At 39.7% G+C, this 57671-nt stretch carries 57 protein-coding genes, 1 other RNA gene and 1 other annotated feature (1 of these 59 running past the window's edge); of the genes, 48 read left to right on the plus strand and 10 right to left on the minus strand.

Annotation, left to right across the window (positions count from 1 at the left end):
* The first annotated feature begins 230 nt into the window (after positions 1–230).
* The 9 genes from nhaC (at position 231) to ACYSNO_RS10435 (ending at position 9148) form a co-directional block, all read left to right on the plus strand.
* Positions 231–1637 (plus strand): Na+/H+ antiporter NhaC, encoded by a 1407-nt coding sequence (gene nhaC / locus ACYSNO_RS10395; RefSeq protein ID WP_461731021.1) that lies wholly within the window; start codon positions 231–233, stop codon positions 1635–1637.
* A gap of 207 nt (positions 1638–1844) precedes the next feature.
* Positions 1845–2954, plus strand: a complete 1110-nt coding sequence (locus ACYSNO_RS10400; protein ID WP_461731022.1) for a helix-turn-helix domain-containing protein — start codon at positions 1845–1847, stop codon at positions 2952–2954.
* A complete protein-coding gene (locus tag ACYSNO_RS10405; RefSeq protein WP_461731023.1) occupies positions 2947–3159 on the plus strand; it encodes a PLDc N-terminal domain-containing protein in 213 nt (70 codons plus the stop codon). Before ACYSNO_RS10400 ends, ACYSNO_RS10405 begins: the two co-directional genes overlap by 8 nt.
* Positions 3156–4064, plus strand: coding sequence for an ABC transporter ATP-binding protein (locus tag ACYSNO_RS10410; RefSeq protein WP_461731024.1), 909 nt, complete (start codon positions 3156–3158; stop codon positions 4062–4064). Before ACYSNO_RS10405 ends, ACYSNO_RS10410 begins: the two co-directional genes overlap by 4 nt.
* Complete coding sequence (locus tag ACYSNO_RS10415; protein ID WP_461731025.1) at positions 4061–4819, plus strand: ABC transporter permease subunit; 759 nt, start codon at positions 4061–4063, stop codon at positions 4817–4819. Before ACYSNO_RS10410 ends, ACYSNO_RS10415 begins: the two co-directional genes overlap by 4 nt.
* Positions 4820–5103: 284 nt before the next feature.
* Positions 5104–5523: a MarR family winged helix-turn-helix transcriptional regulator gene (locus ACYSNO_RS10420; protein WP_461731026.1), complete on the plus strand. Its 420-nt coding sequence runs from the start codon at positions 5104–5106 to the stop codon at positions 5521–5523.
* A 15-nt stretch (positions 5524–5538) separates the two neighbouring features.
* On the plus strand, positions 5539–6498 hold the full coding sequence (locus ACYSNO_RS10425; RefSeq protein WP_461731027.1) for a ring-cleaving dioxygenase: 960 nt from the start codon (positions 5539–5541) through the stop codon (positions 6496–6498).
* A gap of 10 nt (positions 6499–6508) precedes the next feature.
* Entirely contained in the window at positions 6509–7117 is a 609-nt protein-coding gene (locus tag ACYSNO_RS10430; protein ID WP_461731028.1) for a flavin reductase family protein, read from the plus strand.
* Between the two features lie 165 nt (positions 7118–7282).
* On the plus strand, positions 7283–9148 hold the full coding sequence (locus tag ACYSNO_RS10435; protein ID WP_461731029.1) for a heavy metal translocating P-type ATPase: 1866 nt from the start codon (positions 7283–7285) through the stop codon (positions 9146–9148).
* A 105-nt stretch (positions 9149–9253) separates the two neighbouring features.
* Here ACYSNO_RS10435 and ACYSNO_RS10440 read toward each other — a convergent pair whose 3' ends face one another.
* A complete protein-coding gene (locus ACYSNO_RS10440) occupies positions 9254–10087 on the minus strand; it encodes a hypothetical protein (RefSeq protein WP_461731030.1) in 834 nt (277 codons plus the stop codon).
* Between the two features lie 95 nt (positions 10088–10182).
* Here ACYSNO_RS10440 and ACYSNO_RS10445 point away from each other — a divergent pair, with 95 nt between their 5' ends.
* Entirely contained in the window at positions 10183–11058 is an 876-nt protein-coding gene (locus ACYSNO_RS10445) for a YitT family protein (RefSeq protein ID WP_461731031.1), read from the plus strand.
* Between the two features lie 43 nt (positions 11059–11101).
* Here the strand turns inward: ACYSNO_RS10445 and ACYSNO_RS10450 are convergent, their stop codons facing one another.
* Together ACYSNO_RS10450 and ACYSNO_RS10455 are read right to left on the minus strand one after the other, a co-directional pair.
* Positions 11102–11569: a universal stress protein gene (locus ACYSNO_RS10450; protein ID WP_461731032.1), complete on the minus strand. Its 468-nt coding sequence runs from the start codon at positions 11567–11569 to the stop codon at positions 11102–11104.
* Positions 11570–11642: 73 nt separating this feature from the next.
* On the minus strand, positions 11643–11918 hold the full coding sequence (locus ACYSNO_RS10455; RefSeq protein ID WP_461731033.1) for a hypothetical protein: 276 nt from the start codon (positions 11916–11918) through the stop codon (positions 11643–11645).
* A 144-nt stretch (positions 11919–12062) separates the two neighbouring features.
* Here ACYSNO_RS10455 and ACYSNO_RS10460 point away from each other — a divergent pair, with 144 nt between their 5' ends.
* Positions 12063–12488, plus strand: coding sequence for a phosphate-starvation-inducible PsiE family protein (locus ACYSNO_RS10460; RefSeq protein ID WP_461731034.1), 426 nt, complete (start codon positions 12063–12065; stop codon positions 12486–12488).
* A gap of 83 nt (positions 12489–12571) precedes the next feature.
* On the opposite strand, the gene ssrS is transcribed toward ACYSNO_RS10460, so the two are convergent.
* Positions 12572–12766: non-coding RNA, 6S RNA (gene ssrS / locus ACYSNO_RS10465), on the minus strand.
* Between the two features lie 65 nt (positions 12767–12831).
* A complete protein-coding gene (locus tag ACYSNO_RS10470; RefSeq protein ID WP_461731035.1) occupies positions 12832–14115 on the minus strand; it encodes a replication-associated recombination protein A in 1284 nt (427 codons plus the stop codon).
* Positions 14116–14251: 136 nt separating this feature from the next.
* Between ACYSNO_RS10470 and ACYSNO_RS10475 the strand changes: the two genes are divergently transcribed.
* The 10 genes from ACYSNO_RS10475 (at position 14252) to ACYSNO_RS10520 (ending at position 24578) form a co-directional block, all read left to right on the plus strand.
* Positions 14252–14881, plus strand: coding sequence for a DNA-3-methyladenine glycosylase (locus tag ACYSNO_RS10475; protein WP_461731036.1), 630 nt, complete (start codon positions 14252–14254; stop codon positions 14879–14881).
* A 20-nt stretch (positions 14882–14901) separates the two neighbouring features.
* Positions 14902–15381: a DUF3013 family protein gene (locus tag ACYSNO_RS10480; RefSeq protein ID WP_461731037.1), complete on the plus strand. Its 480-nt coding sequence runs from the start codon at positions 14902–14904 to the stop codon at positions 15379–15381.
* Between the two features lie 15 nt (positions 15382–15396).
* Positions 15397–16344 (plus strand): 50S ribosomal protein L11 methyltransferase, encoded by a 948-nt coding sequence (gene prmA / locus ACYSNO_RS10485; RefSeq protein ID WP_461731038.1) that lies wholly within the window; start codon positions 15397–15399, stop codon positions 16342–16344.
* Between the two features lies 1 nt (position 16345).
* Positions 16346–17098 carry a 16S rRNA (uracil(1498)-N(3))-methyltransferase gene (locus ACYSNO_RS10490; protein ID WP_461731039.1) on the plus strand — a complete coding sequence of 251 codons (753 nt, stop codon included), beginning with the start codon at positions 16346–16348 and terminating at the stop codon, positions 17096–17098.
* Between the two features lie 141 nt (positions 17099–17239).
* Positions 17240–19453, plus strand: coding sequence for a RelA/SpoT family protein (locus tag ACYSNO_RS10495; protein ID WP_461731040.1), 2214 nt, complete (start codon positions 17240–17242; stop codon positions 19451–19453).
* 4 nt (positions 19454–19457) lie between these two features.
* Positions 19458–19904 (plus strand): D-aminoacyl-tRNA deacylase, encoded by a 447-nt coding sequence (dtd, locus tag ACYSNO_RS10500; protein ID WP_461731041.1) that lies wholly within the window; start codon positions 19458–19460, stop codon positions 19902–19904.
* Positions 19905–20122: 218 nt separating this feature from the next.
* Positions 20123–21628, plus strand: a complete 1506-nt coding sequence (locus ACYSNO_RS10505) for an ABC transporter permease (protein ID WP_461731042.1) — start codon at positions 20123–20125, stop codon at positions 21626–21628.
* 12 nt (positions 21629–21640) lie between these two features.
* The gene (locus ACYSNO_RS10510; RefSeq protein ID WP_461731043.1) at positions 21641–22315 is read left to right on the plus strand and encodes an ABC transporter ATP-binding protein; all 675 of its coding nucleotides are present in this window, start codon (positions 21641–21643) and stop codon (positions 22313–22315) included.
* Entirely contained in the window at positions 22308–23867 is a 1560-nt protein-coding gene (locus ACYSNO_RS10515; protein ID WP_461731044.1) for a PASTA domain-containing protein, read from the plus strand. The genes ACYSNO_RS10510 and ACYSNO_RS10515 overlap by 8 nt, the downstream gene beginning before the upstream one ends.
* A 105-nt stretch (positions 23868–23972) precedes the next feature.
* Entirely contained in the window at positions 23973–24578 is a 606-nt protein-coding gene (locus tag ACYSNO_RS10520; protein ID WP_461731045.1) for an NAD(P)H-binding protein, read from the plus strand.
* 113 nt (positions 24579–24691) lie between these two features.
* Here ACYSNO_RS10520 and ACYSNO_RS10525 read toward each other — a convergent pair whose 3' ends face one another.
* Positions 24692–25528 (minus strand): AraC family transcriptional regulator, encoded by an 837-nt coding sequence (locus ACYSNO_RS10525; protein ID WP_461731046.1) that lies wholly within the window; start codon positions 25526–25528, stop codon positions 24692–24694.
* Positions 25529–25716: 188 nt separating this feature from the next.
* On the opposite strand from ACYSNO_RS10525, the gene ACYSNO_RS10530 reads away from it, so the two are divergent.
* The 4 genes from ACYSNO_RS10530 to ACYSNO_RS10545 all read left to right on the plus strand — a co-directional run bounded on the left by ACYSNO_RS10530 (position 25717) and on the right by ACYSNO_RS10545 (position 32452).
* Entirely contained in the window at positions 25717–27459 is a 1743-nt protein-coding gene (locus ACYSNO_RS10530; RefSeq protein ID WP_461731047.1) for an ABC transporter ATP-binding protein, read from the plus strand.
* Complete coding sequence (locus tag ACYSNO_RS10535) at positions 27460–29241, plus strand: ABC transporter ATP-binding protein (protein WP_461731048.1); 1782 nt, start codon at positions 27460–27462, stop codon at positions 29239–29241. It abuts the gene before it with no gap.
* A gap of 152 nt (positions 29242–29393) precedes the next feature.
* Complete coding sequence (locus tag ACYSNO_RS10540; RefSeq protein WP_461731049.1) at positions 29394–30896, plus strand: phosphohexomutase domain-containing protein; 1503 nt, start codon at positions 29394–29396, stop codon at positions 30894–30896.
* Between the two features lie 170 nt (positions 30897–31066).
* Positions 31067–32452: an amino acid permease gene (locus ACYSNO_RS10545; RefSeq protein ID WP_461731050.1), complete on the plus strand. Its 1386-nt coding sequence runs from the start codon at positions 31067–31069 to the stop codon at positions 32450–32452.
* A 73-nt stretch (positions 32453–32525) separates the two neighbouring features.
* Here the strand turns inward: ACYSNO_RS10545 and ACYSNO_RS10550 are convergent, their stop codons facing one another.
* Entirely contained in the window at positions 32526–33710 is a 1185-nt protein-coding gene (locus ACYSNO_RS10550; RefSeq protein WP_461731051.1) for a toxic anion resistance protein, read from the minus strand.
* A gap of 74 nt (positions 33711–33784) precedes the next feature.
* A complete protein-coding gene (locus tag ACYSNO_RS10555) occupies positions 33785–34450 on the minus strand; it encodes a 5-bromo-4-chloroindolyl phosphate hydrolysis family protein (RefSeq protein ID WP_461731052.1) in 666 nt (221 codons plus the stop codon).
* A 197-nt stretch (positions 34451–34647) separates the two neighbouring features.
* On the opposite strand from ACYSNO_RS10555, the gene ACYSNO_RS10560 reads away from it, so the two are divergent.
* From ACYSNO_RS10560 to ACYSNO_RS10625, 14 genes are all read left to right on the plus strand, one after another.
* Entirely contained in the window at positions 34648–35217 is a 570-nt protein-coding gene (locus ACYSNO_RS10560; RefSeq protein ID WP_461731053.1) for an NUDIX hydrolase, read from the plus strand.
* Position 35218: 1 nt separating this feature from the next.
* Complete coding sequence (gene macP / locus ACYSNO_RS10565; protein WP_461731054.1) at positions 35219–35503, plus strand: cell wall synthase accessory phosphoprotein MacP; 285 nt, start codon at positions 35219–35221, stop codon at positions 35501–35503.
* A 30-nt stretch (positions 35504–35533) separates the two neighbouring features.
* Positions 35534–36229 carry a 5'-methylthioadenosine/adenosylhomocysteine nucleosidase gene (locus ACYSNO_RS10570; protein WP_461731055.1) on the plus strand — a complete coding sequence of 232 codons (696 nt, stop codon included), beginning with the start codon at positions 35534–35536 and terminating at the stop codon, positions 36227–36229.
* Between the two features lie 11 nt (positions 36230–36240).
* Positions 36241–36786, plus strand: coding sequence for a cysteine hydrolase family protein (locus ACYSNO_RS10575; protein ID WP_461731056.1), 546 nt, complete (start codon positions 36241–36243; stop codon positions 36784–36786).
* A gap of 89 nt (positions 36787–36875) precedes the next feature.
* Positions 36876–37415 carry a hypothetical protein gene (locus ACYSNO_RS10580; RefSeq protein ID WP_461731057.1) on the plus strand — a complete coding sequence of 180 codons (540 nt, stop codon included), beginning with the start codon at positions 36876–36878 and terminating at the stop codon, positions 37413–37415.
* A 69-nt stretch (positions 37416–37484) separates the two neighbouring features.
* Positions 37485–38453, plus strand: a complete 969-nt coding sequence (locus tag ACYSNO_RS10585) for a ribose-phosphate diphosphokinase (protein WP_461731058.1) — start codon at positions 37485–37487, stop codon at positions 38451–38453.
* Positions 38454–38580: 127 nt separating this feature from the next.
* Entirely contained in the window at positions 38581–39723 is a 1143-nt protein-coding gene (locus ACYSNO_RS10590; protein ID WP_461731059.1) for a cysteine desulfurase family protein, read from the plus strand.
* 9 nt (positions 39724–39732) lie between these two features.
* A complete protein-coding gene (locus ACYSNO_RS10595; RefSeq protein WP_461731060.1) occupies positions 39733–40011 on the plus strand; it encodes a hypothetical protein in 279 nt (92 codons plus the stop codon).
* A 79-nt stretch (positions 40012–40090) separates the two neighbouring features.
* Positions 40091–40435, plus strand: a complete 345-nt coding sequence (locus ACYSNO_RS10600) for a DUF1831 domain-containing protein (protein WP_461731061.1) — start codon at positions 40091–40093, stop codon at positions 40433–40435.
* Positions 40436–40645: 210 nt separating this feature from the next.
* A complete protein-coding gene (gene mnmA, locus ACYSNO_RS10605) occupies positions 40646–41764 on the plus strand; it encodes a tRNA 2-thiouridine(34) synthase MnmA (protein ID WP_461731062.1) in 1119 nt (372 codons plus the stop codon).
* Positions 41765–41872: 108 nt separating this feature from the next.
* Positions 41873–42241: a DUF1033 family protein gene (locus tag ACYSNO_RS10610; RefSeq protein WP_461731063.1), complete on the plus strand. Its 369-nt coding sequence runs from the start codon at positions 41873–41875 to the stop codon at positions 42239–42241.
* A 103-nt stretch (positions 42242–42344) separates the two neighbouring features.
* Positions 42345–44423 carry a DNA topoisomerase 3 gene (locus ACYSNO_RS10615; RefSeq protein WP_461731064.1) on the plus strand — a complete coding sequence of 693 codons (2079 nt, stop codon included), beginning with the start codon at positions 42345–42347 and terminating at the stop codon, positions 44421–44423.
* A gap of 120 nt (positions 44424–44543) precedes the next feature.
* Positions 44544–45983, plus strand: coding sequence for a glycoside hydrolase family 1 protein (locus ACYSNO_RS10620; protein ID WP_461731065.1), 1440 nt, complete (start codon positions 44544–44546; stop codon positions 45981–45983).
* A gap of 112 nt (positions 45984–46095) precedes the next feature.
* Positions 46096–46302, plus strand: coding sequence for a hypothetical protein (locus tag ACYSNO_RS10625; protein ID WP_461731066.1), 207 nt, complete (start codon positions 46096–46098; stop codon positions 46300–46302).
* A 139-nt stretch (positions 46303–46441) separates the two neighbouring features.
* Here the strand turns inward: ACYSNO_RS10625 and ACYSNO_RS10630 are convergent, their stop codons facing one another.
* Positions 46442–47551 carry an ABC transporter ATP-binding protein gene (locus ACYSNO_RS10630; protein ID WP_461731067.1) on the minus strand — a complete coding sequence of 370 codons (1110 nt, stop codon included), beginning with the start codon at positions 47549–47551 and terminating at the stop codon, positions 46442–46444.
* A gap of 120 nt (positions 47552–47671) precedes the next feature.
* A complete protein-coding gene (locus tag ACYSNO_RS10635) occupies positions 47672–48538 on the minus strand; it encodes a helix-turn-helix domain-containing protein (protein WP_461731068.1) in 867 nt (288 codons plus the stop codon).
* 145 nt (positions 48539–48683) lie between these two features.
* Positions 48684–48918: a binding site (T-box leader), on the plus strand.
* A 178-nt stretch (positions 48919–49096) separates the two neighbouring features.
* On the opposite strand from ACYSNO_RS10635, the gene ACYSNO_RS10640 reads away from it, so the two are divergent.
* From ACYSNO_RS10640 to ACYSNO_RS10680, 9 genes are all read left to right on the plus strand, one after another.
* Positions 49097–49738, plus strand: coding sequence for an amino acid ABC transporter permease (locus ACYSNO_RS10640; protein ID WP_461731069.1), 642 nt, complete (start codon positions 49097–49099; stop codon positions 49736–49738).
* A 12-nt stretch (positions 49739–49750) separates the two neighbouring features.
* The gene (locus ACYSNO_RS10645) at positions 49751–50386 is read left to right on the plus strand and encodes an amino acid ABC transporter ATP-binding protein (protein WP_461731070.1); all 636 of its coding nucleotides are present in this window, start codon (positions 49751–49753) and stop codon (positions 50384–50386) included.
* Positions 50387–50397: 11 nt separating this feature from the next.
* Complete coding sequence (locus tag ACYSNO_RS10650) at positions 50398–51216, plus strand: transporter substrate-binding domain-containing protein (protein ID WP_461731071.1); 819 nt, start codon at positions 50398–50400, stop codon at positions 51214–51216.
* Positions 51217–51377: 161 nt separating this feature from the next.
* Positions 51378–52001 (plus strand): TIM44-like domain-containing protein, encoded by a 624-nt coding sequence (locus tag ACYSNO_RS10655; protein ID WP_461731072.1) that lies wholly within the window; start codon positions 51378–51380, stop codon positions 51999–52001.
* A 90-nt stretch (positions 52002–52091) separates the two neighbouring features.
* Positions 52092–52550, plus strand: a complete 459-nt coding sequence (locus tag ACYSNO_RS10660) for an HIT family protein (RefSeq protein WP_461731073.1) — start codon at positions 52092–52094, stop codon at positions 52548–52550.
* A 96-nt stretch (positions 52551–52646) separates the two neighbouring features.
* Positions 52647–53108 (plus strand): GyrI-like domain-containing protein, encoded by a 462-nt coding sequence (locus tag ACYSNO_RS10665; protein WP_461731074.1) that lies wholly within the window; start codon positions 52647–52649, stop codon positions 53106–53108.
* A gap of 86 nt (positions 53109–53194) precedes the next feature.
* On the plus strand, positions 53195–55621 hold the full coding sequence (locus ACYSNO_RS10670) for a DNA translocase FtsK (RefSeq protein WP_461731075.1): 2427 nt from the start codon (positions 53195–53197) through the stop codon (positions 55619–55621).
* 261 nt (positions 55622–55882) lie between these two features.
* Positions 55883–56947 carry a dual-specificity RNA methyltransferase RlmN gene (gene rlmN / locus ACYSNO_RS10675; RefSeq protein WP_461731076.1) on the plus strand — a complete coding sequence of 355 codons (1065 nt, stop codon included), beginning with the start codon at positions 55883–55885 and terminating at the stop codon, positions 56945–56947.
* 154 nt (positions 56948–57101) lie between these two features.
* Positions 57102–57671 carry the 5' portion of an RNA-guided endonuclease TnpB family protein gene (locus ACYSNO_RS10680; protein ID WP_461731077.1) on the plus strand. 351 nt of this gene lie beyond the right edge of the window, so the window shows 570 of its 921 coding nt (coding positions 1–570); the start codon lies at positions 57102–57104; its stop codon lies off the right edge, out of view.

Raw genomic sequence — 57671 nt, forward strand, 5'->3', positions numbered from 1 at the left:
TACTCTTTTCAGTTAAACAATACCAAAAAGTACACGTGATGTAAAGTTGAACCGCCGTATACGGAACCGTACGTACGGTGGTGTGAGAGGACGAATAATCATTTAATGATTATTCTCCTACTCGATTATATCAATGAATAGGAGGAAGCAGAGTGAATTGTGGCGGAAAGATTCGTTATCGTTTCTCTTTTTAATCACGTACGAGTTGAATGAAAAAGGAGAAAGAAAAAATGAACAAAAAAAATCAACCAAGCTTTTTAGAAGCAAGTCTTATTTTAACTTTAATTATAGCAAGTATCGCTTTTGGAGTGATTATCTTACAAGTTACACCGAATATTGCAATTTTATTTTCCATTGCTGTAGTCATGATTTATGCGGTTATCAAAAGAATTCCATTTGAGCGAGTCAATGAAGGGATTGTCAATGGAATTAAACCAGGAATTATCCCGATTTTTATCTTTTTACTCGTTGGCGCATTAATTTCCGTTTGGATTCAAGCGGGAATTATCCCAACCTTAATGGTTTACGGCTTTCAGATGATTGGCGTGAAGTGGTTTATCCCTTCTGTTTTTATTGTCTGTGCAATTGTGGGAAGTGCGGTGGGTAGTGCTTTTACCGTCATGTCAACGATTGGAATTGCCTTTTTTGGCATTGGGACAACACTAGGCATTCATCCACCACTGATTGTTGGGGCGATTGCTTCAGGTTCCATTTTTGGAGATAAAATGTCGCCACTTTCAGAGTCAACAAATTTGGCTGCTGCGATTGCTGAAGTTGATTTATTTAAACATATTAAAAACATGATGTGGTCAACCATCCCAGCTTTCTTTGTATCCTTAATCTTATTTGCTATTTTTGGTGTATCAAAAAAAACGACGGAATTAGCGGAAATCAATCAAGTAATCCAAGTGCTGGAAACGAACTTTTCAATCACACTTTGGGCTTTACTCCCAATTCTGGTCATGTTCTTATGTGCTTGGAGAAAGATTCCTGCTATTTTAACGATTCTCATTAACATTGGTCTGGGCATTCTTTTTATTATCGTACAAACACCAGAAACGCCCCTCACTCAAATTGCTCAATTTATCGAGTCTGGCTTTGTATCGGAGACAGGGAATCATCAAATTGATTTACTCCTTTCACGAGGCGGGATTGCCAGTATGATGCCAACAGTGTCCTTAATTATTTTAACCCTATCACTTGGCGGTTTATTAATGGAAACGCAACTGATTTCAACCGTAATGACCGTTGTCGCAAACAAATTAAAGGCGACTTCAGGGATTATCATTGCCAGTCTATTAACCTCAATAGGAGTGAATTTCTTTATAGGTGAACAATTCTTATCCGTGATCTTACCGGGAAATGCTTTTAAAGAAGTCTATAAAGAAAACAAAATCGATTTGGTTGTTTTAAGTCGCTCGCTGGAAGATGGTGGCACGGTGATTAACTACTTAATTCCTTGGGGGATTGCAGGAAGTTTTGTAGCAGGAACATTTGGGATTCCGACACTAACTTATTTACCATTTGTTTTCTTTAGCTTGCTATCCCCTGTTTTTTCCATGCTTAGTGCCTTAACAGGTATTGGAGTTAGTTATACGGATATGGTACCAACGAAAAAGTTCTTTGGCACCAAGTAAACAAAAAAATATGAGCTGAGATTAATAAAAAAATGAGCGAAAGAAAGGAACGGTGACGAATGTTGCCGTTCCTTTTTTTAAAATCTTTTGAGCAATGTTCAATAAAAAAGTATCTTCATACGATACTTTTAGTAGCAAAAGTTAACAAGGCATCCTTTGAAGTTTAAAAATATTTCCTTTATACTAAACAGCAAGGAGGGAAGAAGGATGGAAATTGGTCGAGTGATTAGTGAAAAACGAAAAGAAAAAAAGTTAACCCAAAAAGAGTTAGCCATCTTTTTAGGTGTTTCAAAAGCGGCCGTATCCAAGTGGGAAACAGGCCTGACGTATCCAGATATCACATTGTTACCTTTATTGGCAGCATTTTTTAACCTGACGATGGATGAATTATTCGATTATCATTCACAGCTTTCAACGGAAGAAATAAAACAAATTTATACGATGTTAAAGACGTCACTCGAAAAAGAATCTGGGGCGGAAGTATTAATGCAACTTCGTCAACTCGTCCAACGCTATTATTCTTGTTATCCATTCGTCCTCCAGATGGGTCTTTTTTTAATGAATCATTGGACCTATTTTCCTGAAGTCGCTGGCGAAGAAAAAGAAGTGACTTATATGAAGGAAGCCCGTGAATGGTTTTTACATGTCAAAACGCAAACCAATGATTTTGAATTGATGACCCAAGCGAGAAACTTTGAAGCAAATGCGCTATTGGCACTCAAGCAACCAGCGGAGGTACTTGAACTTCTAGGTGAATTTGTGCCGGCTTACTTTCCGACAGAAACACTCATTGCAGTGGCTTTTCAACAGCAAGGAGAAAATCAGCGTGGCATCGCTACCTTGCAAAGCAGTATCGCCCAATACCTCTTTGTTATCATGAGTGGCTTCACGAATTACTTACAGTTTCTGCTAGCGGACGAAGAAAAATTTCAAATGACTTACGAACGTGGAAGTGTTCTGGCTGAAACTTTTGCTTTGGAAAAACTCAATCCAGTCAGTCTTATCAATTTTCAGCTCTCTGCTCTTTTTGGTTTTGCTCAATTTGAGAATCACCAAGCGACACTAGGCGTCTTAACCGATTTTTCCCGTGCAATCGATCAACTTCAAGTGCCTTTAACTCTGCATGGAGATAAGTATTTTGATCAAATTGATCCTTGGTTGAACCAGTTAGAGTTAGGCAATCAGCTCCCACGGAAAACGACAGACCTCAAAGCAGAACTATTGGCTATTGTACTTGAAAGTCCCTTATTGGCTCGTTACCAAGAAACGGAGATTTTTCAAAAAATAAATGAATTAAAGGAGCAAGAAGATGAATAATTCTCAACTTTTTTTTGATAACTTACCCTTGTTTCTCCCCTTAATTGCACTGAATTTGATTTTGATGTTGAGCGCAGTCATTCATGTCTTGAAACATCCCAACTATCGTTTTGGGAATCGAATTTTTTGGCTGATTTTTGTGCTCATGATTCAATTTTTTGGCCCGGTGATTTACTTTGTTTTTGGAAAAGGAGAAACAGAATGAACCTTTTAGAAGTGAAAAATGTATGTAAAAACTTTGGTAGTAAGCAAGTCTTACAAGATTTGTCTTTTTCAATTCCCAGGGGGAGCATCTTTGGTTTCGTTGGAAAAAATGGTGCCGGAAAAACAACGACAATGAAATTAATCTTAGGTTTGGATGAATTGACCCAAGGGGAAATCTTTTTAAAAGGCCAAAAAGTTGTTTTTGGAGAAACGAAAACGAATCAACTAACTGGCTACCTACCAGATGTACCCGCGTTTTATGACTATATGACTTCTAGAGAATACTTACATTTTTGTAGTGAAGTGACTGGCATCGCGAAAGAAAAGCGACGAGCACGGGTAGAAGAGATGCTTGATTTAGTTGGGTTAAAGGAAGAAAAACGGAAGATTAAAGGATTTTCTCGGGGGATGAAACAACGCCTAGGTATCGCTCAAGCCCTCTTAAATGAACCGGAATTTCTCATTTGTGATGAACCGACATCTGCACTTGATCCTAGCGGTCGAAATGAATTCCTGTCTTTACTCGCCTCGTTACGTGGCAAGGTAACGATTTTATTTTCGACCCATATTTTGAGTGATGTGGAACGGATTTCTGACTATGTCGGTATTTTGGATAAGGGGCAGTTAAAAGTCACCGGTGAAATCGAAGCGTTGAAAGCAAGATATGCCAAACCTCAGATTGAAATCACGTTTGAAGAAGCAAGCGATGCCCAAAAAATGTTTGAACTTTTAGAAGGGTCAGCTGTTGAACAAGAGGAAAATCAAGTCTTATTCTCCTATCAAGGTGATTATTCCAAGGCCTTTCACCAAGTGTTGGAAATTTTACTGGCAACACAATTGGAGGCAAAAAAGATCCAACACCTTGCGCCTTCACTCGAACAAATCTATTTGGAGGTCACGAAATGAACCAATGGTGGGCATTTACAAAAAAAGAATGGTTAGAGACTTGGCGGACAAGACGTTTGCTTTTATTACTAGTGATTTTTATTGCTTTTGGTATTATGAATCCACTCGTCGCTAAATTAACACCAGAAATTATGCGCTTGAGTTTTGGAGAAGAATTTCCAGTCCTTACACCCACTGCATTTGATTCCTGGACGCAATTTTATAAAAATATTAGTCAGATAGGTATTTATTTATTTGCAATTATTTTTAGTGGGACGGTGAGTCAAGAAATGAATCAGGGCACGTTTATTAACCTAGTCACAAAAGGGATGCGGCGTTCGCTGATTTTAGCCAGTAAAGCACTGGTCTTGTATGCCCAATGGTTTTTGGCACTGGTAGTTTCATTTGGTATTACTTATGGTTACACAGTCTTTTATTTTCCGGATAAGGCGAGTCCTCATCCTTGGGTGGCTTTTTTCCCTGTGTTGCTTTTTGGTATTTTCTTTATGAATCTCATCTTACTGACCTCAACCATTGCTCGGAGTCAATTTGAAGGGCTATTACTAACTATTTTAGTCCTCCTCTTCGGCTACCTGCTTGCTTGGTTTGATCAATTGAAAGAATGGCATCCTTTTTCATTGATTGGACAAAACTTAGGAATTCTAGAGGCAAGCACCAACTTCAATCAATGGTTGCCAAGCATCGGACTGACCATTGTTTTAGGAATCGGCTGCTTTTTCCTCAGTGTATTGATTTTGAATCGAAAAAAAATATAACAACTGAAGCTAGTGCAATCAGACTAGCTTTTTTTTGAGTTTAATAGTAAAATAAACAAGTAAGCGTTTTCTTATGGTGGGAACAGTCTCGATTCACTTGGAGGAATTACGACATGCCGTCGTGATGAGCGAACGAAAAAAGAAGTGACTTTTAAATATCGTTAGAAAAACCCCTTAAGAAGGAAAACAGGAACTTTCTTAAGGGGTTTGAGCATTTAAATTGTCGGATAGATAGAAATACAGTATGATTAGTTCGAATTCGAAATAAAAAGGAAGTGTAGAGAATGAACCGACAAGAGAAAAGTTTGCAAGCCTTGATTGCTGTTTTACGAACGAGCGGCGCGCTAGAAATGATCGTTCGTAAAGATGTGAGTTGCTACGGACTCAATTTAACAGAGTTTTCAGTCCTAGAATTACTATACCATAAAGGCTTTCAAACAACGCAAACAATCAAAAATAAAATCTTAATTGCGAGTAGTAGTACTACTTATGTTGTTGATCAACTTGAAAAAAAGGGGTATGTTCAGCGTCTGCTTTGTCAAGAAGATAAACGCGTGACTTATGTTGAAATTACGGATGCAGGCCGCGTATTGATGGAAGAAATTTTTCCAATTCATGCAAAGAAAATTGCCACCTATTTTGAAAAATTAACAGAAGAAGAATTAGTACAACTAAAAGAATTATTAAAAAAAGTCAAAGAATAAAAAGGAGCAACCTCAATGAATGAGAAGGATTTACCATTAGGAATTCATCATGTGACAGCCATGACAAGTGATGTTGTTAAAAATTATGAATTTTTTACCGAGATATTAGGCATGCGTTTGGTGAAAAAAAGTGTTAACCAAGATGATATCCACACGTATCATACCTACTATGCAGATGACGCTGGTACGCCTGGGACAGCCATGACCTTTTTTGATTTTCCAAATAATCCAAAAGGAAGTAAGGGAACCAATGCCATTTCTCGCACGAGTTTTCGTGTACCAAGTGATGCGAGCTTGGCTTACTATCAAAAACGTTTTGGAAAATTCAATGTAAGGCATGAAGCAATTACTCGCTCATTTGGAAAGAAAGTCTTACGTTTTTGGGACTTTGACGACCAAGCCTATCAATTAATTTCCGATGAAACAAATGAAGGGATGCAACCAGGAATCCCATGGAAAAAAGGGCCTGTCCCGGTTGAATATGCCATTTACGGTCTTGGACCAGTCGAAATTACGATAAGTTATTTTAAAGAATTTAAACAACTTTTTGAAGCGTTACTGACATTTCAAACGATTGCGCAAGAAGAAAATCGTTATTTATTGGAGATTGGCGAAAAAGGAAACGGAGCGCAAGTGATTTTAGTCGAAGACACCCAGTCGCCTGTAGGACAACAAGGGTACGGTGAAGTGCATCACTTTGCTTTACGCCTCAAAGACGCCTCTGCGATCAAATGGTGGGAATCACGTTTAAATCAAGCAGGGCTTCCTCATTCTGGTTATGTGAATCGCTTCTACTTTGAGTCTTTATATGTGAGAATTGGTCATATTTTGGTTGAATTTGCGACAGATGAACCGGGATTTATGACAGATGAACCATATGAAACATTGGGTGAAAGCTTGGCATTGCCGCCTTTCCTAGAACCGAATCGTGCGCATATTGAAAGTGTAATCCGTCCATTTGATACCACTCGATAGGAGAAAGTTTATGCTAGAAATTTTACCCGAAAAAATCACACCACAAGAAAATTATAAGCTCTTAATTGGTTCGATTATTCCTCGACCAGTAGCAATTGTCACGACACAATCACCAACGGGGCATGTGAATATTGCCCCATTTAGTTTTTTTACGATTGTCAGTTCGGATCCACCGGTACTCTCTTTAGCGGTTCAAAGGAAACAGGGAGTGGCAAAAGATACGGCACGTCATTTGAAACAACAAAAAGAAGCGGTTGTTCATTTATTAGACGAAGAAAACGTATTGGAAGCCAACCAAACGGCTGCAAATTTAGCACCCACGGAAAGCGAACTTTCCGTAGCAAATTTTCATTTAGTTCCATCGCGCCAAGTGGCGGTTCCTGGATTAAAAGAAGCCAAAGTGCGTTTAGAGGTCACTCTTTTGGAAGCAATTGAGGTGCAAGGGGCAACAGGCGTTTCTGCTGATTTATTTTTACTAAAGGTTGAGAATTATGTGATTGCCAATCAAATTTATGAAGCTGGAAAAATTAATCCCAAGAGCTTGGCTCCAGTCAGTCGTTTAGCTGGTCAAAGCTACAGCAAGTTAGGTGAGATCTTTGACTTAGCACGACCAGATTGACCTGCCATGACAAAAATGAGGAAACTTCTTCATTTTTCGTAAAAACACAAAAGGAAGAGGCGTTCAGACTTTCTTTTGTGTTTTTTTGTTTTTTCTTGATACCTGTCAATTTCAATCTTTGTCTTTTGACATAGACTAGGGATATCAAGTAGGAGGGAAAGAAAAATGAAGATTCAACGTTTTATGAAGCAGTATCAAAATCAAATCATTCTACTAAGTGGTTCCTTGGTAACATTGGCCTTATTGAGTGAGTATCTTTTAAAGTGGCAACAAATTGGAAAGGGCGCGATGATACTCGCTTCCATTGTCGGCGCCTTACCGATTCTATTGCAAGCCTTTCAAGCCATTCGTAATAAAGTAATTAGTATCGAGTTGCTCGTTTCAATTGCCGTTATCGGTGCCTTTATGATCGGTGAGTATGCGGAATCAGGAATTGTCACCTTCTTGTTTTTATTTGGTGCTTATTTGGAACGGAGAACGATTGAAAAAACACGACAATCAGTCAAAAGTTTGGTTGAAATGGCGCCAACAACGGCTTGGTTACTGGATGAGGCAGGGGATGTTGAAGAAGTTGAAATTGATTGGGTTGATGCAGGCGATCGGCTACTTGTCAAAACGGGTGCCCAAGTGCCAGTAGATGGTGTGGTTCTAGCGGGTGAAGGGTTTATTGATGAAGCAAGTATTACGGGTGAATCTTTTCCAGTCAAAAAACAAGTCGGAGACAAGGTTTTTGCAGGTACGATTTTGACGAATGGGACTTTGCAAATTCAAGCGGAAAAAGTCGGCGAAGAAACGACATTTGGTAAGATTATTGAGCTTGTGGAAGAAGCACAAGATAGCAAGTCTGTAATGGAAAAATTTATTAATAAATTTTCCAGGTACTATACTCCAGCTGTGATTCTTTTTGCCCTTTTCACTTACTTATTCACACGAGAACTACGTTTAGCCATCACGGTGTTAGTTTTAGGGTGTCCCGGAGCACTTGTGATTGGGGTCCCGGTGTCAAATGTCACAGGTATTGGAAATGGAGCAAAGCACGGCGTCTTAATCAAAGGTGGCGAAGTGCTTGATCGAATGAATCAAGTCGATACGATGGTGTTTGACAAAACGGGTACGTTAACGCAAGGAACAACAGCGGTTAGTCAAGTGGTGATGGTCCAAAAAGAGGCAAGCCAGGTACTTGAGTATGTCATGGCGATTGAAAAAGAGTCCGACCATCCTTTGGCACGGGCGATTGTGACTTACTTAGCGGAGCAAGGGATTCAAGGACAGTATCCAGTAGCAGCTACGCATGTGATTGAAGGACGTGGCCTACAAGCAAGGGTTAACCAAGAAGAACTCTTTATAGGCAATGAACGCTTATTGAGGGAACAAGAAATTGCCATCCAACCATCTATGCAACAACAAATCAATGCCATCAAAGCACAAGGGCATTCACTCGTCTTAGTCGCAATGAATGGTCAATTATTATCGATCATCGGAATTTCAGACGTCGTACGTCCAGAAGTGAAAGATGCGCTGGTCCAATTGCGAAAAATGGGGATCAAACGTTTTGTGATGTTAACAGGAGATAACGAAACGACCGCACAAGCAGTGGCTCACCAATTAGGGATCGATGAGGTCAAAGCAGAGCTACTACCAGAAGATAAAGTGAAAGAAGTACAAAAATTAAAAGCAGCCGGTCACGTAGTTGCCTTTATTGGTGATGGGATTAATGATTCCCCTTCGATTGCCTTAGCCGATATTGGCATTGCGATGGGATCAGGGACAGACGTTGCAGTTGAAACATCAGATATTGTCTTGATGCGTTCCCATTTTGATGAACTGGTCCATGCCTATGGCCTAACCAAGACAACCATCATCAATATGCGTCAAAATATAGCGATTGCTCTGGCAACAGTCGCCTTATTATTTGTGGGTCTTTTCGCAGGTTTTATTTATATGACTTCGGGAATGTTCATTCATGAAGCATCTATCTTAATTGTTATTTTTAATGGCTTGCGTCTAGTGCGCTACCAAGTAAATAAATAGAAATCAATAGCCACTAAAAAAAACTAAAAATCAGCCCAGCGTCTTATTTTCGAACGAGACGTTTGGGCGATTTTTAGGAATCTTCCGATGAGGAACACTGATTTTTTATGGATTTGGAAATGCGGGAACGAGATTGCGAACCATTTTTATCTCCTCAAAATGATTTTCAGTCATCAGGCCATCTTTGATAAGGTAGGCATGGGTGGAAGATTCGCCTGTTTCGTCATAAGTGTAGGTGACATCGATCCAATTGTTTTTTAATTTTTTTACTTTGTAAGTTCCTCTAGTCGCACTTCCTCGACCTTCAGAATACATTTCGAAAGTGCCGTCGGGATTATAGTTCCAAGTATTATGAAATTCTGTGCCTTCTTTAATCGTCCAAGTTCCTAAAATGTTTTGGTTGAAATCAATGGCTGTTTGTTGGTAATTTGGTTGGAAGAGCTTGTCAGAAAGGGTTTCTTTTTGCTCTCCTGAACGAGTAAATTGACCGAGGTAACCAAAACCGATTTTGGTTGAGTCAGGATTGAAATGGACGATGAAATACGTTCCAATGCCATCAATGTTTTGATTGAATCCATCTAATTTAATCATTTTTGTTTGGTCAAAATCAGCTGCAACCGTTAAAGTACCGGTGCTATTAATTTTTCCAGAGAGCTCCCAATCCCCATTTGGATAAACGATGAGCCTTTGGTTCTCTTGTGTCCAGGTACCAACGAGATTACGCTGAGTGTCGATTGGGATGGGTGCTTCAGAGTGACTTTCAGAAGGTTTAGAGGTTTGTTCGGTTGAAGTCTCGGTTTTTGATTCGGAGGTGGATTCATTTACGAGACTGGAACTGGTATTTTCACTACTTGAAGAAGTGACTGGCGGGGTGTCCTTGGGGCGGCAAGCACTAAAAAGTAAGAGTCCAAATAACAACAAGACTGAGAGCTTTTTCATTTTAATCCACTCCTTTTACTTATTATACTTCTTTTCTTTCCTAAATAAAAACAATATGGTATAACAGTTAAGGAAGAGATTAAGGAGGAATCAGATTGACGCAAGAACAAAAGAAACAAAGGATTCAAGAGACACTTTATGTCACCTTAGGTGCATTTATTTTAGCTTTAAGTGTGAATATGGTTTTTTTACCGAATCAAATTGTCGCAGGTGGCGCGAGTGGACTAAGCATTGTTTTAAATGATTTATTTGGGTGGGACGTTGCACGAACGCTTTATGCAATTAATGTCCCTTTGCTTGTTTTATGTTTTTTACTGCTAGGAAAAGAAGTCGGTTTAAAAACAATTTACGGTAGTTTAATGAATCCTTTTTTTATTGCGATTACCGCGAATTTTCCCCCGTTAACAACCAATATTTTTTTAGCAACTTTATACGGTGGGATTTTAACAGGTGTGGGCTTAGGTTTAGTTTTTCGAGGCAATGCTTCGACAGGTGGTTCAGCAATTGTTTCGCAAATTGTGAATAAATATTTTAAAATATCATTAGGCGTTTCTGTATTTGTTGTGGATGGGATCGTGATTTCGACGGCGCTTTTAGCCTTCACACAAGACACTGTTCTCTTTTCATTAATTAGCCTATTTATTATTGGAAGAGTCGTCGACCGTATCCAAGTAGGTGTTCTTCGTTCAAAAAACCTGTTTATCATCTCGGAAAAATATGAGGCTATTCATCACTTGTTTATCAACCAGTTAGATAAGGGCGTGACCTTGCTGCCAATTGAAGGTGGCTATACTCAAAAACCTGGGAAAATTATTATGACCGTGATTCCAGAAACAGAATTTTTGGCGATTAAAGAAGCGATTTTAACAATCGATGAAACAGCTTTTTTTGTGGCGTTGGATGCGAGTGAAGTGAATGGTCGTGGGTTTAGTTTAAAACGGATGATGGAAGAATACAGTGTCGAAATTTAAAAGGAAGATGTTGGCTTTTAAACCAACACCTTCCTTTTTTTGTTTACTCTTCTTTTGGTAAATGATTATTTAAATTTGTTCGTACGACAAGGACATCACAAGGAGCGTGCCGAATCACGTATTCAGAAACGGAACCGATAAAGAGTCGTTCAACTGCATTTAATCCCGTTGCCCCAAGCATAATCAAATCAACTTGGTGTTCGGAAGGGACATATTTGGCAATGACGGTTTTCGGAGAACCGTACTCAATCAGTGTTTTAATTGAAGTAACGCCTTGTTCTTTGGCTGTTTTTTCGTACTCAGTCAAAGAATCCTTTGCCATTTCAGTTGCTTGTTCGGCAAGCATTGTATCAAAGGAAGTCATTGTTTGAAAGGCGCGGGCATCAATCACATGAAGTAAGACGAGTTCCGCGTTGTTTCGTTTTGTTACGTTAATTGCTTTTTGGAAAGCCAGTTCTGCTTCTTTTGATCCATCAACTGCGACCATGATTCGATTGTACTGTTGTAACATAAAAACCACATCCTTCTATCCTTTTCTTTATTGTAAGCTATTTCAGGGGAATTGCCAAATGAGATTGATCGTATTAACCCATTTTTTTTGAGAATTGGTAGCTGAAATGTCCGGAAACAAGTAGCATGACGGCAATAAAAAATAAGGCACTTTCTTTTTGGGCAAAGGGGGCGAGCAGGCAGGAGGAGATACCTAAAGCAAAGAAAACCCAGCCATAAGTAGTTAAAAAAGGATGTTTCTCTTTTTCGGCTGATTGCAGTAAGGTTAAAAAAACGGCTTGTTTTTTTAATAGAAAAAAACTAAAGAGTATCAAAACAAAACCAATTAAAAATAATAAGGCGATAATCATTTTACATAAATCCTTTCAATGGTATGATACACTCAGTATAAAAGATGCGGTCGGTCATTGCAAATAGGATTCAAGGCATAATTAAAGCATTTTTTTGATTTGTTTTTTATAATGGGAAGTAAAGAAAAAAAGGAGTGTGAATGCATGAAGGTTTTTCCAAAATTTGAAAAAACAATTGGTATGGCTGTGGACATTTTAATTGGAATTTTAATTTTAGTCGTTTTAATCGCGATGGGAGAAAGTATCTATGTGATGATTCAACATGTCATCCCTTTAGATGAAATTGGCGAGATGAGTTATTTAATCGAGGAAATCGCTACTTTGTTTATTTTGTTAGAAATTATTTTAATGTTATTGAAATACATCAAAGACGGGCATCATATCCCAGTCCGTTACCTGGTTTTAATTAGTATGACGGCGATTTTACGGGAATTATTACTTGAACATGGTGGCGGCATTGAGACCTTGTACCTTTCAGTAGCCATCTTAATTTTAGTCGGCGTCTTGTTTGCTTTTGAGAAAATGACTTCCTTTACGTCTATTGAAGATGAAGAGGATGAGCGGATTTAATTGTAGAAAAGATTTCTTTAAATGAACCAAAGCAAAAGGAAAGGGCTGTGACAGTTGTCACAGCCCTTAAGTGTTAAAAAAATGGGTTTTCCGTTAATGCCGTTTCTTGTCCCGGAGTATTGATCCCGCAAATTCAAGCAGGTGGGTTCCACGGTCAAAGTATCGAACTACCAAGTGATAAGGCTTGTTACTAACTTGAACACCGGACGGATCCCAATATATCAATAAATATGTTCGGTCAACACTAAAGTGGGATAACTCGTACATCACAGATGTCCCAACTACATCATAGCATAGGATTAAAAATGACGCAACCGCTAGCTACAAACAATGAAAGCGGTTTTTAGTTCTTTTTCTTCCCTTGCCAGGTTTGAATTTGATTGTATCGAAAAGCTAAGGCTTGTTCATATTTCCCTGTATTTTTAGGTAAATAGTAACGAGCATGTTTTAAAACTTGTGGCAAATATTCTTGGTTGACCCAACCGTTTTCTGTGTCATGTGGATACTGATAACCAATCCCTCGACCGAGTGTTTTAGCTCCTTGGTAATGGCTATCTTTTAAGTGATCGGGAACTGCGCCGACTTTTCCTGTACGAATATCTGCGAGGGCGAGGTCGATTGCAGTGAGCGCGGAATTTGATTTTGGTGAAAGACAAAGATCAATCACCGCTTCCGCTAAGGGAATACGTGCTTCGGGAAAGCCTAATTTTTCTGCTGCTAAAACGGCATTGACCGTTCGGGAGGCGGCGTTTGGATTTGCCAAGCCGATATCTTCATAGCCGATGACTAAGAGTCGTCGACAAATAATGGCCAAATCACCTGCTTCAACCAGTCGTGCCAAATAATGAAGGGCCGCATCCACATCGCTGCCACGAATCGATTTTTGTAAAGCGGAGATGACATCATAGTGGGCATCGCCTTTTTTATCGTGGGTTAAGGCTTTGCGTCGGATACACTCCTCGATAATTGGTAAAGTTAAATGAATGAGTCCTTGTTCGTCTGTCGGTGTGGAACGAACGGCTAATTCTAATCCGTTTAAGACACTCCTCAAATCCCCATTTGTCCCACGAGATAAGTGGAGTAGCGCGTCTTCATCAATTGAAACCTGCTCGTTTCCAAGCCCATTTTCCTTATCAGTTAAGGCGCGTTCTACGGCTTGTATGATGTCTTCTTCAGATAATGGGAGGACTTCGAAAATCTGGGTTCGACTACGAATGGCGGGGTTGATTGCAATGTAAGGATTTTCTGTCGTCGCACCAATGAGAATAATCCGGCCATTTTCTAAATGTGGCAAGAGAAAATCTTGCTTGGTTTTATCTAAGCGATGGACCTCATCAAGCAGTAAAATCACGGTGCCACTCATCTTTGCTTCTTCCGCGACAACTTGTAAATCTTTTTTACTGTCCGTGGCCGCGTTTAAGGTTCGAAAAGCAAAACGAGTCGAGCCGGCAATCGCACTGGCAATACTTGTCTTACCCGTTCCTGGTGGCCCATATAAAATCATAGAGGAAAGCATTTTTGCTTCCACCATTCGTCGAATAACTTTTCCGGGACCGACAAGTTGTGTTTGGCCAACAATTTCATCTAAGTTTTTTGGTCGCATCCGAAAGGCAAGAGGTTGTTGCATTGAATCCGCTCCTTTTTTGATTCTCTTGTTGCTAGTATAACATAGACGGCGTCACCTGTAGAAAAAAGCCATTTCCTTAGGATTCTTAATAGCCTAAAAGGCCAGAATTGTGTATCATAAACAATAGGTGATGACAATGGACGAAATAATAGAAATTTTTCAAACAAAAGCAACAGAAGAAGTGGCGGAATCCTTGTTAGGAATGTATTTAGAACATGCGAGTCCGGCCGGGAAAATCGGAGGCTATATTGTTGATTGCGAAGCTTATTTAGGACCGGAGGATGAAGCTGCTCATAGCTTTGGGATGCGAAAAACACCGCGGCTAACAGCTATGTATCAAGAGCCGGGCACGATTTATTTATATGCGATGCGAGGGCATTTGTTACTAAATATGGTGACGCAACCTGCGGGTTATCCACAAGGGGTGATGATGCGTGGGCTTGAACCGGTGGAAGGGCTGAAAATGATGGAGCAAAATCGCCAAAAAACGGGTGTGGACGTGTCAAATGGCCCTGGGAAACTAGTGGCAGCTTTAGGCGTCACAAAAGAACTCTATGGTCAGTCGATTTTTACAAGCCATTTGCATCTTGTTCCGGAAAAAAAACGGACACCCAAAAAAATTGAACGTTTACCACGCATTGGTATTCCGAATAAAGGGATATGGACCGACCGACCTTTGCGTTATATTGTAGCAGGCAATCCATACGTGACCAATATTCGTAAAAAAGAGATCGATAAAGACCATGGTTGGTTAAAAGAGAAATAGAAGAAAAGAGGAAAGAAATAATGGCAAAAGAAACAATGTTAAGTTTTTTAGATACGCAGTTAACAAAAAAAATGGCAGATTATGAAGTGGCATTGGATTGGGATGCGAAAAACCATACCATCGAAATTGTCTTTCTTTTATTTGCAGAAAATAAAGAACAGTGGTTGATTGATGATGCGTCAGGCGTGGGTTCTGAAGAGGAAGTTATTGAATTTGAGGATGGTATTTTACTTTATCACCCGACAAAATCAAAAGTGAACGAAGAAGACTATTTAGCAGTGCTCCCTTACGAAGGAAAAAAAGGAATGAAGCAGCAAGAATTGGCAGGTTTAGTTGATTACCTAAAAGAAATTTTAGATGAAGGACAAAGCGATTTGCTTGATTTTTTAACCCAAGAAGAATCAGAAGTCTTTGAATTGACTTTTGATGAAAAACGTTATACCGACTGTATCGCCAAATATGCCGGACAAGAACAAATGATTGCTTACCCAAGCTACTAAAAGGAGAACGAGAAAATGAAGTGGAACGAAGTAAAAGTTGAGACTGCAAGTGAGGCGGTCGAAGCGGTAGCCAATATTTTGATGGAGGCTGGTGCAAGTGGGGTCGCGATTGAAGATGCCTTAGATATCGAGAACTTTCAAAGTGATGCTTACGGTGAAATCTTAGATCAAACAACTTACACTCGCTTGGAAGAAGGGGCTTTCGTGATGGCATATTTCCCAGAAACGATTTTTTTACCAGAACATCTGCCTACAATTCAAGCACGGATTGCTCAATTACCAGAATTTGGCTTAGCAATTGGCAAAAATGAAGTGACGGTGAGTGAAGTCGTTGACGAAAATTGGGCAACGGCTTGGAAAAAATACTATCATCCAGTCCGTGTGACCCGTTACTTAACGATTGTACCTAGTTGGGAAGTTTATGAAACGAACGATCCCAATGAAAAAATTATCACTTTAGATCCAGGTATGGCATTTGGGACAGGCACGCATCCGACGACAAACTTAACACTTCAAGCATTAGAAATGACGATGCGCGGAAATGAAACAGTTTTAGACGTTGGTACAGGATCCGGCGTATTAAGTATCGCAAGTAAGTATTTAGGTGCGCAAGCGGTCTATGCTTATGATTTAGATGAAGTTGCAGTGCGAGCAGCTCAAGAAAATATGGATTTGAATCCAATTGCCAAAGAAGTCGTCGTCCAAGCCAACGATCTTTTAACCGGTGTCACAATAAAAGCCGATATGATTGTTGCAAATATATTAGCCGATATTATTTTACGGATGCTAGCAGATGCGCATCGCCTATTAAAAACAAATGGGAAATTAATTGTTTCCGGTATTATTGAGGCCAAAAAACAAATGGTGATTGATGCTGCACAAGCGCATGGTTTTGTGGTGGAAGAAATATTACAACAAAAAGATTGGTATGCAATGATTTTAGGAAAAGCTGAGGAAGAGTAAAATGCAACGATATTTTTTAACAGAAACTTATGTAACAAAACCACAATATGAAGTTACTGGAGAAAGTTATCATCACATGGTACGTGTGATGCGGATGCAAGCAGGCGAGCGAGTGTATCTCGTCTTTACAAACCAAGTATCATTGATTGCCGAGATTACGGCTATTTTAGCAGAGAGTGTTGTTTTGAAAGAAATTGAAAAAGAACAACAAGAAAAAGAACTGCCTGTTCAGGTGACGATTGCTTCTGGCTACCCAAAAGGAGACAAGTTAGAATGGATTGTCCAAAAGGGAACCGAACTGGGGGCACATGCTTTTATTGGTTTTCCTGCGCAAAGTGCCGTCGTGAAATGGGACGGGAAAAAATTAAACAAAAAGCAACAACGTTTAGAGAAAATTGCACAAGAAGCGGCCGAGCAATCCCATCGTCAAGTGACGCCGGTGATTACTTTACATGAAACCAATGCTGCTTTTTATCAACAGCTTGAACAATTTGACCACGTGCTGGTTGCTTATGAAGAAGCAGCAAAAAAAGGGGAACAAAGTCAACTCAGCCAGGTACTCACAACGATTGCTCCTGGCAGCCGTCTTCTAGTGATTTTTGGACCAGAAGGGGGACTCACACCAAAAGAAATTACGACATTTACAGAAGCACGGGGAATCCTTTGTGGCTTAGGCCCAAGAATTTTACGTTGTGAAACCGCGCCGCTTTATTTTTTAAGTGCCGTGAGTTATCAATTAGAATTACAGTCGTAAGCATGGATTGACAAGAGGAAAGAGATTTGAAAAACCTTCTGAAAATTTGTATAATAACACTGTAGAATTTATTTTGAGTCATTAAATACAAAGAAAGCGTCTGGGAGTTTCCCAGGCCTTTTTACTAAGGGAGGGTTCTCAATGGCAAAAGAAGTGATTTTAACAGGACCAAATGTTGTCCGTTTAGTGTCATTTTATATGAGTAAGGAACATACGAATTTTGTCGAAAAAGCGTATAACTATGCAAGGAAAGCACATGAAGGCCAATTTCGGAAATCAGGAGAACCGTATATTATTCATCCGATTCAAGTGGCAGGAATACTAGCAGAACTTCGTATGGATCCTCACACCGTTGCGACCGGTTTTTTACACGATGTAGTGGAGGATACCGACGTGACATTGGCTGATTTGGAAGTCGAATTTGGAAAAGATGTGGCCATGTTAGTCGATGGTGTGACCAAATTAGGGAAAATTGAATACAAGTCCCATGAAGAACAATTAGCCGAAAACCATCGGAAAATGTTAATTGCGATGGCACAAGATTTGCGCGTCATCATGGTGAAACTAGCGGACCGCTTACACAATATGCGGACCTTAAATCACTTGAGAGAAGACAAACAACGACGCATTGCACAAGAGACGGTGGAAATATATGCTCCTTTGGCACATCGTTTAGGGATTAGTCGAATTAAGTGGGAACTCGAAGATCGCGCCTTGCGTTACCTAAATCCAAATCAATATTATCGAATCGTGCATTTAATGCAAACCAAGCGGGAAGAACGCGAAGCTTATGTGGAAGAAACCGTGGAAGAAATTCGAATCGCAACAGAAGAACTGGACATCTACGCCGAAATTTATGGGCGGCCGAAACACATTTATTCGATTTATCGTAAAATGGTGGATAAGAAAAAACAGTTTGATGAAATTTATGATTTACTAGCGATTCGTGTCATCGTCGATTCTATTAAAGATTGTTATGCTGTTTTAGGGACGATTCATACGAAGTGGAAACCAATGCCTGGGCGTTTTAAAGATTACATCGCCATGCCCAAAGCCAACATGTACCAATCATTACATACTACGGTGATTGGTCCAAAAGGCACACCGATTGAAATTCAAATACGAACACATGAAATGCATGAAATCGCTGAATTTGGGGTTGCAGCACACTGGGCCTATAAAGAAGGGGCAACAGACAAGGCGAAACCTGATAAATTAACGCAGCAAGTGGGTTGGTTCCAAGAACTCTTGGAATTACAAGATGAGAGTTTTGATGCGTCTGAATTTATGGAGGGTGTGAAAGGGGACATCTTTAGCGATAAAGTTTATGTCTTCACCCCCAAAGGCGATGTTTCGGAATTACCACAAGGTTCAGGTCCACTTGATTTTTCTTATAACATCCACACGGATATTGGAAATAAGACCGTTGGTGCAAAAATCAATGGCAAAATTGTGCAACTCGATTATAAATTGAAAAATGGGGACATCGTTGAGATTTTAACTTCAGCAAATTCGCTAGGTCCAAGCCGCGATTGGTTAAATCTCGTTGCGACCAGCAAAGCCAAAAATAAGATTCGCCGTTTCTTTAAAACACAAGATCGGGATGAAAATATTGAAAAAGGTCGAGATTTAGTTGTCAAAACCTTACAAGAAATGGGCTTTGTTCCAAAAGAAATTTTAACCAAGGCAAAAATTCAAGAAGTGAGTGCTCGCTACAACTATCAAACAGAAGAGGATCTTTATTCAGCGATTGGCTACGGTGAACTTAGTCCAACCACTTTTGCTAACCGAATCACGGAGCAAGAACGCAAAGAAAAAGAACAAGAAAAAGAAAAACAAAAAATCCAAGACTTGGTCAATCAGCCCGTTGAGAAAAAATCAGAAAAAATGAAGATTCGTCATGAAGGTGGCGTCGTGATTCAAGGCGTGCAAAACTTACTAATACGTATCAGTCGTTGCTGTAATCCCGTTCCAGGAGATGCGATTGTCGGCTACATTACGAAGGGACGCGGCATTTCAATCCACCGTGCGGATTGTCCAAATATTCTTAATTCACCCGAACAAGCAGAACGTTTAATCGAAGTCGAATGGGAAGATGCAGGCAATATTAATAAAGAATACGATGCAGATTTGGAGATTTATGGCTTCGATCGCTCAGGGCTCTTAAATGACGTCTTGCAAACCGTCAACGCCTTAACCAAGCGGATTTCAAGCGTAGAAGCACGCTCGGATAAAGAAAAAAATGCCACCATTCGTCTAACCGTTTCGATTCAAAACTTGGAACATTTACAACAAATTATTACGAAAATTAATCAAATTCCCGATGTTTATAGCGTCGAACGAATGAAAGGATGAAACCATGCGAGCAGTGATTCAACGAGTGTCACAAGCCAGTGTCACAATCAATGAAACAATTGTTGGTCAAATTGATCAAGGATTGATGGTTTTATTAGGGATTCATGAAGAAGATACGTTAGCAGATGTCGACTATTTAGCTCGGAAAATTGCTAAATTGCGTATTTTTGAAGATGAGGCGGGCAAAATGAATGGAGATTTGCAAACCGTTTCGGGTAGTATTTTAAGTATTTCACAATTTACCTTGTATGCAGAGACGAAAAAAGGCAATCGACCGAGTTTTATTAAGGCAGCAAGGCCCGAAGTCGCGATTCCTTTATATGAACATTTCAACCAGCAATTAACAGCCATGGGGCTAACGGTTGAAACGGGAGAATTTGGCGCAGAGATGCAAGTCGCTTTAATCAATGATGGACCTGTAACAATTGTGATCGATACACGAGAAAAATAAGAATTGTTTAAGAAAAAAGAGAATCTTACAACTTTGTTAGTCGAAGTAAGATTCTCTTTTTCTGTCGTGAAACATGCATAAAATAAGGAGTTTTATTTCATTCTTTGGATTGGGAATTTTAAAGAAGAATTAGAAAGGCGACTTTACTTTGGAAAACGATTGTAAGGCCTCTCCTTTTGTGAAATAATATGGAAAAGTGAATTTGGAGGGAAAACAGCATGAATTTTTGGCAACGGGGGTTAAAAAGTGTTACGAGAAGGAAAGGACGTTCTTTGATTTTATTTTTAGTCGTCTTTATTTTAGGAAATGTCATCGCGGGTGCCGTTTCGATTGAGCAATCGACAAAAAATGTTGAAATTGCAACAAAAAAACAAATGGGCGCAAGAGCGACCGTCGAAATGGACTACGAGCGTTTTGATAAAGAATATCAAGAAAATCCAGAAAAATTTCAAGATGAACACGATTATTTTAAGAACCCGAGTTTAAAAGAAATCGAAGCAATCGGGGCTTTGTCTTATGTTAAGTATTTTGATTATTCCGTTACTTCTTACATTGGGACCAATAAAGTCAAAGCATATAGCCCAGAAGATATGGGCATTTCTTATGGTGGGAGTTCGCGTTTTCAGTTTAACGTGCGTGGCGTGAATCGAAAAGAAATGGTCGATTTAGAAGAAGGACTAATCAAACTTGTCGAAGGAGCAACCTTCTCAGAAAAAGACATTCAAGAAGGGACGCAAAATGTTTTAATTAGTAAAGAAGTTGCAGAGCTAAACAATCTATCCGTAGGCGATCAACTCGTTTGGGATGTGACAAGTGAATATTATCCTGACGATATGGAAGCCTTAGAAGGGGATGAGGACAGCGATGAGGCACCGATGCAACCGGAAGTCGTGACTTTTGATTTTCCGACGAAGGTCATTGGAATCTTTACTGTAGTGAAAAAAGAAGAAACGAAAGAAAAGTCGCCAGAAGAAGCTTCAGATGATAGTTGGCGAGCGATGGAGCAAATCAATACGATTTATGCTCCGAATGAACTTGTTAAAACCTTAAACAAAGAAATGCAAGAAAAAATCTGGAAAGTACCTGCAGAAGATCTCGTTGAAGATGAGTACTATCAAACGACTTACGTCTTGAAAAATACCGATGACTTAGAAGCTTTCCGTGAAGAAGCCAATGCACTGATTTCAAATGAATATTATCATATTATCGCTTCCAGTGATCAATACGATCAAGTAGCTGGCGGCATGAAAAAACTCGGAAAAATCTCAGGGTATGTCGTGATCATTGCGGTCGCAGCGGCACTAATGATTATTACCTTAATTGTGTTATTATTCTTACGTGATCGAAAACATGAACTAGGCATCTACTTATCTTTAGGTGAGAGTCGTGGGAAAATTATTGGACAAATTTTAGTTGAATTGTTGTTAACGAGTGCCCTCGCTTTAGTGCTTTCCTTAATTACAGGGAACTTATTAGCAGGAGGTATATCGGAATCTTTATTACAAATGGATTGGTTAAGTGGTAGTCAAGATGGCATGATGTATTATGGTGGGATGATGGATAATAATTTAACACCAGCAGACGTGCAAGATGCTTATCGTGTGACTTTTAGTGTGGGGTATATTATTAGTTACTTATTGATTGGATTAGGAACGGTCTTACTTTCAGCAATTGTGCCATTGTTATATATTTTACGTTTAAATCCAAAGAAAATTATGATGTAAGGGGGAATTAGGATGACTTTATTAGAAACAAAAAACGTCGATTATTATTATCAAGATGGCGATCAACGTCGCTATATTTTAAAAGATGCCTCAGTTCAATTTGAAAAGGGAAAATGTTATTCCATTTTAGGGCAATCCGGCTCAGGAAAAACAACCTTCTTATCCTTGATTAGTGCCTTAGATTCACCCAAAGAGGGGACAGTATTACTAGATGGCAAAGATATTAAAGAAATTGGCTATGACCACTTTCGACGAAACAAAATCAGCATTATCTTCCAAAGTTATAACCTCGTTCCTTATTTAACAGCTGTTGAAAATGTTTTGGTCCCGATGTCAATTACCGATAATGAATTGCCAAAAGACCATAAAGAAGTCGCTTATAACTTATTAGATTATATTGGGATTACCCGTGACAAAGCGAACCGTTTAGTCAATCAACTATCAGGTGGGGAACAACAACGGGTCGCGATTGCCCGGGCATTAGCGACGAATGTGGATATTATTTTAGCAGATGAGCCCACCGGAAATTTAGATGAAGAGATGGAACAAGAAATTGTAGATATCTTTAAAGAGCTCGCACATACGCATAATAAATGTGTCATCATGGTGACGCACTCGAATGAAATTGCTCAACAAGCGGATGAGAGACTCTACTTGCGTAAAGGTGTGTTAAAGACTTATGAGTGATTTTTTATCTAATTTTACAAAAGGGCAATATGATGGGAAAAAACAAGGAGAAGAAAAACCGAAAAAGACGGAAAAAGCGACGGACGAACAAACAGTCAGCCAGCAACCAGAAAACGTTTTTGAGCGTCCCTTAAACGGAGACCTTATCGAAGAATCAATGGAAAACGTGGAACCAATGGAAGGTTTTTCAGAACCAAGCGTGGAACCTGACCCTGAGCCAACGCCAATGCGTCGCAGTAAAAGAGAAGAAACAAGTGTCAGTCGATTCCAAACAGAAGAAACCGAATTTGACCCAACATATAAGAAAAAACAACAAAAAAAATACTTATTGATTGGTATCGGTTCTGTTTTAGCATTATTACTGCTCTTTGTGACCTACTATCAACTGACGCATGTCAAAGTGCCGAATTTTGTGTCAAAAGAAGTGTCTGAAGTTCGAACGTGGGGCAATGAGTCTGGTGTGAAAATCGAAGTCGAACAAAAGTATGATTTTGAAAAAGAGATCAATCAAGTCATTGAACAAGATTTTCCTGCAGATAAAAAAATTCGCAAAGGGAAAACTTTAGCGATTACGAGTAGCCTAGGTCCGAATCCAGATGAGAAAATCAAGTTAGCTGATTTTTCTAAGATGACAAAAGACGAAGCGAGCAAATGGATTGAAGAACAAAAAGCAGAAAATATCACCATTATTGAAAACTATGATAATCAGTTGAAAAGTGGTGCTTTTATCAAGCAGGAGTTTGCGAATAAAGAGTTAAAAGCAGAGGATTACAAACGTAAAGACCGCTTGATGCTCTATTATTCAAAAGGGAAAGAAGTTTTTGAAAAGAACATTGAAGTACCTGAACTAAAAGGCAAAACCTTGACGGAAGCGGAAGAATGGGCGAAGAAAAATGAAGCGAAATTAAAGATAGAAAAAGATTTTTCGAATACCATTGCTGAGGGGACCGTCATCTCTCAAGAAATTGCGAAAGGGAAAAAAATCGCAAAAGATGAAACTTTGGTTTTACATGTTTCAAAAGGAAAAGCGATTGAAGTGCCTGATTATAGTCAATATACGATGGATGAAGCATCTGCAATTGAAGCGAAGATTCCTGTTGTGATAAAAAGCTTGTATTCTGATTCCGTCCCTTATGGACAATTTATTAGCCAGTCCGTCGAAGCAGGGAAACAGTATAATGAAACAGATACCATTCCAACCGTGACCGTGGTCTATTCGAACGGAAAGCCCTATATGAAAGACTTACGTGGCTCAGTGAATGAAGGGGACTTACCTAAACTTTTCTTTGATGAATATGAATCGAAAGGTGCAAATGTTTATTACTCTGTGTACTACGTCGATTCTGCTGAACCGAAAGGGACGGTTGTGGAGATGAGCGTTTACGGACAATTCATCAGCTCTGGTACAACTGTTTGGATCGGTATTAGCCTCGGAAATCTAACCGATCGTACGCCAGAGGTTTCTGAACCAGATGCCGATGCTTTTACTGGTGCAATGGAAGAACCCGAATTACCCGATGCTTTGGCAGAAGAAACACCAATGGAAGAATGAAACGACCAAGAGACTGTGACAGCTGTTGCAGTCTCTTTTTCTTATCTTTGCTTTTCGTTAAAGGAGAAGGATTGATTTATTTTGAAAAAGAAGGGAGAAAAAGAGATGAAACAAGGGATGATTGTATTTGGTGGCACTGGTTTTTTTGGTCAAGTTTTGATTCAACAAGCGTTAAAAGCTGGCTTTCAGGTGACAAGTGTTTCGAGAAAGGGCAAGCCGACCCATCAAGCATCTTGGCAAAAAGAAGTCAGATGGCTGGCAGCCGATGTTTTTCAACCGGAAGAATGGTTGGGAGAACTGGAACAGATGACTGTACTTGTTGACGCGATAGGCATCATTCAAGAGCAACCAGAAAAAGGGGTGACCTACCAACGCTTCAATGAAGATGCCGCGCGCTTGCTCGCAGAAAATGGGAAAAAAGCCAAGGTGCCGCTTTTCGTTTATTTATCCGCCGAGCCATTTACCAAACGCTTTTTACAAGGTTATTTTGCTTCAAAACAAAAAGCGGAAGCGAACATTCAGTCCTATTATCCAGAAGCACTTATTTTTCGTCCAAGCCTCATTGTTGGGAGTCAACGACGAGGGACCCGATTGGCGCTTTTTTTTCGTCCGATCATTCGTTGTTTTTTTCCTCGGTTTCAGCCACAAAGAGTTGAAAGGCTTGCAAGCGAAGTTCTAGAGGCTATTCAATTCGCCTGTCGAGAAGCGTGAGGCTTGCCATTTTTACCCTCTAAAAAACATGCCATCTTTTGACAGCCAGCCTGAGAATCGAGGTGGCATGCAAGGATGACATGTTTTTTTCGAATAGAAGATGAGAAGAAGCGCTACTCTGCTTTTTTGGGGCGATCATTGTTTTTAACAACGGAAGGAGAAATCCCAAAATGTTTTTTGAAGGATTTACTAAAATGATAGGCATCCTCATAACCAACGAGTTTGGCGACTTCTTTAACGGTTAAATCTTCTGTTTGTAACAATTCATGTGCTTTTTTTAAGCGAATTTGAATCAGGTAGTTAATTGGAGAGACGCCTGTGGAATCTTTGAAAATTTTGGAAAGGTAGGTTGGGCTGACATAATAAAGGGTCGCCAAGTGTTCGATTGAAATATCTTTGGCGTAGTTATTTTCCATATAGGTCATAATTAATTGAATCACTTGATGCATGCGGTCGTTTTGGCTGGCTTGTGTTTCATCTGAAAAACGGACTTTCTTTTCCAAACTACGCAAAATTAAAATCATCATCTCCATGACGAGTGCCTTTCCCATCAAGTTAAAATTCGTTTTTTGTTGGTTAAACTCTTCGATTAGTTGCCAAGCTTTGTCGAAAATTTTTAGTTGGCTGTCTTTCATTGAAAGCAAGGAACCACTAAGAGGAAAATGATTTTCTGCCAATCCATGGAGTTGAAAGTTTTTAATCCCGATATGTAACTGGTGCGAATACGTATTTAAAAGTTGTTTTTCGGCGTGATCAATCCCCGGATTAAAAAGCAAAATATCCCCACTGCGGACCGTTTGCCATTCATTGTCAATTAAATAGAGTGATTCTCCTTGTAAAATAATGGAAATTTCAAAAAAGTCGTGATGGTGAATCATATTTTCATTGTCTGGTTGGTTCCAAAGGTCAAAAGCATATAAGACGTCTGGTTCAAAAGATTGTAAATTCATGGACTCTCCTCATTTACTGTTCAAGATTTTCAACGTCTATTATACCTTAAAAAGAAAGCAATTTCATAAAAGAAGGTTTTTATTTGCCAAGTCGTAGAAATTTCCATGTCTTAAGTAGGATATTCCATTCTTTTTATAAGGGGACGTTGTATGATAAGACTAGTAAAAAAGAGAAAGAGGTGTCTCGTATGAATAATTTCCAATGGCTTTGGCAATATTTACGAAATTATAAATTTAGAATTGTCATTGCGCTTATTTTTGTTGTCATCAATTCATTGCTGATTATTATTAACCCGATATTAACCGGCGAATTAGTTGACAAAGTGATCGACCAAGGCCAGACGAATTTGTTAGTACCGTTTTTAGGAATCATGATTGGGGTTCAGTTTTTCCGAACAGTCATTCGTTATTCTTATCAAATCATGTTTGAGCGGGTCAGTCAAAATGTCTTATTTCGCTTAAGACAAGACATGTACAAAAAATTACAGGAGTTAGATTTTGATTTCTTTAACCATACGCGTGTAGGAGATATCATGGCAAGAATGACAGGGGATACGGATGCGATTCGTCACTTTGTTTCTTGGGTGACATATAATGGAATCGAATCGATTTTATGGTTTATTACAGCCATTGTGATGATGGGCTTAATCAATTTCCCGTTAATGCTGGCACTTGTGGCAATTACGCCATTTATCTATCTTTTGACCACTTATATGTCAAAAGCGGCTCATCCGGTCTTCTTTGAAATTCGTGAAAGCTTCTCTCGCTTAAACTCCATGGTGGAAGAAAATATTGGTGGGAACCGAGTCGTGAAAGCTTTTGCTCGTGAGCAGTTTGAGATTAAAAAGTTTACAGAATATAACGAAGATTACAAAGAACGCAACATGGCCTCTGCGCGAGTCTCTGCCAGATTCTTACCATGGTTAGATTTATTAGCTGGAAGCTTAACCTTAACCACGCTCTTTTTAGGTGGTTGGTTCGTAATTAACGGTTCGATGACCTTAGGGGAATTGATTATGTTTAATGGTTTCTTATGGATGTTAAATCAACCAATGCGGATGAGTGGCTGGTTAATCAATGACGTGCAACGTTTTTCAGCATCTTGCATTAAGATTCGTCAAATGTTACATACCAAAGCGGACATTCCAGTTGAAGAAACGGAAGAAAGCTTACAAATTCAAGGATTTGTGGAATTCCAAGAAGTTTCTTTCCAATTTTCAGACGATCCAGAGACGGATATTTTAACCGATGTCTCCTTCAAAATTGAACCGGGACAAACAATTGGTATTCTAGGAGAAACAGGTTCAGGGAAGACAACATTAGTGAACTTAGTTGCTCGTTTCTACGACCCAACAAGTGGTCGGGTATTGATTGATGGCAAAGATGCCAAAGACTACCCTGTTCGTCAATTAAGAGAAAATATTTCGATGGTTATGCAAGATGTCTTCTTATTTTCCAATACCATCGAAGACAACATTGCCTTTGGAAATCCTTATATTGAACCTGAATATATCCAACGTGTGGCGGCGGTAGCAGACGCGCATAGCTTTATTACTAAAATGCCACAAGGGTATGAAACCATTGTAGGAGAACGGGGAGTTGGCTTATCTGGCGGACAAAAACAACGAATTTCTCTTGCTCGTGCCTTAGCAAAAGATCCAAGTATTTTAATTTTAGATGACACGACTTCAGCTGTTGATATGGAAACGGAGTCGAAAATTCAAAAAGAATTGGCCCATCTAACAGGTGCCAAAACCACCTTTATTATTGCCCATCGAATTTCTTCTGTACGTGATGCGGACTTAATTTTAATGATGGAAAAAGGCCATGTGGTTGAACAAGGTAGCCACGAAGAATTAATTCAGAAAAAAGGCTTCTACTATGAAGTGTATCAAAAACAATTAGGTTTAACGAATGGGGAGGTGGGATAGATGGCACGTAATCGCTTTGATGAAGATGAGGAGTTAGCACAGGAATTTAAGTGGTCGCACTTTAAACGAGTCGGTGAGTATGTCAGCCCCCACAAAGGTTCCATCTCAAAAGTTTTATTGGTGATCGTATTAGCGAATATTGCAAGTATGTTAGGTCCATACTTTACTAAAATTGCCATTGATGAAGTCATTCCACAAAAGAACTTCAAATTACTTGTCATTATTTCGGTTGTTTTCTTACTGTCGCTCTTCTTTATTGCTTGGTGTATGAAATATCGAATTATTGCTATTACCGAAATCGGTCAAAATATTTTAAAAGAGATGCGTCATTCGATTTTCGAGCATTTACAACGCTTGCCCTTTGCTTATTTTGACAACCGTCCACACGGGAAAATTTTAATTCGAGTGGTAAATTACATTAATACGCTAAGTGATTTGCTCAGTAACGGTTTAATTAATTTAATTTCGGATATCATTAGTGTGGTTATTACCCTGGCATTCATGTTCTTTATTGATGTCAAATTGACTCTATATAGTTTAATTTTACTACCGATTTTATTCGTGATGGTTTTATTTATCACAACGAAACAAAGAAAAGCTTATCAGCATTTAAGTAACAAACAATCAAACTTAAACGCTTATATCCATGAGAGCATTTCAGGGATTAAAATTACCCAATCTTTTGCTCGTGAAAAAGAAAATGCAGAAATCTTCGATGAAGTCAGTAATGAATACCGCGATGCTTGGATGAAGGCCGTGAAGGTTCAATTCTTGTTATGGCCTGGGGTACAAAACATTTCGGTTTTGACAACCAGTTTGATTTACTTTATTGGTATTCGCCAAATTGGCGTAGAAGTGTCAACCGGAACATTGATTGCCTTTATTGGGTACATTAATAATTTTTGGAATCCAGTGATTAATATTGGGAATTTCTATAACTCATTAATTACTGCAACGGCTTATCTTGAACGGATTTTTGAAACAATGGATGAAATTCCAGATATTCAAGATGCACCCAATGCACAAGTCTTACCGCCGATTCAAGGGAATGTCGTTTTTGAAGAGGTTGTTTTCCGTTATGAAGAAGGAAAGAACATTTTAGATGGTGTGACTTTTGATATTACACCAGGTGAAACCATTGCCCTCGTTGGTCCCACTGGGGCAGGAAAAACAACGATTATTAACTTGTTAAGTCGTTTCTATGACATTAACGAGGGAAGCGTCAAAGTCGATGGGTATGACGTGCGAGATGTGACCTTGGAATCTTTAAGAACTCAGATGGGCGTCATGTTACAAGATACTTTCGTCTTTTCAGGAACGATCTTAGATAATATTCGATACGGGAAGTTAGATGCAACGGAAGAAGAAATTATTGAAGCAGCGAAAGTCGTTCGGGCTCATGATTTCATCAAGGAATTAAAAGATGGCTATCACACGGTCGTTGAAGAACGCGGAAGTACCTTATCTGCTGGTCAACGCCAATTGATTTCCTTTGCCCGAGCCTTGTTAGCTGATCCGAAAATCTTAATCTTGGACGAAGCCACATCAAGTATCGATACAAAAACAGAGGAATTACTACAAGAAGGACTGCAGCAATTACTAAAAGGTCGAACTTCCTTTATTATTGCTCATCGCTTGTCAACAATTAAAAATAGTTCGCAAATTTTCTATATCTCCGGTGGGAAAATCGCAGAAGCGGGAACCCACGATGAATTAATGGCACACAAAGGATTGTATCATCACTTGTATCAATCCCAATATGATTTGGTTCGCGCAGGCTAGCTGAATCGATGCTCCAAAGCAAGATCCCCCTCTTGCTTTGGAGCATTTTTTGATTTTATGCGACTGTTTCGTCAGCGATAAATTTTTTTAATTTTCATCCTTTTTGCTATAATGAAAGCGTTGGACAAAAAAGAAAAAAGGAGTCGAAGGTGATGGTTGATTTATTGGCGTTACAAAATGGGTCGGATATTCGTGGGATTGCGCTTGCAACGGAGGAAGAACAAGCGAACTTAACAACAGAAGCAGTGACAGAAATTGCGTCTGGCATCCTTCATTGGTTAACGAAAAAAGTGCCTTTAAATAAGGAAGAAGTGTTCAAGATAGGGATTGGAACAGATAGTCGCTTAAGTGGGGATTCATTGAAAGAGGCCCTTGTGACAGCATTGATTGCTCAAGGCGTCGACGTGATTGATTTTGGTTTAGCTACGACGCCAGCGATGTTCATGAGTACACAGTTTCAAGCGTTTGCTTGTCATTGTGGCGTGATGCTGACGGCCAGTCATTTACCCTATTATTTCAATGGCATAAAAATTTTTCATCCACTTGGTGGTGCCGAAAAGGAAGACATTCAAGAAATCTTAACCAATACCAAAAGAATCACTGGAAAGAAAAAAGGGGTGTTACAATTCGGAGATTTAATCACTCCTTACGCAGCAGACTTAGTGGCGAAAATTCGTCAAGGCATTCCTGGGCAGCCGGAAAAACCTTTAGCAGGCTTGAAAATTATTGTCGATGCAGGCAATGGTGCCGGGGGCTTTTTTGCGGAAAAAGTCTTACAACCTTTAGGAGCAGATACGACGGGTTCACAATTTTTAGAACCCGATGGCCGTTTTCCAAATCATATTCCAAATCCTGATAATAAAGAGGCCATGGCGAGTATTCAACAAGCCGTGTTAAAAAGTGGGGCGGACCTTGGTGTCATATTTGATACCGATGTGGACCGTTCGGCAGTTGTCACAAAAAGCGGCGAGGTTTTAAATCGGAATAATTTGATTGCCGTCTTGAGTCGAATTATTTTAGCAGAGCATCCAGGAACAAGTATCGTGACCAATTCCCCCACAACGGATCATTTAAAAACCTTTATCGAAAAGCGAGGGGGCAAACAAGTACGTTATATTTCAGGCTATCGGAATGTAATTAATAAAGGGATTGAATTGAATCAAGCAGGCATCGATTGTCAGTTAGCAATTGAAACAAGCGGGCATGCAGCTTTTAAAGAAAATTACTTCTTAGACGACGGAGCCTACGTGATTGCTAAAATTTTAATGCTTTTACCACAATTACAAGCACAAAATCAAACGTTAGAAGCGATGATTTCTGATCTAAAACAACCTCTCGAAACACAAGAAGTACGTTTTCAATTAGAAGTATCTGATTATCAAAGGCTTGGTCAAAAAGTCATAAAAGACTTATCAGACATTGTGCTACCAGGCTGGACGGTGGATCCGGAAAATGAAGAAGGCATTCGATTCAAATTAAGTGGTCCCTTTGGCTCAGGTTGGTTTTTACTGAGAATGAGTTTGCATGAGCCTTTGCTAGTTTTGCAAGTGGAAAATGATGTCGTCGGCAAGGTTCCGCTTGTTTTAAAAGAAATCCAACAATTTTTAGCTGCCTATCCAAAAGTGAATCAGGACGCACTCTTAGCATTAGGATAATCAAAAAAAGTATCAAAAGAATCGCGAATTCTTTTGGTACTTTTTCTCATTTAGATGGCGTATTTCATTGGATTTTGGTAAAGTAGGGAAGGAATCGAATCGTGAGGGGAAATTTCAAAAGAAATACAAGAAAAACAGTGAATCACTGATTCATTGGAGAGGAGAAAAAAATGGAGATTTTTCGTAAAAAAGAAATCACCAAAACTTCAGGAAACGATATGAAAAAAAACTTGAAGTTAAAAGACCTAATATTATTAGGAATTGGTGCGGTTATCGGCACGGGGATTTTTGTGGTTACGGGAACAGCTGCAGCAAATTACGCGGGACCAGGCGCGACACTCTCTTTTTTAGTTGCGGCATTCGTGGTTATTTTAAGTGGCTTTTCATTTGCAGAATTTGCCTCCCGTGTACCTGTTACTGGGGGGCCCTATAGTTACATGTATGTCATTTTCGGCGAAATTAGTGGTTGGATGGCAGGCTGGTTCCTAATTTGTGAATATTTACTAGCGGTATCTTCCGTTGCTTCTGGTTGGTCGTCTTATGTCCAAGGATTTTTGACCAGCATGGGCATTCATCTACCTAAAGCTTTGACTGGAGGGTACAATGTACAAGAAGGCACTTATATTGACCTCATTGCGGCACTAGTTGTGCTTTTTATCACAGTCTGGGTAACGCAAGAAGCCAAAAAAGCCTTACGCTTAAACAATCTTATGGTTTGGGTGAAATTTGGGCTGATTGCTTTATTTATTCTCGTTGGAATCTTTTTCGTAAAACCAAGCAACTGGCAACCTTACATCCCATTTGGATTATCTGGTGTGTTTGACGGGGCAGCGTTAGTTTTCTTTGCCTTCTTAGGTTTTGACGCCATTGCGATGGCAGCAGAAGAAGTTGAAAATCCACAAAGAGATGTACCAAGAGGGATCATCGGCTCGATTGCGATTGCGACGGTATTGTATGTAATTGTGACACTCATCTTAACTGGGATGGTTCCCTATACAGAATTAGGTGTAGGCGATCCGGTAGCCTTTGCTTTACGCTATGTCAATTTCGGTATTGTGGGCTCCATTCTTTCCGTAGGCGCAATCTTAACCTTGTTAACCGTGACAATTTCAATGCTCTATTCCTTAGTTCGTCTAATCTATGCCATTAGCCGTGATGGCTTACTGCCGGCTTTTTTATCAAAAATTGATAAAAAGCACCGGACACCGGTTCGTGCAACCTATGTTACAGGATTGATTGCCCTATTTTTTGCAGCAGCCTTTCCATTAGACCTTTTAGCGGAACTAACCAATATTACTGCTTTGGCGTGTCTAATTATGATGTCTTTAGGAATTTTACGTCTCCGTAAAACGCAAGGGCAACCCAAAAAAGGGGAATACAAAGTACCGTTTGTTCCTGTGTTACCCTGGTTAAGCGTCTTAGCTTGTGCCTTTTTAATGAGTCGTTTGCAAACGGCGACCTGGATTGTCTTTATCCTGACGATTGTTTTTGGTTTAGGCATTTATTTCTTATATGGCTATCAAAATAGTCATTTAAATCAGAAAAAAGAACGATAAAAAACGCTGCATCTTCCACTCAGATTGAATGGGGATGCAGCGTTTTTTATGTAAAGTAAAAGCGAAGTCCTGTTTATTGCGTTAAGTCTAATAGGCGTTGTTTTAAATCTTCTTCCATGTTGCCAAGTTCAATTTCAGCCGCATGACGTTTTTCTTTTCCTTCTTGTTGAATTCTTAATGTTTCTTGAATGGTTTCAATTAAGTCGTTTTGTGTTTGCTGTAAGGTTTCGATGTCAACAATGCCACGTTCATTTTCGCGAGCCGTTTCAATCGCGGAGACTTTAAGCAACTCTGAATTTTTCTTCAAGAGGTCATTGGTCGTTTCAGCGACTTGACGTTGCGCTGTTGCCGCGTCTTTTTGCCGTAAGAGAGTTAAGGCAATGGCGACCTGGTTTTTCCATAAAGGAATCGCCGTATGAATGGAAGCTTGAATTTTTTCTGCCAAAGCTTGGTTCGTATTTTGGATTAAACGAATTTGCGGTGCTTGTTGAATGGTGATTTGACGAGTGAGACGCAAGTCGTGCGTCCGTTTATCTAAACGATCCAAAAATTGCGTGTAATCATTTGCGATTTGCACATCCATTTGATCGCCGGTTTCTTCGGCCTTTTTCATCGCTGTTGGAATGGTTTCTTGTTGCAATTCTTCCATTTTCAATTCGCCAGCCGCAATATAAATATTTAAGGCATCAAAATAGTCTTTGTTTTTTTGATAAAGCTGTTCAAGCATCAAGTTGTCTTTTAATAAGCCTTCTTTTTCTTTGTCTAATTTCACGGCAACTTTATCGATTTGGGCGCCAATTTTTTGATATTTTGCTGTGACTTCAAAAATGGATTGTTTGACTTTTCCAAACATTCGTTTAAAAACATTGCCTTCCCCAGCGCGTAAATCATCTGGGTTGGCTTCTTGTAGGCGGTACATTAATTCTGTTAATGAATCTCCAACGGGGCCCACATCAGAGGCTTGTACGTGGTTGAGCATCGATTGCGAGAATTCGCTTAATTTGGTTTGAGCGGCGGAACCATAAGTAATAATTGCTTGTTGGTCGGTAGAATCAATTTTGGAAGCAAGTTCTTTTGCTTGTTGTTGTCTTTCTGCCGGTAAACGATCGAGTAAACGAGGAGCGGCTTGTTGTTGCTGTCGTTCATTGAGTTCATTTTTTTGAGTTGTGGTCAGGCTTTCTATTTGTGTTTCAAATGGGTTACTTAATAAATCTTCTAGTGTATCATTGACATCTGTCGTAGGTTTTTGATCGGTCATTTGAGTTCCTCCTTAAAATCGTGTGATTCATTCGTAGTAAAAAAGAACTGGATTTTCATCCAGCTCTCCAAAGATTATTCGTTTGAGTCTGTCTGGCTATACCTATTATCTCTTTTTAAACTTTGTTTGGCAATCGATAATTCCACATCCAAATCGTCTAAATCATCGGCAACAAATTGCTGATAATCACAAGTAATGAGGGAAGCCAATTGGCCGATAATTTGAACACTTTCTTCCATTTTTTCATAAGTTTCTCGGCTTTTTACTTCATGTGCGTTGATTTCAATATATTTATCCGTTAAATCAACCATGTTCGGTAAATGGGTGTATAAAAAGTGGCTGGCTTCATGTAGGCGTGTCGGTTCTTTGACAAGTTCTTTAAACAAGCCTTTCGCTGCTCGTAAGGTATCGTGACGCAAATCAATGGCTTTGAGTTTGGTATTTCTTTGAACGTTATCTTGTAAACGATCAATTTGTTTCTTTGTTTGGTTGAGCGTTTCTCGGAAAATTTCGATTTCTCTTGGCGTCATGCCACTCGCAAGATAAGCTTCCTCACGCTTTTTCGTTAACGAAGGCAAAGCTTCTTGTGGCGTCGCTTTTCCTTTCGAACGAAAAGCAAAAATCAAAAGTGAGACACCTAAAAGAAAGAGTAACATGTTAGGACTGATTCCACTGATCCCGAAGATTCCAAAAGCTGCAACACTAACGAAAAGAATGGTCCAGACTTTTTTATTTTTCATTTTATTATGCCTCCTAATAAGATTGGTAAAAATTAACTAGAAAAATCAGTAAGTGTTTCCTACAAGGTTCATTTTAGCATGTTCTAATTAAGAAAAGTATACGACTTGGGATGGATTTTTATAATTTAGGAATTTTATAAACAATTCTATGTTAAAATATGAGGAAAATAAGGATTATTGAAGGGAAGTAAAAAGAAATGCTTCGTTATGAAGATTTTGAAGAAAAAACAATGACCCGACAAGAGATTTTTAAAGGGAAAATTATTGAGGTGTATCTTGATGAAGTGGCTTTACCGAAGGGTGGCACAGGAAAAAGAGAACTCGTTTTTCATCCAGGAGGGGTCGGTCTTTTGGCAGTGACGCCTGAAAAGAAAATTGTCCTAGTAAAACAATTTCGTAAACCATTAGAAAAAGTGTTGTTAGAAATTCCCGCAGGAAAAATCGAAATCGATGAAGGCCACAGTCCAGCAGAAACAGGTGCGCGGGAGTTAGAAGAGGAAACCGCTTATCGCGCAGAAAGTTTGGAACATCTGGTTTCCATGTATCTTTCTCCGGGTTTTTCCAATGAACAATTACATATTTATCATGCGAAAAATTTAGTCAAGGTGGACAACCCACTGCCGCAAGATGAGGATGAAGTCTTGGAATTAATGGAGTTAAGCTTAACGGAAGCCAAAGAAAAGATTCGCACACAAGAAATTTGTGATGCCAAAACCATTTATGCGATTCAAGCCTGGGAACTACTTTTAGGAAAAGAAAGGGATTAGCATGTCAAAAGGACCATTAGTGACACGTGCTTCACTGCGAAAGTTGCGTGAAGCCGAAATGAAAGAACAAGAACAAGTCGCACAACAAGCGAGTAAGACCTATCAGAAAGAAGAAAAAAAGATTAAAAATTACTATCGAAAACAAGCCAAACAACAAGGAACCATTCAAAAAACACGGTCAGGCGAAAAAGAGAAATCACGCCGCATGAATCATTTTTTGATGAAATGGATTGTCATTGTGACCGTTTTGATTGTGCTTGTGGCTTTAATGGTTTTATTTTGGTAAACCCTTAGAAAAAATAGAGGAGTGTTTTGTGTGAAAATTGGTGTTATCGGAGCGATGGCTCAAGAGGTGGCAGTCTTAAAAAAAGCATTGGAGAATCATCAAAAATGGGAAAAGGCAGGTGCGACGTTCTATCAAGGAACGATTGGACAGCATGAAATCATCGTCGTCCAATCAGGCATTGGAAAAGTGTTAGCCTCGATTACCACCAGTTTATTAATTCAACAATATGGGGTAGATCTAGTGATTAATACGGGTTCTGCTGGAGGCATTGGTGCTGGATTGGCTGTTGGTGATCTCGTGATTGCAGATAAATTGGCGTACCATGATGTGGATGCGACCGTCTTTGGCTACGTTTACGGCCAAGTTCCAGGCGGCATGCCACTTTATTATGAAGCCGACCCAACCTTTGCCAAACGAATGAAACAAGCGGCTCAAGAAACACAACATCAAGTGAAGTCAGGTTTGATTGTAACAGGAGACAGTTTCATTGCGGATTCGACGCGTTTAACGGAAATTTTGACTCACTTTCCAGAGGCGTTGGCTTGTGAGATGGAAGGGGCAGCGATTGCGCAAACGGCACGTCAATTTGACGTCCCTTGCTTAGTCGTGCGAGCGATGAGCGACACAGCTGACCACGAAGCAACGGTGAGTTTTGATGAATTTATTGAATTGGCTGGCAAGCGTTCTGCTGAAATGGTTCTTCATTTTATTAACTTATGTGAATAGGAGAGAAAAAAATGAAAGCATTGTTATCGATTGACTATACTTGGGATTTTGTTGCAACCAAAGGGGCTTTGACCACTGGTGAAGCGGGACAAAAAATTGAAGCAGGGCTCGTAGCGATTACGAAAACCTTCATTGAGGCAGGAGATTACGTTGTCTTTGCGATTGATAAGCATGAAAAAGAAGAGGCATACCATCCAGAGAATCGATTATTTCCACCACACAATTTAGCAGGGACCAAAGGACGTGACCTCTACGGTTCTCTCGCACCACTCTATGAAGAAAATAAAGAAAAAGAGAATGTGTACTGGATTGATAAACGGCATTACTCCGCTTTTAGTGGCACTGATTTGGATATTCGTTTACGGGAACGCCAGATTAGGGATCTGTATTTAACTGGTGTCTGTACAGACATTTGTGTGCTCCATACTGCCATTGATGCCTATAATTTAGGTTACCGTATTTTCATCGTCGAACAAGGGGTAGCAAGTTTTGATCCTGTTGGACACGAGTGGGCCTTACGTCATTTTACTGGAACGCTAGGTGGAACGATTGTGTAAGGATGAAAAAAACAAGGGGGTAATCAAGCGGATTACTCTTTGTGGTTCGACGAAGTTCAGTCATGAATCAATAAAAAGGAGAGAAGCACATGGAAAAAGAAATTTGGCATGGTTTACCAGAAGAGCGTTTTAAGACCTACCGTCATTGGATTACACCAAAAGGGTATTTATGTGGCACCTATGCTTCAATTGTACTCCTTGCATATTATCAAGATTTTATCGATGAATCCTTGATTCCTGCCTTTATTCGTCGCAAAAACAGTCGTGAGGTGCAACCCTTGGCAAGCTTTTTACAATTATTTATTCAACGCCAAGGTTTGCCAACCGTTGCTTGGCAAGTCGCGCATGGCTTATCTCGTTTTTTTCACTACCAACAAAATCCTTTACGCGGTCGCGCAACGATGCTCGGTGGCTGGCAACGTGTCGTCAAACGAATTGACCAAGGCAAACCGGTGATTGTCGGAGTCAATCGCCTTTTAGGCAGTACTTATGGCAATCATTGGCTTGTGGCTTATGCTTATTTGGAAACACCTAGCGGCAAACGTTATTTGAAAGTACATGACAACTGGGGGAATCATGCGGCGGTTATTCCTATGAGATGGGTGAATGGGACAGTCTCTTTGCCTTGAATATTAGGCACAATTAATGATAGAATGGAAAAGGAATGGCTATTAAACAATAAACAAGCGGAGGAACTTATGATTAATCAATACCAAGATGATACAGTGAAAATTTTTAGTTTAAATGGCAATTTGCCATTAGCTGAAAAAATTGCCGGTGCCTTTGGGAAAGAACTAGGGAAATGTGTCGTAAAGACTTTTGCTGATGGTGAAATTTCAATTAATATCGAAGAAAGTGTTCGTGGTGTGAATACCTATATTATTCAAGCAACGAATGAACCTGTGAACAATGCTTATATGGAATTGTTAATCATGATTGATGCAATGAAGCGAGCAAGTGCCAAAACGGTTAACGTGGTGTTGCCTTACTACGCCTATTCTCGTCAAGATCGGACGGCAAAACCACATGAGCCGATCAGTGCAAAATTAATTGCCAATATGTTAGTCGAAGCGGGAGCAACGAGAGTTTTAACGCTTGATTTGCACACCGTTCAAGTTCAAGGCTTTTTTGATATCCCGGTGGATAATCTATTTACCATGCCGCTTTTTGCCCATTACTATAAAGAAAAAGGCATGGAAGGGGAAGACTATGTTGTCGTTTCACCTAAAAATAGTGGTGTGCAGCGAACACGTAGCTTAGCAGAATATTTAAATGCCACCTTGGCGATTGTCGATCAAGATGAAGCGCTCGAGGAAGGGTATGTGATTGGTGATGTTGTAGGTAAAAAATGTATCATGGTGGATGATATGTTAAATACTGGAGAAACCTTTGCGATTGCAGCTCGTTTACTAAAAGACGCAGGTGCGAAAGAAGTTTACGCTTGTGCTTCGCATGCCTTGCTCTCACCTCCAGCGAAAATGACACTGGAAGCCGCACCAATCGTTGATATTTGTGTAACGGATTCTTGCTATACAGATGAAGAACGTCATCCAAATAACATGACCTACATTACTTGTTCCGAATTAATGGGGGAAGCGATGAAACGTATCCATGAAAACACCCCAATGAGCCCCTTGTTCCACTTAGAAGAAAAAAGCTATTTGTAAAGAAAGAAGCAATCAATGGTCGATTTGATAGCAACTTATTTTCTGCAAAAATCGTGACACTTTCAATGAAAGAGAGTCACGATTTTTTTATCCAATTTTATCTAATTAAATGAAAGGTGGTTTTTAGATGGCTTATTTTGATCACGCGGCAACAACACCAATGCATGCAGCGGTGATTCCGGCAATGACACAAATAATGGAAGAAGTTTATGGGAATCCTTCGAGTATTCACCAACATGGTCGAAAAGCCCATGAGCATTTGGAAAGTGCGCGTCAGGCAATTGCGAAACAACTTCAAGTCAAAGCCAATGAAATTATTTTTACGAGCGGAGGGACAGAAGGCGACAATCTCGCAATCACCGGCACCGCCTTTGCTCGTCAAAAGGAGGGCAAGCATTTAATTACGACCATGGTGGAACATCCCGCAGTGTTAAATACAATGAAATATTTAGAAACACAAGGGTTTGAAGTGACTTATTTACCTGTTGATGAACAAGGGCAAATCACCGCGGATCAAGTGCAAGCTGCATTAAAGGAGGAGACAATTCTCGTTTCCATCATGTATGCAAATAATGAAACAGGTGTCCTTTTTCCAATTCAAGAAATCGGTGCGCTGCTAGCGAACCACCCAGCGACTTTTCATACGGATGCGGTGCAAGTTTATGGGAAAATCCCTTTGCGACCCAAAGACTTGTCCATTGATTTATTAAGCATCGCTGCCCATAAAATCAATGGACCAAAAGGTGTTGGATTTTTGTTTCAAAAAGAAGGAACGAAACTCACGCATTTAATCCGTGGCGGCGCCCAAGAAGAAAAACGTCGTGCAGGCACTGAAAATCTGGCTGGGATTGTGGGCATGCGTACGGCCATTGAGTTATTAACCGAAGAACAGCAACAAATCAATTGGGAAACATCTCAACAATTTAGCGATTATTTGCTCGAACGCTTCATACAAGAAGGCGTCCAATTTTCTGTGAATGGTGGCGAGGAAAAGAAACTTTCCCATATTTTAAATTTACGTTTACCTGGCGTTCCAAGTAATTTGTTACTGATGCATTTAGATTTACAAGGTTTTTCAATTTCTACAGGTTCTGCTTGTAGTGCAGGCGATGTGGAGCCCTCTCATGTGCTAGAAGCGATGCACGGAGAAGGTCACCAAAGCTTGAAAGAATCGATCCGCATAAGTTTTGGTTATCAAAATACCCAAGAAGAAGTTGTCGCTTTGGCGGATGCCCTAATTGCTGCTGTGAAACGTTTGAAGAAAGACTAGGGTGAAAAAATGAGTGAAGTCAATTGGTTAGAAGCTGGTTTAAACAGTGCGAAGGAGTTAAAAATCATCATGAAAGGTGCCGTTGAGCAAAAGTCAGAGGAGAAGCTTGGTGTTGTTTCTTTAATCGATGCTTCAAAAGATGTCGAGAAAATCAAACAAGTCTATGCTGAAGTCACAGCGGAAGATCCTGAAAGTTATTATATGATTTACGGTGTTGATTTAGATGAACGTTTAGATCTTCTTTCTCATTTTCCCTCGATTGCGATTGAAAAAGCAGATTTAGCTTAAGGACTTTCATCAAAAGAGACTAGCTAAAAAAGGGAAAAACTCTTATAATTAAGGAAAGTGAATAAAAAGAGGTGGAAAAATGGCATTTGAGCAAAAAGCAACCATTTTGGGCTGCGATGTATTTTATCGAATTGCTCCCGAAGCAAGACGTTACACACTGAGAGACAATGGTTTTACCGAAACAAACGGCAAAAACTTTCAACTCATTCGTCCTTTGGAAGCAACACCCCAAAGCAATGAAGGCTTTAAATTAAAGATTACCGTTGACTCAGACATCAAGACCTTAAAAATGTCTGTTACGACTGCCAATGGTTTAAAAGCAGTCAATCTATTCAAAGGAACCCAACATGAAATGTTACAAGAGAAATTCTATTTCTTAATGGATGGTTTCATTAGTCGTGGGTTATTTGAAAAAGTAGAATAATGGATGGAAAACTTGAGGCAAGGTGAAGACAACCTTGTTTCAAGTTTTTTGTTATTTGATTGATTTTATTTTGAACTTTAATCATTTTCTAAAAAAAAGCGGATTCTCGTGAAATTTTCATGATTCTCTTGTATAATGGCAAGTACTGAAAAAGTTGCGACCTTCAAATCGTAGAAATTCAGAATTTAGATTGAAATGATGGTGATATTCATGACAGACAACAGCAAGATTCGTGTCGTTGTCGGCATGAGTGGCGGGGTGGACTCGTCAGTAACAGCGCTTTTGTTAAAAGAACAAGGGTATGATGTCGTAGGGATTTTTATGAAAAATTGGGACGACACCGATGAAAATGGGGTGTGTACTGCAACAGAAGACTATAAAGATGTCGCAAAAGTTGCCGCCCAAATTGGGATTCCCTATTATTCGGTGAACTTTGAAAAAGAATACTGGGATCGTGTGTTTGAGTATTTTTTAGCGGAATATCGAGCAGGAAGAACACCGAATCCTGACGTGATGTGTAATAAAGAAATCAAGTTTAAAGCTTTCTTAGATTACGCCATGGATTTAGGTGCAGATTATGTAGCAACTGGCCATTACGCCCAAGTGGTGAAAGATGAAAATGGCGTCGTACAAATGTTACGAGGTGTGGATAATAATAAAGACCAAACCTATTTCTTGAGTCAACTTTCCCAAGAACAATTACAAAAAACAATGTTCCCACTCGGACATATGGATAAATCTGAAGTTCGTAAAATCGCAGAAGCAGCTGACTTAGCGACTGCGAAGAAAAAAGACTCGACCGGGGTTTGTTTTATTGGCGAAAAGAACTTTAAACAATTCTTAAGTCAGTACTTACCAGCGAAAAGCGGGAACATGGTGACCTTAGATGGGGAAGTCAAAGGCCAACATGCAGGTTTGATGTATTACACGATTGGTCAACGCCAAGGCCTAGGTATTGGTGGTGGCGGGAGTCCAGAACCTTGGTTTGTGATCGGAAAAGAGTTAGCGACCAATACGCTTTATGTCGGGCAAGGCTTTAATCACCCGCAACTATTTGCGGACAAATTATTAGCGAGTGTGATTCACTTTACAACGGATGAAACCAAACCAAAGGAATTTCGTTGTACGGCAAAATTCCGTTATCGGCAACAAGATGTGCCGGTAACCGTGCGTCTTTTAGAAAATGACCAAGCAGAAGTCATCTTTGACACACCAGCCAGAGCGGTTACTCCGGGACAAGCGGTTGTCTTTTATGACGGAATGACTTGTTTAGGTGGCGGATTGATTGACCAAGCGTATCAAGGAGAAGAAGTGTTACCTTATATCTAGGCCATTCTTTGTTATTTAACAGTTTTCTTCACAAGCAAAATAATTGAAACATCTGCCAAAACTGACTACTATAGCCTTAATTCAAGAAAAGAGTGTGAGGTGTAAAAGATGTATCAAGTCCTAACAATGTATGGAGAAAATGAACCTTGGTGGTTTTTTGAAAATTGGCAAGAAGAGATTCGAAATGTAGAACAGTTCGACACGCTCGAAGCCGCCCAAACAGCCTATGCCACACAATGGCAGGAATTGCGCGCATCTTACGGACACGTTCACGTGAAACCTAATTTTTTAACCGCATTTTGGAATGACGGCGAGGAACTTTGGTGCGAAGATTGTGTCGAAGGGCTACAGTTATTCCTAGGATTGGCTTTATTAAAAGATTATCAACCAGTGACAGTGGAAGTCGATCGAAGCTTTTATCAAGCCATTAACCAAATGAACGATCAAGAAAAAGAAAAAACGTGCCAACGGAAATAAGTAAAACTCAAAAGAATTTTGACGAATAGAAACTGTTGCTTATAATAGAGTAAGTAACAGTTTTTTTGAGCTGTCTTAGAAACCCGGAAAAAAAGGAGAAAGAATGAGTAAAAAACTAGTATTAACAGAAAAACCAAGTGTTGCGAAAGACTTTGCTAAAGTTTTAGGCGCAGTGCCAAAAGGCAAGGAGTATTTTGAAAGCAATCAATACGTCATCACTTGGGCCTATGGGCATTTATTATCATTAAAATTACCCGAAGATATCAACCAAGAATGGAAGACTTGGCAATTAGAAACTTTGCCAATGATTCCAAAAAAGATTGGCTTAAAACCTTTACCAAAAACGCATCGCCAATTGAAAGTGATTGGTGACTTAGCCAAGCGTAAAGACGTGACAGGAATTGTCATTGCCACGGATAGCGGACGTGAAGGAGAAGCCGTCGGACGCTTTGTTTTTGAATGGATCAAAACCAATAAACCGATGGAACGACTGTGGATTTCTTCGCAAACAAAACAGGCCGTCCAACAAGGTTTTCGCGAGTTGAGACCCATAAAAGAATTTGAAAACTTGTATCAATCTGCTGTCGCTCGTGGCAAGGCCGATTGGTTAATTGGGTTGAACGTCACTCGCGCATTGACCGTTAAATATCATGACAGTTTATCGGCAGGACGTGTCCAAACACCGACACTTAGTTTAGTCAATCAAGCACAAGAAAAATCAGAGAAATTTATTCCAACGACGTATTTCTCAGTTGATTTACTTTACGAGAATCAAAAAGGTCGTTTGCAATTAAAAAATCCTCAACAATTGACTGAACGGAAACAAGCAGAAGCGTTTGTGAAAGACCTTAGTGGGAAACTGGGACAAGTGACAAACGTGGAAACAAAGGAAAAAAGTCAAGGGCAACCGTTACCTTATGACCTGACTGAATTGCAACGAGTCGCCAATCAGTTGTATCAATACTCGGCGAAAAAGACGCTCTCTTTAGTCCAAAGTTTATATGAGAGTCATAAAGCGGTTAGCTACCCAAGAACCGATTCGAAGTACTTACCCAAAGACGTGGCAGCAACGATGAAAGATCGTTTACAGGCCATCGCGGGATTTGAACCAAAGGCAAAAGAATATCTTAAATCCGGCAGTAAAGTCCAGTTACCAAGCGTTTTTAACGATAGCAAAGTAACCGATCATTACGCCTTGATTCCAACCGAGGAAAGTCCGAATGTTTCGCGTATGAGTAGTGATGAAGTGAAAATTTATCGTTTAATTGTGGAACGTTTCTTAGCGCTGTTTGCCGAAAAACATGTGGTTCAAACGGTGAAAGCAACGGTTGACTTCTCAGGCAATCTCTTTGTTTTTCGCCAAGAACAAGTATTACAAGCGGGCTGGAAGGCAAGTGAAAAAAAGAAAGTCGCGTCCGTTGATTGGAAAAAAGGAAGTCATGTGAAGGGGCACTTTCAGGTCAATCAAGAACTGACTTCACCTCCAAAATTGGCCAATGAAGGCAGTCTTTTGGCTCAAATGGAAAAACACGCGTTAGGAACCCCTGCGACACGGGCAGAAATTATTGAACGTCTATTAAAATCAGAGTTGATGGAACGACGTGGGAACCATTTGGCAGTCACACTAAAAGGTAAGCAACTACTGACACTTGTCAATCCCTCACTCGTAACCCCAGAATTAACTGAAAAGTGGGAACGTGATCTAGAAGCAATTGCCCAAGGAAAGAAATCGTCTCATGTTTTCTTAAAAGAAATCGAAGCCGATACCAAGCGGTTAGTCGCCGAAATCAAGAATTCGAAAGAAGAGTACAAAGATTTTTCTTTAACGACCAAAATTTGTCCCGAGTGTGGCGAACAGTTACGCGAAAGGAATACAAAAGACGGGAAAATTTATATATGTAGTGGCCCGGACTGTCGCTATCGCCGCCGTAAAGACCCGAAAGTTTCGAATCGTCGTTGCTCGCAATGTCGAAAGAAAATGGAAATTATTGATGGGAAAAATGGCGCATTCTTCAAGTGTAAATATTGCGGCATTAGTGAGAAAATGCTAGACAATAAAGAGCGTAAGAAAAAAATGACGAAACATGAAGAAAGACGATTAGTGAAAAAATATAGCCAAGAAGAAGAACCGGCAGAAAGTGCACTAGCCCAAGCTTTGAAAGCTGCAATGAAAGAGAAGTAAGAAGGAGAGAAGAAAGGTCGTAAAAAGACACTTTCTTCTCTATTTTTTTGAGTAGACAAAAAGTAGGAACTATAGGAAGATAAGGAAGAGCAAGCAAATTTGTAAAGGAGGATTTTTTTAATGAATCACTTAACAATGCCAAAAGATTTTCTATGGGGGAGTGCCTCGGCTGCCTATCAAATTGAGGGCGCACACACTTTAGACGGTAAAGGATTGTCGAACTGGGATGAATTTGTCCAAATTCCTGGAAAAACCTACAAAGGAACAACGGGCGAAATAGCAGTTGATCATTACCACCGTTTTAAAGAAGACATTGCTTTAATGGCTGAGATGGGCTTGAAAACCTATCGCTTTTCGATTGCTTGGACGCGAATCTTCCCTGAAGGACGGGGGAAAGTCAATCAAGCAGGACTTGATTTTTACGAAGCGTTGATTGATGAGTGTTTAAGTTATGGAATCGAGCCAATGGTCACCTTGTATCATTGGGATTTGCCACAAAAATTGGAAGAAGCTTATGGAGGCTGGGAAAATCCGGCGGTCATTGACGATTACGTGCATTATGCAAAGACCCTTTTTGAAGCCTATCAAGGGAAAGTGAAATACTGGATTACGATGAATGAACAAAATATCTTCACTTGGTTTGGCTGGATGACGGCGCTTCACCCACCAGGAAAATTCAATGAGGAGAAAATGTATTACCAAGTCAATCATCATGCTTTTTTAGCCCATGCCAAAACCGTTTTAGCCTTTAAAGCAATCATGCCGGATGGGAAAATTGGTGCAAGTTTTGCTTTTAGTCCAAGTTATGCCATCGATAGCAAGCCAATCAATGGTCTGGCAAAACTTGATCACGACAACCTAAAGAGTTATTGGTGGATGGATGTCTATGCTTACGGACGCTATCCAAGAACTGCGATGCGCTATTTGGAACAGCAAGGGGTCGCACCGACTGTAACGGCCGAGGATGAAAAAATACTCCAAGCAGCTGCAAAATTAATTGATTTTATGGGAGTCAATTATTATCAAACAGCCGTCGTTGAGTATAATCCGCTTGATGGGGTGACTCCTTTTGGAGAAATCAATACAACTGGTAAAAAAGGCACTGGGCAAGTCACTGGTGTGCCAGGAGTTTATAAAAATCCGCCCAATCCATTTCTTGAAACAACGGATTGGGATTGGGTAATCGATCCTTCAGGCTTACGTCTTGCTTGTAAAGACATTACCAGCCGGTATGATTTACCCATTATTATTTCAGAAAATGGCCTCGGTGCTTTTGATGAAAAAACGGCTGATAATCAGATTCACGATGAGTATCGGGTGGCCTTTATTCAGGCTCATGTCAAAGAACTTATGCGTGCAGTCGATGAAGGTTGTGAAATCTGGGGCTATTGCACATGGTCCTTTACCGATTTGTTAAGCTGGCTAAATGGCTACCAAAAACGTTACGGGTTTGTCTATGTCGATCGTGACGAAGAAGGTGGGAGTTTAAATCGTTATAAAAAAGATAGTTTTTATTGGTATCAAGAAGTCATTGCGACCAATGGAGCAAGCATCCAATAAGAGGTCGTAGCTGTCAGTACACGCAGTACCATTGAGAAAAGACCTTCCTGTAAGGATCTCATCTAAAAGAAGACACGAGGACAAGTCATTTTGTCTCGGTGTCTTTTTTTAGTTGCCAGTACAAATGACTTTTGCTCCAAAAGGGATCATTGAAAATCGTGCCAATTGGAAAGATTATTTGGCAAAAGGAATGCCAATAATGGTGCGGGGGAGTAAAATCCCACCAACGACATATTGTCAAGCGAGCAACCAAAACCTCTTTTCGATAGTCGTCATCGGATTCCTCTTTTTCTTTCTAGACGATCGTTCGTTTAACTGAAAAAATCAAAAAGAAAAAGAGCTACAGTGCTTACACACTGCAACTCTTTTTCGGGGGGATACAAATAAGGAAAATTTATAGGTTATATTTGATACCTAAGGGGGCAAATCCAAGAGGTATCAAACACGAACTATCAAGCTTAAGGTAATTTGATAACATCTTCTGTTTCTTTATCGAAGAATTGACCTTTGTTGATATTGAATGATAAATCAACCATATCACCAGGTTTGTGAACATCACGAGCATCCACTTTTGAGATGAATTCCGTTGTTCCAATTTTCGTATAAAGCATTGTTTCAGCACCTAGTAACTCAGAAACAACAATTTCTGCATGAACCGTTGATTCTGGAGAAGCATCTAAAACAATTTGTTCTGTATGAATGTCTTCTGGACGAATACCAAAGATTAACTCTTTGCCTTCGTATCCTTTTTCAACAAGGACTTTGTTACGTCCTTCAGGGATACGTAACTCTAATCCGTGACCATCACGAATCACACCGTTGTTAAGTGTCACATTGAAGAAGTTCATTGCAGGAGATCCAATGAAGCCTGCAACAAAGACGTTCTTAGGTGAGTTATAAACTTCTTTTGGAGAACCAATTTGTTGAACGAAACCGTCTTTCATGATAACGATTCGGTCAGCCATTGTCATCGCTTCTGTTTGGTCATGGGTAACGTAAATCGTTGTTGTTTCTAAACGACGGTGTAATTTTGCAATTTCAGCACGCATCGCAACACGTAATTTCGCATCTAAGTTTGATAGAGGCTCATCCATTAAGAAGACTTTTGCATCACGAACGATTGCACGACCTAAAGCCACACGTTGGCGTTGTCCACCAGATAAAGCAGCAGGTTTACGGTCTAATAATTCGGTTAAACCTAAGATTTCAGCAGCGTCTTCTACACGCGTTTTGATTTCAGCTTTGTCGTATTTACGTAATTTTAATCCGAAAGCCATGTTATCATAAACAGTCATATGTGGGTATAATGCGTAGTTCTGGAAAACCATTGCGATGTCACGGTCTTTTGGAGCCACATCGTTCATTACTTTTCCACCGATTGATAATTCACCTTCAGAAATATCTTCTAGTCCCGCGACCATACGTAGAGTTGTTGATTTCCCACAACCAGAAGGTCCAACGAAGACGATGAATTCGCGGTCTGCGATGTCTAAGTTAAAATCTGTTACTGAATAAAAATCATTTCCATCATATTTTTTATGTATGTGTTTTAAGGCCATGTTTACCATGTTTGAATTCCTTCTTTCATATAAGTTATTTACATCCTTACTATAAATGAAAACGGTTTACATGCGCAATGGAAAGATGCACAAAAAAAGAAGATTTTCTTGTGCATCTTGTTAAAAAAACTATTTGAAGGCTGAAATTAACAAATAAGAAAGGAATAAATCATCCATTTTCTTTAAATTACAATGGGTCGCCTGTTGGAATTTGTCGAGTTTGTATTGCAAGGTATTTCGGTGCATGAACAAATCCTTGGCGGTCGAACTGACATTTCCTTGATTTTTCCAAAGATGGATAATAATATCGCTCAAATCTTCTTCAATGAACCATTGATAATAAAGCGTACGCATCAAATAACTGTCTTTGATTGCCTTTTCCATAAAAAAAGTGAGACTGGCAGAAGCCAAGTGGTAACATTTTTGATCGTGATCGCGCAATAACTCATGGCTAAAAAGTTGTTCTTCTTCTTTTAATAAACGGGTAAAGTCTTCCGTATAAGGAAAGAAAGAACCTACAAAAATTCGTGTATAGGTATTAAAATCACCGTCAAGTGCTAAAAACACGCCTGCTAGTTCATCCAAAGTTAAGGCTTCATCGTCGTAAGCTTCAATTAAAAGGGCGTAGTTTTTTGTTACGAAAAAGTAATCAACGAGTTGAGGCAAAATACTTGTTAGTTCAGTGTTCCAAGCTTCAGCGGAGGCTTCATCCAGTTGGCTAAATTCCACCTGAATCATCCGATAAACCCCCTCGTTGACAGGCGGGTTTTGATGTTGAAACAAAGCATCGTACCAAGGATGTTCTTGTGTCTTGTGCACGATGGGGTGCGGGGTAATCAAGGACTGTAGTAATTGCTGTTCCGTATGAGTGAGGTCTTTTTTTGGCAACCATAAAAATTGTCGATGATCCGAAAAAACGAAGTAGGCCTCGTCATCAGTTGAAAAAGAATGGATGGTGGCTTGAGGATAGATTTGTTGCAAGGTTTGAATATTCATAAGAAAACTCCTTTATTTGACTCATTAGCTTCTTTCCCATTGTAACGAAAGAATCGTTTTTCTGATAGTCATAATGTTAAAAAACTTTTTTGTAAAAGAGTTGACAAGTGGAAAGAAGTAGGGTAAAGTATGACTCAACTTAAATATGCAGACATCGAAAAGAACAGTAACTCGTTTTTTACGTTTTAGAGAATCTCTGGTTGGTGAGAAGAGATCGTAGAAATGCAGTGAAACACATCTTGGAGTCGATTTTTTGAATTCGAGTAGGAAAATCCGGGATTGCCCGTTATCGCAACAGTCATTCGTTGATGACTTACGAAGATTTACTTCTGTGAAGAGTAAATAAAAAAAGGTGGAACCGCGTAATTTACGTCCTTTAGCCCTCATGGCTAAAGGACTTTTTTGTTTTTCTACTAAAAAGTAAGGCAAGACTTGGTTGACTGAATGAGGTTTTCTTTTGCGAAAAGGAAAACGAAGAAAAGGTGGAACCGCGTGAATACGTCCTTTGAAGCAAGACTTCAAGGGGCTTTTTTTGTACAAATTTTAGGAGGAATGATTATGTCGTATTTAATTTCAGTATTTCCCCAACTCATCGAAGGGGCAAAAATTACTTTGCAATTATTTAGTTTTACATTAATTGGCTCAATCCCTTTAGGTGTCATCTTTGGTTTTGCTCTTGTGAGTCCTGTCGCACCTTTACGTTGGCTGACCCAGGTCTATGTCTGGTTGATGCGAGGGACGCCATTACTACTACAACTAATTTTCGTTTTTTATGGGTTACCGCTAATGGGGATCGTCTTTGATCGTTTCGATGCGGCGCTTTTCGCTTTTGTTTTAAATTATGCCGCTTATTTTGCAGAAATTTTTCGAGGAGGGATTCAGTCTATCCCAGCAGGCCAATACGAAGCAGCGCAAGTCTTGCGATTGAAAAAAAGTCAGACGATTACGAAAATCATTATCCCCCAAGTATTTAAAATTACCTTACCATCCGTTGGGAATGAAGTGATTAGCTTGGTCAAGGACACGTCATTGATTTATATTTTAGGTTTGTCCGATGTGATGCGAATGGGAAAAATTGCGATGGAGCGCGACACGACGTTATTACCGCTTTTAGGCGTCGCTGTCATTTATTTATTCTTAACCGGGATTTTTACTTTTTTACTTAAAAAAATCGAAGCACACTACAGTTACTATCGATAGGAGGATGAGGAAATGTTACAAATCAAAGGGTTATCCAAAGCATTTGGTAAAAAGCAGGTGATCAATCAACTCGATCTTGATATTCCCACCGGTAGTATTTTAACCGTTGTTGGACCTTCGGGTGGTGGAAAAACGACCTTTCTCAGAATTTTAGCAGGCTTAGAAACGGCGGACGCGGGAGAATTTATCTTAGATGGGCAATCCTATTCACCGGCTCAGTTGAAAGAAGAGGAACAAATTGTCGGAGTGGTTTTCCAAGATTTTCAACTCTTCCCACATTTAACGGTTTTTGAGAATATTACGTTGGCACCAAAGCTGGTTTTAAAGGAAGACAAAGCGATTTATACGAAAAAAGTGGCACAATTAGCTGAGACCTTGGGCATTACCGAGTTATTACAAAGTTATCCCTTCCAATTGTCTGGTGGACAAAAACAACGGGTCGCTCTAGCCAGAGCGATGGCGATGGAACCAAAAGTGTTGGCCTACGATGAGCCGACCAGTGCCTTAGACCCGGCATTGAGACAGCAAGTCGAAGAGATGATTTTGCGATTGAAAAAAGAAGGCGTGACGCAAATCGTGGTGACTCATGATTTAGCTTTTGCAAAAAATATAGCGGATAACTTACTAGAAGTGAGTCCAATAAAATAGGAGGAAAAAAGATGAAAAAGAAATTTGGTTTATTATTGATGCTTGCAGGGATGGTTACTCTGACGGCGTGTGGTGCAAAAAAAGAAGCGAAAACAGAAAAGGAAATTCAAAGTGCCGCGGAAAAAGAAGAAGTGGTGCTTGGGTTAGATGATACCTTTGTTCCCATGGGATTTCGGGATAAAGAAGGCGAATTAACCGGTTTTGATATTGAACTTTCGCAAGCGATTTTTGACTTAACAGGAACGAAAGTGAATTATCAACCGATTGATTGGGCGATGAAGGAAACGGAACTAGCTAACGGGACGATTGACATGATTTGGAATGGTTATACGATTACACCAGAACGAGAAGAAAAAGCGTTGTTTACTGACACTTATATGAAGAACCGCCAAGTTCTCGTAACTGCCAAAGAAAGTGGGATTACCGAATTTTCGCAAATGGCAGAAAAAAAATTAGGAGCTCAAGAAGGCTCGTCTGGTTATACGACATTTAATAATGAACCAACAGTCTTAAAAGACATCGTGGACGGCCAAGAAGCGACACTTTATGCTAGTTTTAATGAGGCATTTATTGACTTAGAAAACAAACGCATTGATGGCTTATTGATTGATCGTGTATATGCGGAATATTATTTAACTTCGACTGAAAAATCGGCAGCTTTCAATGTGATTGATAGTCCCTTTGAAGCAGAAGATTTCGCCGTTGGTGTTCGAAAAAATGACCAAGCGCTCGCAGATAAAATTAATGCCGGCTTAAAAGAATTACAAGCAAACGGCACCTTCGCTGAAATTTCCAATAAATGGTTTGGCGAAGATGTGACACCAGAATAAATAGCAAGAAAAAAGGAGCTTCCTTTATTAAGGAGGGTTCTTTTTTTCTTTACCCTTATTTGTATCTCGTTTGTTTTAGTGGTACATTAAATGGGAAAAAGGACGTTTCTCTGTTCTTTATGAAGTGATTGATGGGACTTCCTTTGAAGAGGGGTGAGTGTGTGCGAAAGAAAGTTTTGAATGTGTCTGTGAAAATTTTAGGTTGTTGTTTCCTTATTTTTCTTGTGTATCATTTTTTTCCGGTAATCGTCGAAGCTCGTGCTGGTGGGGGCGGAAACACCGGTGGCAGTAGCACAGAAGGAACGAGCAATCATTTAGTCGGTGCGTTGCTTACAATGATTTTTCTTCCAATTATGATGCTTAAAAAAATGGGAACAAATGCAAAAGAAAAAAGGCTCTACACAGAGGTCGATGACTTAGATAAATGGGAATATAAAATATTGTTTCGGAATATACAAATGGCATGGTCAAGTGGTGACATGGTAGAGGTGCAAGAGCGAATGGATCCCACACTATACAGTGACTACCAACAAAAATTAGCGGAATACAAGCGAGTGAATAAAAGAAATGTACTCACGGATATTCAAATTAACAAAGTAAAAGTTTCGCGTTCGAGCCAGGCGAATCAATTTAAAAAGATTCTTTTTGAAGGAACAATCATTGATTATTTTGAAGAAAATGGTCAAGCACCCCAAGGGGAAATCAGGCCCATTCCATTCAAAGACATTTGGCTAATTGAGCGAACCAAAGAGGGTTTGATTGTCAGAGACATTGAGAATTTATAGGTTGAGAGACGTTTGAAGGTCAATCCTTGATTGCTAGGACATTGGACTGAAGGATTGGGGTTGATCAAATGGACAAAAAGGAGGATTTCCATGAGTTGGAAAAACAATCGGATTCAAGCGGCAATCGATGGGACAAATCCCATGGTGATGAAAGAATTAAAAGGTGGCTATTTAGTTTTTGGTGACGTCCAATTTTTACCCGGTTACTGTGTTTTACTGCCCAAGAGAGAAGTCGCCTCTTTAAATGATTTGACGTTGGAGGAACGGACGCAATTTTTGCTAGATATGAGTCTTGTAGGAGACAGTATTTTAGCGAGCACGGATGCCATCCGGATGAATTATGACATTTTAGGCAATACCGATCAGTTCTTACATGCCCATATTTTTCCACGTTACGCTTGGGAAAAAGAGGAACGTCGTAAAATGCCTGTTTGGTTATATGATCAATCCAATTGGTTTAACCCAGAGACCGCCTATAATGAAGCACAACATGGCGCTTTACGAGGAAAGATTTTAGCTCATTTGAATAAGAATAAGAAATCATTTTAAAAGATTGCTTGCTATTTTTTTTATATCCAACTAAGGTTAGATGTAGGAAGTGACTGCAGTCCTTTCAAAAGCATTTTTGAAGGGAAAGAAGAAAAAATGAAGTATACGATTGAAACCATTCCTACAGGAGAAATCTTTTATCTAAGAAGTGTTGGTCCTTATGGTCAGGAAGCGAATTTTCAAATGATGGCGACCTTTAAAAAGTGGATCAAAGCGAACCATTTAACCGAAACACTTCAGGAGACAGGTATCTTAGGTATTCCTTGGGATAATCCACAAGAAGTCCCTGGGGAAAACTGCCGTTATGATTTGGCGTTATTTAAGGTGGCTAAAAAAGAAATCGAGCTGAAAGAGGTCAAGCAAGGTTTATTTGTTGGTGGGTCTTACGCGGTTTTTAAACTGCCCCACACACGAGGAGCTGTCACTCATTTTTGGCAAACCATTCACCAGTATGCCCTAGACAAAGAGTTACAATTACGGGATTGTCCGATAATTGAACGCTTTAGAGAAGAGGTCGGCGCACAAAATCACTGTGAATTTTTAGTGCCAATTATTTAATTACGATAAAAAGAAAGAAAGAGGGGGAAAACTTTTGTTCCCGTCTTTTTTTTTGCTATAATGGGGAGGATGGAAAGAGGGATACGATGGCAAAGAAAAAACGTCCGGCTAAGAAACGGAAAACAAAAAAACAACAACTCCAAGAAGAAAAATTAACTTTAGTAGGTTTAGGCATTTTATTTATATTATTTGCTTTAGCAGGTTTATTCAAATTAGGCTTTTTAGGGAATCTTATTGCAAATGGGTTTCGCGTACTCGGAGGCAATAGTTACCCCTTGTTAACGATGGCGTTAGCTTTTTATGGAGGCTTTCTAGTCGTCAAAAATACCAAAGCGACCATTCAAAATTATCGGCGTTTAAGTGGGATGTTATTGATGTACTTGGCGCTTTTACTTTTTTTACATGGGCAACTATTTGGAAAAATCAAATCGGAAGAAGTCACACTTTTTGCGACGACATGGCATTTGCTTTTAAGTGATATCAAAGTGAATCAAGTCACGCAAAATGTCGGTGGGGGAATGCTTGGGGCACTCCTTTATCAGACAACCAATTTTTTAGTGGCGAGAATCGGAAGTTATGTGATTGCCTTTTTACTTTTTGTCAGTGGCGCATTTTTGACAAGTACGATTGACAGTCATGAGTTAGTCGAGTTTCTCAGTCAGGTAAAAGAAAAAATGAGCGAACGCTTCGTGGGGGATCCAGATAAAAAAGCCTACCGCCAAGTAAAAAAAGCGGAAAAGAAAGCAGAAAGACAAGCTGCAAAAGAAGCAAAAAAAGAAGCAGAGCGAGCAGCTATTTTAGCAGAGATTGAACAAGAGAAAAGCAATACAGTTCGTGCCAAAACACCAGCAGAACAATTGGCAGAAGAACAGAAAACAGCAGTGAAAATTGAACCTGAACAAATGAGTTTTGTGCCAATTGATAGCTTCCAAGAAAACCCAGTATCAACAGAGCTCGAAGAAGAGGAGGTCAAACAAACATCGAATGCTGAAGAAGAATTGGAAGAGTCGTCAGAACTTGATTTTGAAATTCCACAAGAAGTTGAGGATGAGGCGTATGAACTGCCACCATCTTCTTTATTACAAGCGGTGAAAGCGACGGATCAAAGCAGCGAATATAAGAAGATTGAATTAAACATTGGCGTCTTGGAACGAACCTTCGAAAGTTTCGGTGTGGACGCCAAGGTGGTAAAAGCAAGCTTGGGTCCTTCTGTTACGAAATTTGAAATTCAACCCGCTGTCGGTGTAAAAGTGAGTAAAATTGTCAATCTAACAGACGACATTGCACTCGCACTCGCAGCAAAAGATATTCGGATGGAGGCCCCGATTCCGGGTAAATCTTTAATTGGAATTGAAGTGCCAAATGATGCCGTCAGCACGGTATCGTTTAAAGAAATTGTCGAGAATAATCCCGCTGCACCTGAAAATCTCTTAGAAGTGCCTTTAGGCCGTGACATTTCCGGTCGCGTTCAAACAGCAGATTTAACCAAAATGCCTCACTTACTAGTTGCAGGATCAACGGGAAGTGGGAAATCGGTAGCAATTAATGGGATAATTACGAGTATTTTAATGCGGGCAAAACCGCATGAAGTCAAATTAATGATGGTCGATCCTAAGATGGTTGAGTTAAACGTATATAACGGGATTCCTCATTTATTAACGCCGGTCGTTACAAATCCAAGAAGAGCGGCACAAGCATTGCAAAAAGTCGTGAAAGAAATGGAAGAACGTTACGAAAAATTTGCCGCTAGTGGTGTACGAAACATCACAGGGTATAATGAAATGATTCAAGCACACAACGCAGAAACGGGAGAAAAAAATCCGATTTTACCGTTTATTGTTGTGATTGTCGATGAGTTGGCGGACTTAATGATGGTTGCAAGTAACGAAGTGGAAGATGCCATTATTCGTTTAGCTCAAATGGCGCGTGCAGCTGGGATTCACATGATTTTAGCGACCCAACGCCCGAGTGTCGACGTCATTACTGGAATAATTAAGGCGAACGTGCCTTCTCGCATGGCGTTTGCCGTCTCAAGTGGCACCGATTCACGTACGATTATTGATAGTAATGGCGCTGAGAAATTATTAGGCCGTGGCGATATGCTCTTTTTACCAATGGGTGAAAACAAACCGATTCGCGTTCAAGGAGCCTTTACTTCCGATCAAGATGTTGAAGCCATTGTTAAATTTGTGACAGACCAACAAGGTGCCAATTATGTGGAAGAAATGATGGTCACAGAAGAAGACGTTGCAGCCGCGTCAGGTGCAACGGCATTGGCCGACGAACAAGATGAACTCTACGACCAAGCGAGAGATTTGGTCGTTGAAATGCAAACAGCCAGCGTCTCTTTACTCCAAAGACGTTTTCGTGTGGGGTATAACCGAGCGGCACGTCTGGTCGATCAGTTAGAAGCCAATGGAATTGTTGGGCCTTCAGAAGGTAGCAAGCCTCGAAAAGTCTTAGTTGCGGAAGAATTAGAAGTTGCAGAACCTCCATACGAAGAATTTGAATAAGCAATCAGAGGATTCGACAACAAAGAGGTGTGGCTGCGAGGACTATCTGTGAGTTATAAAAAAAGGGCAATCTTTTGGATGAGATTGCTCTTTTTTTGGATACGGATAAACAATGATTTACCTGAATCAATCAGGGGAGTCATTGTTTGACTTAGCGAAAAATCGTTCAACGAAATAATTGATTTCTTTCACAAGGGTCATTGTATTCTGATGAAAATTCCTGTATAGTAAAACAGACTATTTTTTGAAATGAGGAAGAAAATGAAACCTTCAATCTACGGATTAAGAAAAGAAGCATTGGAAGCATGGTGTCTAGGCGAAGGAGAAAAAACATTTCGAGCCAATCAAATTTGGGAGTGGCTTTACCAAAAGCGAGTGACCACCTTTCGTGAAATGACAAACTTATCAAAAGCGTTAATAACCAAATTAGAAGATACTTTTGTGATCAATCCATTGCACCAAGTAATTGTTCAAGAGTCAAAAGATGGCACGGTGAAGTATCTATTCCAATTGCCAGACAAACATATGATTGAAACGGTCTTAATGCGTCAAGATTATGGCATGTCTGTCTGTGTCACTACCCAAGTTGGATGTAACATCGGCTGCACCTTTTGTGCCAGTGGTTTGTTGAAAAAAAGTCGGGATTTAACTGCTGGAGAAATCGTCGCTCAAATTATGATGGTGCAACACTACTTTGATCAGCAAGGTCAGGGCGATCGGGTTTCTCATATTGTTGTCATGGGAATTGGGGAGCCGTTTGATAACTATGAGAACTTAATGGACTTCTTACATGTTGTCAATGATGCCAAGGGATTGGCGATTGGCGCACGTCACATAACCGTTTCAACCAGTGGTCTCGCGCATAAAATCAAAGAATTCGCAGAAAATGGCTTACAAGTCAATCTGGCGATCTCCTTACACGCGCCAAATAATGACGTTCGCACATCTATTATGCGAATTAACCGTAATTTCCCACTAGAAAAATTAATGGCTGCCGTTGATTTTTATTTGGAGAAAACCAATCGTCGAATTACCTTCGAATACATCATGTTAAGTGGGGTCAACGATCGACCTGAACATGCACAACAATTGGCCGATTTATTAAAAGGAAAGCATAAGTTAGCTTATGTGAACTTAATTCCTTATAATAAAGTGAACGAACATGATCAATATGCTCGAAGTAGTAAAACCGATGTGCTGGCATTTTATGATATCTTGAAGAAAAACGGCGTCAATTGTGTGATTCGTAAGGAATTTGGCACGGACATTGATGCGGCCTGTGGACAACTACGTAGTAAACAAATCAAAAAAGAAAACGTTCAATAAGCAAGAAAATCGAATCAATCAATTCAAAATCCTTCAAATCTTTGAGGGATTTTTTTTATTTGCTTGCATTTTAATTGTTATTTTTTTATGATGGGGGATAAGTTGTAAGAAAAGTCTGTTTTTTCAGACAATTGATAGAAAGAGGAGGAGTCGAATGAAGGTTTTAAAAGGTTATCGGTTTCGAATGTACCCGAATGAAGAGCAACGGCGCTTTTTTATTGAAACATTTGGTTGTGTTCGCTTTACTTATAACCATTTGTTGGTAGAAAAGAAAGAAAAAAAAGGATCCTATCAAACGCCGGCACAATTAAAAAAGGACTATCCTTTTTTGAAAAAAACCGATAGTTTGGCATTGTCGAATGCGCAACGAAATCTCGAGCGAGGTTTTCGAAATTATTTCAACGGTCGGGCTGGTTACCCTAAGTTAAAAAGTAAGAAACGTATCTGGCAATCCTACACAACGAATAATCAAAAAAACACCATTTATGTAATCGATGGTCAGGTGAAGTTACCTAAAATAAAAGAATTCGTCGTAATTGATCAACATCGTCCCGTTCGTGGCGAAATTCGCTCAGCGACAGTTTCTGCAAAAAATAATGAAATCTTCTATCTTTCCCTTTTATGTTTAGAAGAAGTCCCACCGTTAAAGAAAACTGGCGAGAAAGTACAACTGACTTTTGACGAAACGCAACTTGTTTCGAGTGTCCCTTCCTTTACGTTCCCT

Source organism: Enterococcus sp. LJL98 (assembly GCF_054871745.1).

Bases quoted from the DNA above. Each gene is read 5' to 3' on its own strand.
- ACYSNO_RS10595 (WP_461731060.1), top strand. From the start codon at position 39,733: ATGAGTGAAGTCAATTGGTTAGAAGCTGGTTTAAACAGTGCGAAGGAG.
- ACYSNO_RS10525 (WP_461731046.1), bottom strand. From the start codon at position 25,528: ATGAATTTACAATCTTTTGAACCAGACGTCTTATATGCTTTTGACCTT.
- ACYSNO_RS10410 (WP_461731024.1), top strand. From the start codon at position 3,156: ATGAACCTTTTAGAAGTGAAAAATGTATGTAAAAACTTTGGTAGTAAG.
- ACYSNO_RS10400 (WP_461731022.1), top strand. From the start codon at position 1,845: ATGGAAATTGGTCGAGTGATTAGTGAAAAACGAAAAGAAAAAAAGTTA.
- ACYSNO_RS10660 (WP_461731073.1), top strand. From the start codon at position 52,092: ATGAGTTGGAAAAACAATCGGATTCAAGCGGCAATCGATGGGACAAAT.
- ACYSNO_RS10420 (WP_461731026.1), top strand. From the start codon at position 5,104: ATGAACCGACAAGAGAAAAGTTTGCAAGCCTTGATTGCTGTTTTACGA.
- dtd (WP_461731041.1), top strand. From the start codon at position 19,458: ATGCGAGCAGTGATTCAACGAGTGTCACAAGCCAGTGTCACAATCAAT.
- ACYSNO_RS10560 (WP_461731053.1), top strand. From the start codon at position 34,648: ATGCTTCGTTATGAAGATTTTGAAGAAAAAACAATGACCCGACAAGAG.
- ACYSNO_RS10470 (WP_461731035.1), bottom strand. From the start codon at position 14,115: ATGCAACAACCTCTTGCCTTTCGGATGCGACCAAAAAACTTAGATGAA.
- ACYSNO_RS10615 (WP_461731064.1), top strand. From the start codon at position 42,345: ATGAGTAAAAAACTAGTATTAACAGAAAAACCAAGTGTTGCGAAAGAC.
- ACYSNO_RS10475 (WP_461731036.1), top strand. From the start codon at position 14,252: ATGGACGAAATAATAGAAATTTTTCAAACAAAAGCAACAGAAGAAGTG.
- ACYSNO_RS10620 (WP_461731065.1), top strand. From the start codon at position 44,544: ATGAATCACTTAACAATGCCAAAAGATTTTCTATGGGGGAGTGCCTCG.
- ACYSNO_RS10450 (WP_461731032.1), bottom strand. From the start codon at position 11,569: ATGTTACAACAGTACAATCGAATCATGGTCGCAGTTGATGGATCAAAA.
- ACYSNO_RS10435 (WP_461731029.1), top strand. From the start codon at position 7,283: ATGAAGATTCAACGTTTTATGAAGCAGTATCAAAATCAAATCATTCTA.
- ACYSNO_RS10440 (WP_461731030.1), bottom strand. From the start codon at position 10,087: ATGAAAAAGCTCTCAGTCTTGTTGTTATTTGGACTCTTACTTTTTAGT.
- ACYSNO_RS10585 (WP_461731058.1), top strand. From the start codon at position 37,485: ATGATTAATCAATACCAAGATGATACAGTGAAAATTTTTAGTTTAAAT.
- ACYSNO_RS10555 (WP_461731052.1), bottom strand. From the start codon at position 34,450: ATGAAAAATAAAAAAGTCTGGACCATTCTTTTCGTTAGTGTTGCAGCT.
- ACYSNO_RS10480 (WP_461731037.1), top strand. From the start codon at position 14,902: ATGGCAAAAGAAACAATGTTAAGTTTTTTAGATACGCAGTTAACAAAA.
- ACYSNO_RS10640 (WP_461731069.1), top strand. From the start codon at position 49,097: ATGTCGTATTTAATTTCAGTATTTCCCCAACTCATCGAAGGGGCAAAA.
- ACYSNO_RS10580 (WP_461731057.1), top strand. From the start codon at position 36,876: ATGGAAAAAGAAATTTGGCATGGTTTACCAGAAGAGCGTTTTAAGACC.
- ACYSNO_RS10540 (WP_461731049.1), top strand. From the start codon at position 29,394: ATGGTTGATTTATTGGCGTTACAAAATGGGTCGGATATTCGTGGGATT.
- macP (WP_461731054.1), top strand. From the start codon at position 35,219: ATGTCAAAAGGACCATTAGTGACACGTGCTTCACTGCGAAAGTTGCGT.
- ACYSNO_RS10415 (WP_461731025.1), top strand. From the start codon at position 4,061: ATGAACCAATGGTGGGCATTTACAAAAAAAGAATGGTTAGAGACTTGG.
- ACYSNO_RS10645 (WP_461731070.1), top strand. From the start codon at position 49,751: ATGTTACAAATCAAAGGGTTATCCAAAGCATTTGGTAAAAAGCAGGTG.
- ACYSNO_RS10510 (WP_461731043.1), top strand. From the start codon at position 21,641: ATGACTTTATTAGAAACAAAAAACGTCGATTATTATTATCAAGATGGC.
- mnmA (WP_461731062.1), top strand. From the start codon at position 40,646: ATGACAGACAACAGCAAGATTCGTGTCGTTGTCGGCATGAGTGGCGGG.
- ACYSNO_RS10455 (WP_461731033.1), bottom strand. From the start codon at position 11,918: ATGATTATCGCCTTATTATTTTTAATTGGTTTTGTTTTGATACTCTTT.
- prmA (WP_461731038.1), top strand. From the start codon at position 15,397: ATGAAGTGGAACGAAGTAAAAGTTGAGACTGCAAGTGAGGCGGTCGAA.
- ACYSNO_RS10515 (WP_461731044.1), top strand. From the start codon at position 22,308: ATGAGTGATTTTTTATCTAATTTTACAAAAGGGCAATATGATGGGAAA.
- ACYSNO_RS10495 (WP_461731040.1), top strand. From the start codon at position 17,240: ATGGCAAAAGAAGTGATTTTAACAGGACCAAATGTTGTCCGTTTAGTG.
- ACYSNO_RS10665 (WP_461731074.1), top strand. From the start codon at position 52,647: ATGAAGTATACGATTGAAACCATTCCTACAGGAGAAATCTTTTATCTA.
- ACYSNO_RS10405 (WP_461731023.1), top strand. From the start codon at position 2,947: ATGAATAATTCTCAACTTTTTTTTGATAACTTACCCTTGTTTCTCCCC.
- ACYSNO_RS10630 (WP_461731067.1), bottom strand. From the start codon at position 47,551: ATGGTAAACATGGCCTTAAAACACATACATAAAAAATATGATGGAAAT.
- ACYSNO_RS10610 (WP_461731063.1), top strand. From the start codon at position 41,873: ATGTATCAAGTCCTAACAATGTATGGAGAAAATGAACCTTGGTGGTTT.
- ACYSNO_RS10505 (WP_461731042.1), top strand. From the start codon at position 20,123: ATGAATTTTTGGCAACGGGGGTTAAAAAGTGTTACGAGAAGGAAAGGA.
- ACYSNO_RS10430 (WP_461731028.1), top strand. From the start codon at position 6,509: ATGCTAGAAATTTTACCCGAAAAAATCACACCACAAGAAAATTATAAG.
- nhaC (WP_461731021.1), top strand. From the start codon at position 231: ATGAACAAAAAAAATCAACCAAGCTTTTTAGAAGCAAGTCTTATTTTA.
- ACYSNO_RS10550 (WP_461731051.1), bottom strand. From the start codon at position 33,710: ATGACCGATCAAAAACCTACGACAGATGTCAATGATACACTAGAAGAT.
- ACYSNO_RS10530 (WP_461731047.1), top strand. From the start codon at position 25,717: ATGAATAATTTCCAATGGCTTTGGCAATATTTACGAAATTATAAATTT.
- ACYSNO_RS10490 (WP_461731039.1), top strand. From the start codon at position 16,346: ATGCAACGATATTTTTTAACAGAAACTTATGTAACAAAACCACAATAT.
- ACYSNO_RS10520 (WP_461731045.1), top strand. From the start codon at position 23,973: ATGAAACAAGGGATGATTGTATTTGGTGGCACTGGTTTTTTTGGTCAA.
- ACYSNO_RS10590 (WP_461731059.1), top strand. From the start codon at position 38,581: ATGGCTTATTTTGATCACGCGGCAACAACACCAATGCATGCAGCGGTG.
- ACYSNO_RS10650 (WP_461731071.1), top strand. From the start codon at position 50,398: ATGAAAAAGAAATTTGGTTTATTATTGATGCTTGCAGGGATGGTTACT.
- ACYSNO_RS10670 (WP_461731075.1), top strand. From the start codon at position 53,195: ATGGCAAAGAAAAAACGTCCGGCTAAGAAACGGAAAACAAAAAAACAA.
- ACYSNO_RS10535 (WP_461731048.1), top strand. From the start codon at position 27,460: ATGGCACGTAATCGCTTTGATGAAGATGAGGAGTTAGCACAGGAATTT.
- rlmN (WP_461731076.1), top strand. From the start codon at position 55,883: ATGAAACCTTCAATCTACGGATTAAGAAAAGAAGCATTGGAAGCATGG.
- ACYSNO_RS10575 (WP_461731056.1), top strand. From the start codon at position 36,241: ATGAAAGCATTGTTATCGATTGACTATACTTGGGATTTTGTTGCAACC.
- ACYSNO_RS10460 (WP_461731034.1), top strand. From the start codon at position 12,063: ATGAAGGTTTTTCCAAAATTTGAAAAAACAATTGGTATGGCTGTGGAC.
- ACYSNO_RS10635 (WP_461731068.1), bottom strand. From the start codon at position 48,538: ATGAATATTCAAACCTTGCAACAAATCTATCCTCAAGCCACCATCCAT.
- ACYSNO_RS10545 (WP_461731050.1), top strand. From the start codon at position 31,067: ATGGAGATTTTTCGTAAAAAAGAAATCACCAAAACTTCAGGAAACGAT.
- ACYSNO_RS10600 (WP_461731061.1), top strand. From the start codon at position 40,091: ATGGCATTTGAGCAAAAAGCAACCATTTTGGGCTGCGATGTATTTTAT.
- ACYSNO_RS10425 (WP_461731027.1), top strand. From the start codon at position 5,539: ATGAATGAGAAGGATTTACCATTAGGAATTCATCATGTGACAGCCATG.